Origin of the sequence: Nonomuraea sp. NPDC003560, assembly GCF_042878785.1 — a bacterium.
Classification (GTDB): domain Bacteria; phylum Actinomycetota; class Actinomycetes; order Streptosporangiales; family Streptosporangiaceae; genus Nonomuraea.
Genome location: NZ_JBIAOF010000001.1, coordinates 679962 through 737632 on the forward strand (window position 1 = coordinate 679962; position 57671 = coordinate 737632).

The 57671-nt window shown below is 73.6% G+C and carries 42 protein-coding genes (1 of these 42 only partly in view); 24 read left to right on the plus strand and 18 right to left on the minus strand.

The annotated features are described in order from the left end of the window. Together ACFYUV_RS03270 and ACFYUV_RS03275 are read left to right on the plus strand one after the other, a co-directional pair. Positions 1-274: the 3' portion of an enoyl-CoA hydratase-related protein gene (locus ACFYUV_RS03270; RefSeq protein WP_387664314.1), read on the plus strand. It extends 596 nt beyond the left edge of the window; 274 of the gene's 870 nt are visible here — the last part of the coding sequence; its start codon lies off the left edge, out of view; the stop codon is at positions 272-274. 1 nt (position 275) lies between these two features. Further along, a complete protein-coding gene (locus ACFYUV_RS03275) occupies positions 276-1223 on the plus strand; it encodes an alpha/beta hydrolase (RefSeq protein WP_387664316.1) in 948 nt (315 codons plus the stop codon). Here the strand turns inward: ACFYUV_RS03275 and ACFYUV_RS03280 are convergent. Then, the gene (locus tag ACFYUV_RS03280) at positions 1196-2689 is read right to left on the minus strand and encodes an alpha/beta hydrolase family protein (RefSeq protein ID WP_387664318.1); all 1494 of its coding nucleotides are present in this window, start codon (positions 2687-2689) and stop codon (positions 1196-1198) included. The two genes, ACFYUV_RS03275 and ACFYUV_RS03280, sit on opposite strands and share 28 nt — an antisense overlap. 107 nt (positions 2690-2796) lie before the next feature. Here ACFYUV_RS03280 and ACFYUV_RS03285 point away from each other — a divergent pair, with 107 nt between their 5' ends. Both ACFYUV_RS03285 and ACFYUV_RS03290 read left to right on the plus strand, forming a co-directional pair. Then, the gene (locus ACFYUV_RS03285; protein WP_387664320.1) at positions 2797-3906 is read left to right on the plus strand and encodes an exonuclease SbcCD subunit D; all 1110 of its coding nucleotides are present in this window, start codon (positions 2797-2799) and stop codon (positions 3904-3906) included. Next, positions 3907-7476 (plus strand): AAA family ATPase, encoded by a 3570-nt coding sequence (locus ACFYUV_RS03290; RefSeq protein ID WP_387664322.1) that lies wholly within the window; start codon positions 3907-3909, stop codon positions 7474-7476. Between the two features lie 28 nt (positions 7477-7504). On the opposite strand, the gene ACFYUV_RS03295 is transcribed toward ACFYUV_RS03290, so the two are convergent. Continuing rightward, positions 7505-8554: a LacI family DNA-binding transcriptional regulator gene (locus ACFYUV_RS03295; protein WP_387664324.1), complete on the minus strand. Its 1050-nt coding sequence runs from the start codon at positions 8552-8554 to the stop codon at positions 7505-7507. Between the two features lie 75 nt (positions 8555-8629). Here ACFYUV_RS03295 and ACFYUV_RS03300 point away from each other — a divergent pair, with 75 nt between their 5' ends. Then, positions 8630-8824, plus strand: coding sequence for a hypothetical protein (locus ACFYUV_RS03300; RefSeq protein ID WP_352357102.1), 195 nt, complete (start codon positions 8630-8632; stop codon positions 8822-8824). Between the two features lie 146 nt (positions 8825-8970). Here the strand turns inward: ACFYUV_RS03300 and ACFYUV_RS03305 are convergent, their stop codons facing one another. Further along, positions 8971-9597: an HAD family hydrolase gene (locus ACFYUV_RS03305; RefSeq protein ID WP_387665295.1), complete on the minus strand. Its 627-nt coding sequence runs from the start codon at positions 9595-9597 to the stop codon at positions 8971-8973. A 129-nt stretch (positions 9598-9726) separates the two neighbouring features. Between ACFYUV_RS03305 and ACFYUV_RS03310 the strand changes: the two genes are divergently transcribed. Then, positions 9727-11016: an MFS transporter gene (locus ACFYUV_RS03310; RefSeq protein ID WP_387664326.1), complete on the plus strand. Its 1290-nt coding sequence runs from the start codon at positions 9727-9729 to the stop codon at positions 11014-11016. Positions 11017-11090: 74 nt separating this feature from the next. Further along, the gene (locus tag ACFYUV_RS03315; protein WP_387664328.1) at positions 11091-12455 is read left to right on the plus strand and encodes an NAD(P)/FAD-dependent oxidoreductase; all 1365 of its coding nucleotides are present in this window, start codon (positions 11091-11093) and stop codon (positions 12453-12455) included. Here ACFYUV_RS03315 and ACFYUV_RS03320 read toward each other — a convergent pair. The 3 genes from ACFYUV_RS03320 to ACFYUV_RS03330 are packed head-to-tail and all read right to left on the minus strand — an operon-like array spanning position 12427 to position 18046. Next, positions 12427-15474 (minus strand): chromosome partitioning protein ParA, encoded by a 3048-nt coding sequence (locus tag ACFYUV_RS03320; protein WP_387664330.1) that lies wholly within the window; start codon positions 15472-15474, stop codon positions 12427-12429. The two genes, ACFYUV_RS03315 and ACFYUV_RS03320, sit on opposite strands and share 29 nt — an antisense overlap. 44 nt (positions 15475-15518) lie before the next feature. After that, complete coding sequence (locus ACFYUV_RS03325; protein ID WP_387664332.1) at positions 15519-16850, minus strand: hypothetical protein; 1332 nt, start codon at positions 16848-16850, stop codon at positions 15519-15521. Beyond that, positions 16847-18046: a hypothetical protein gene (locus tag ACFYUV_RS03330; RefSeq protein WP_387664334.1), complete on the minus strand. Its 1200-nt coding sequence runs from the start codon at positions 18044-18046 to the stop codon at positions 16847-16849. The genes ACFYUV_RS03325 and ACFYUV_RS03330 overlap by 4 nt, the downstream gene beginning before the upstream one ends. Before the next feature lie 151 nt (positions 18047-18197). Between ACFYUV_RS03330 and ACFYUV_RS03335 the strand changes: the two genes are divergently transcribed. The 8 genes from ACFYUV_RS03335 to ACFYUV_RS03370 all read left to right on the plus strand — a co-directional run bounded on the left by ACFYUV_RS03335 (position 18198) and on the right by ACFYUV_RS03370 (position 29396). Then, positions 18198-20339 carry a fibronectin type III domain-containing protein gene (locus tag ACFYUV_RS03335; RefSeq protein ID WP_387664336.1) on the plus strand — a complete coding sequence of 714 codons (2142 nt, stop codon included), beginning with the start codon at positions 18198-18200 and terminating at the stop codon, positions 20337-20339. Positions 20340-20352: 13 nt separating this feature from the next. Beyond that, positions 20353-21345, plus strand: coding sequence for an AAA family ATPase (locus ACFYUV_RS03340; RefSeq protein WP_387664338.1), 993 nt, complete (start codon positions 20353-20355; stop codon positions 21343-21345). Next, complete coding sequence (locus ACFYUV_RS03345; RefSeq protein WP_387664340.1) at positions 21346-22446, plus strand: DUF58 domain-containing protein; 1101 nt, start codon at positions 21346-21348, stop codon at positions 22444-22446. 197 nt (positions 22447-22643) lie between these two features. Beyond that, positions 22644-24680 (plus strand): DUF3488 and transglutaminase-like domain-containing protein, encoded by a 2037-nt coding sequence (locus ACFYUV_RS03350; RefSeq protein WP_387664342.1) that lies wholly within the window; start codon positions 22644-22646, stop codon positions 24678-24680. An 8-nt stretch (positions 24681-24688) separates the two neighbouring features. Further along, entirely contained in the window at positions 24689-25639 is a 951-nt protein-coding gene (locus tag ACFYUV_RS03355; protein WP_387664344.1) for a winged helix DNA-binding domain-containing protein, read from the plus strand. Between the two features lie 342 nt (positions 25640-25981). Then, the gene (locus tag ACFYUV_RS03360; protein WP_387664346.1) at positions 25982-26566 is read left to right on the plus strand and encodes an RNA polymerase sigma factor; all 585 of its coding nucleotides are present in this window, start codon (positions 25982-25984) and stop codon (positions 26564-26566) included. Then, positions 26559-27752: a hypothetical protein gene (locus ACFYUV_RS03365; RefSeq protein ID WP_387664348.1), complete on the plus strand. Its 1194-nt coding sequence runs from the start codon at positions 26559-26561 to the stop codon at positions 27750-27752. Before ACFYUV_RS03360 ends, ACFYUV_RS03365 begins: the two co-directional genes overlap by 8 nt. 129 nt (positions 27753-27881) lie before the next feature. Further along, positions 27882-29396 (plus strand): heparinase II/III family protein, encoded by a 1515-nt coding sequence (locus ACFYUV_RS03370; RefSeq protein WP_387664350.1) that lies wholly within the window; start codon positions 27882-27884, stop codon positions 29394-29396. A gap of 636 nt (positions 29397-30032) precedes the next feature. Here ACFYUV_RS03370 and ACFYUV_RS03375 read toward each other — a convergent pair. Beyond that, positions 30033-30854: a fumarylacetoacetate hydrolase family protein gene (locus tag ACFYUV_RS03375; protein WP_387664352.1), complete on the minus strand. Its 822-nt coding sequence runs from the start codon at positions 30852-30854 to the stop codon at positions 30033-30035. Between the two features lie 453 nt (positions 30855-31307). Here ACFYUV_RS03375 and ACFYUV_RS03380 point away from each other — a divergent pair, with 453 nt between their 5' ends. Then, the gene (locus ACFYUV_RS03380) at positions 31308-32060 is read left to right on the plus strand and encodes an IclR family transcriptional regulator (protein ID WP_387664354.1); all 753 of its coding nucleotides are present in this window, start codon (positions 31308-31310) and stop codon (positions 32058-32060) included. 55 nt (positions 32061-32115) lie between these two features. On the opposite strand, the gene ACFYUV_RS03385 is transcribed toward ACFYUV_RS03380, so the two are convergent. The 8 genes from ACFYUV_RS03385 to ACFYUV_RS03420 all read right to left on the minus strand — a co-directional run bounded on the left by ACFYUV_RS03385 (position 32116) and on the right by ACFYUV_RS03420 (position 41026). Next, on the minus strand, positions 32116-32670 hold the full coding sequence (locus ACFYUV_RS03385) for a hypothetical protein (protein ID WP_387664356.1): 555 nt from the start codon (positions 32668-32670) through the stop codon (positions 32116-32118). Further along, complete coding sequence (locus tag ACFYUV_RS03390) at positions 32667-34715, minus strand: hypothetical protein (RefSeq protein ID WP_387664358.1); 2049 nt, start codon at positions 34713-34715, stop codon at positions 32667-32669. Before ACFYUV_RS03390 ends, ACFYUV_RS03385 begins: the two co-directional genes overlap by 4 nt. 8 nt (positions 34716-34723) lie before the next feature. Continuing rightward, positions 34724-34960: a hypothetical protein gene (locus tag ACFYUV_RS03395; RefSeq protein WP_352320310.1), complete on the minus strand. Its 237-nt coding sequence runs from the start codon at positions 34958-34960 to the stop codon at positions 34724-34726. A 561-nt stretch (positions 34961-35521) separates the two neighbouring features. Then, positions 35522-37747 (minus strand): glycoside hydrolase family 3 C-terminal domain-containing protein, encoded by a 2226-nt coding sequence (locus ACFYUV_RS03400; protein ID WP_387664360.1) that lies wholly within the window; start codon positions 37745-37747, stop codon positions 35522-35524. Positions 37748-37758: 11 nt separating this feature from the next. Further along, a complete protein-coding gene (locus ACFYUV_RS03405) occupies positions 37759-38364 on the minus strand; it encodes a TetR/AcrR family transcriptional regulator (RefSeq protein ID WP_387664362.1) in 606 nt (201 codons plus the stop codon). A 146-nt stretch (positions 38365-38510) separates the two neighbouring features. Then, the gene (locus tag ACFYUV_RS03410; protein ID WP_387664364.1) at positions 38511-39629 is read right to left on the minus strand and encodes a magnesium and cobalt transport protein CorA; all 1119 of its coding nucleotides are present in this window, start codon (positions 39627-39629) and stop codon (positions 38511-38513) included. Positions 39630-39657: 28 nt separating this feature from the next. Beyond that, the gene (locus ACFYUV_RS03415; RefSeq protein WP_352357058.1) at positions 39658-40134 is read right to left on the minus strand and encodes a nuclear transport factor 2 family protein; all 477 of its coding nucleotides are present in this window, start codon (positions 40132-40134) and stop codon (positions 39658-39660) included. Positions 40135-40138: 4 nt separating this feature from the next. Continuing rightward, positions 40139-41026, minus strand: coding sequence for an amidohydrolase family protein (locus tag ACFYUV_RS03420; protein ID WP_387664366.1), 888 nt, complete (start codon positions 41024-41026; stop codon positions 40139-40141). A 34-nt stretch (positions 41027-41060) separates the two neighbouring features. On the opposite strand from ACFYUV_RS03420, the gene ACFYUV_RS03425 reads away from it, so the two are divergent. Next, positions 41061-41765 (plus strand): M50 family metallopeptidase, encoded by a 705-nt coding sequence (locus ACFYUV_RS03425; RefSeq protein ID WP_358285179.1) that lies wholly within the window; start codon positions 41061-41063, stop codon positions 41763-41765. Between the two features lie 46 nt (positions 41766-41811). Further along, positions 41812-43398 (plus strand): protein kinase, encoded by a 1587-nt coding sequence (locus ACFYUV_RS03430; RefSeq protein WP_387664369.1) that lies wholly within the window; start codon positions 41812-41814, stop codon positions 43396-43398. On the opposite strand, the gene ACFYUV_RS03435 is transcribed toward ACFYUV_RS03430, so the two are convergent. Both ACFYUV_RS03435 and ACFYUV_RS03440 read right to left on the minus strand, forming a co-directional pair. Continuing rightward, positions 43387-45522 (minus strand): thiamine pyrophosphate-dependent enzyme, encoded by a 2136-nt coding sequence (locus tag ACFYUV_RS03435; protein ID WP_358285185.1) that lies wholly within the window; start codon positions 45520-45522, stop codon positions 43387-43389. The genes ACFYUV_RS03430 and ACFYUV_RS03435 overlap by 12 nt on opposite strands. A 231-nt stretch (positions 45523-45753) precedes the next feature. Further along, entirely contained in the window at positions 45754-46305 is a 552-nt protein-coding gene (locus ACFYUV_RS03440) for a TetR/AcrR family transcriptional regulator (protein WP_358285980.1), read from the minus strand. A gap of 109 nt (positions 46306-46414) precedes the next feature. On the opposite strand from ACFYUV_RS03440, the gene ACFYUV_RS03445 reads away from it, so the two are divergent. The 6 genes from ACFYUV_RS03445 (at position 46415) to ACFYUV_RS03470 (ending at position 55465) form a co-directional block, all read left to right on the plus strand. Then, positions 46415-47983: a carboxyl transferase domain-containing protein gene (locus ACFYUV_RS03445; RefSeq protein ID WP_387664371.1), complete on the plus strand. Its 1569-nt coding sequence runs from the start codon at positions 46415-46417 to the stop codon at positions 47981-47983. A gap of 2 nt (positions 47984-47985) precedes the next feature. Further along, a complete protein-coding gene (locus ACFYUV_RS03450) occupies positions 47986-49935 on the plus strand; it encodes an acetyl/propionyl/methylcrotonyl-CoA carboxylase subunit alpha (RefSeq protein ID WP_387664373.1) in 1950 nt (649 codons plus the stop codon). After that, positions 49935-50840, plus strand: a complete 906-nt coding sequence (locus ACFYUV_RS03455; RefSeq protein WP_387664375.1) for a hydroxymethylglutaryl-CoA lyase — start codon at positions 49935-49937, stop codon at positions 50838-50840. The genes ACFYUV_RS03450 and ACFYUV_RS03455 overlap by 1 nt, the downstream gene beginning before the upstream one ends. Before the next feature lie 2 nt (positions 50841-50842). Further along, positions 50843-51979 carry an acyl-CoA dehydrogenase family protein gene (locus ACFYUV_RS03460; protein ID WP_352357043.1) on the plus strand — a complete coding sequence of 379 codons (1137 nt, stop codon included), beginning with the start codon at positions 50843-50845 and terminating at the stop codon, positions 51977-51979. Positions 51980-52059: 80 nt separating this feature from the next. Beyond that, complete coding sequence (locus ACFYUV_RS03465; RefSeq protein ID WP_364337917.1) at positions 52060-52494, plus strand: GNAT family N-acetyltransferase; 435 nt, start codon at positions 52060-52062, stop codon at positions 52492-52494. A gap of 58 nt (positions 52495-52552) precedes the next feature. After that, positions 52553-55465, plus strand: coding sequence for an ATP-binding protein (locus ACFYUV_RS03470; protein WP_387664378.1), 2913 nt, complete (start codon positions 52553-52555; stop codon positions 55463-55465). 16 nt (positions 55466-55481) lie between these two features. Here the strand turns inward: ACFYUV_RS03470 and ACFYUV_RS03475 are convergent, their stop codons facing one another. Then, a complete protein-coding gene (locus ACFYUV_RS03475) occupies positions 55482-57626 on the minus strand; it encodes a hypothetical protein (RefSeq protein ID WP_387664380.1) in 2145 nt (714 codons plus the stop codon). Positions 57627-57671 lie beyond the last annotated feature (45 nt).

The window sequence follows — 57671 nt, forward strand, 5'->3', positions numbered from 1 at the left end:
CGCGTACGCGCTGGGCCGCGAGATCGCCGAGAACACCTCGGCCGTCTCCGTCGCGGCCGTGCGCAGGCTGATGTGGTCGGGCCTGTCGGCCGCCTCGCCGTGGGAGGCGCACGCCGCCGACTCCAGGCTCATGGCCGAGCTCGGGGGCGCGGCCGACACGGTGGAGGGGGTGACGGCGTTCCTGGAGAAGCGTCCGGCCGACTTCCCGATGAAGGTGAGCACCGACCTTCCGCCCGGCGTCCCCACATGGCCGGACAATCCATATTCTGTCTGATATGTACGAGATCACCGTTCTCCCCATGCAGCCCGACTTCGAGGGCGAGGTCGTCGCGACCCTGATCTCCAGGAAGACCGGTTCGCGCAGGGCGGTGCTCTACGTCCACGGGTTCACCGACTACTTCTTCCAGGACCATCTGGCCGACCACTACGTCCAGCGCGGCATCGACTTCTACGCCCTCGACCTGCGCAAGTACGGCCGCTCACTGCTCCCGCACCAGACCAGGGGGCTGATCAGGAGCGTCACCGACTACTTCCCCGAGATCGACGAGGCAGTCCGGCTCATCCGCCGCGACCACGACGAGCTGACCGTCAACGCCCACTCCACCGGCGGCCTGATCACCGCGCTGTGGGCCGACCGGGTCCGCGGCCGGGGCCTGGTGCAGGGGCTCGTGCTCAACAGCCCGTTCCTCGACCTCAACGTGCCGGCCCCGCTCCGGCTGGCCGCCGACCTGCTCAAGACCCCGATGTCCTACGTCCGGCGGCCGCTGCCCCTCGGCATCAGCACCGCCTACGGCCAGAGCCTGCACCGCACCGAACAGGGCGAATGGGACTACGACCTCGAACTCAAGCCGCTGGTCGGGTTCTCCGTGCACGCCATGTGGCTGGCCGCCATCCGGCGGGCCCAGCGGCGGCTGCACCGCGGGCTGGCGGTGGACGTGCCGGTGCTCGTCCTCGCCTCCTCCACGGGCCTGCGGGTACGCGACTTCGTGCCCGAGGCGCGCTCGGCCGACATCGTGCTCGACCCGGAGCACATGGCCCGCTGGGCCACCTCGATCGGCCCCCACGTCACCTGCGTGCGCATCCAGGACGGCGTGCACGACCTGGTGCTGTCGGCCGAGCCCGCGCGCAAGCAGGTCTTCGCCGAACTCGACCGCTGGATGAACGCCTACCAGGGCACTCCCACCCAGGGCACTTCCTACCAGGGGAACGAGAACAGGCCGTAGTAGGCCGCCGCCACCAGGAGCAGCCCGGTGCCGCCGAGCACGCCGCCGATCGCCACGTACTGCCACCGGGTGGGCCGCATGCCCTCGCGCAGCGCCGACACGTACGCGGCCACCGCCGTGACCTCCTGGACCAGCATGAGCACGGCCAGCACGCGGACCACCAGCCAGCCGGCCAGCACGGCCGGCCAGGCGCCCGCCTGGTTCACCGAGAACAGCACCAGCAGCATGATGAACGCCACGACCGAGGCCAGCAGGCCGAGGCCCGTCCACGCCATCCTGCGCAGCCTGCGCCTGATCGGCGGCCACAGCCGGGCGTTGGTCTCGACCGGCTCCCTGCCATGGCCGCGCAGCCGGACGACCATCGCCGCCACCGGGCCGGCCACGTACCCGACGGCGGCCAGGCAGATGGTCAGCCCGAGCATCGTGCCGCCCGCGTACCAGGGGGCCGCGGGCACGTCGCTGGCCTCGAACCGCTGGACCGGCGTGCTGCCCGCCATGTGCGCCGACGGCCTGGCGGTGCCCGGCAGGCCGGTGATCCAGTTGGCCAGCGTCTCCAGGTAGCCCTTGGTGAACGGGCCGCCGTTGACCCGCATCGCGTGGTCGCCCTTGTCCATGAAGCGGATCGTGTACCGGTCGTTGCCCGCCTCGGTGAGCGCCGTGACCAGCGCCTTGGTGGACTCCACGAAGGGGATCGAGGGGTCGGTCGTGCCGTAGAACGCCAGGACCGGCTGCTTGACCTGACGTAAGGCCGGCATCGCGTCGTAACGCAGGAAGGTGAAGCCGACGCCGCCCATCGCCCTGGTCAGCAGGTCGCGGGCGCCGATGGGGGCGTGCAGCCGCAGCAGCTGCTCGTTCAGGGCCCAGGCGACCTGGCGCAGCGGCGAGACGTTCGGCGAGGAGACCAGCACCGCGAAGCCCACCGCCGCGCTCTTCGCCGCCGCGATCGGGACGACCCAGCCGCCCTCGCTGACCCCCCACAGCCCGACGCGCGAGGCGTCCACCTCCGGCCGGGTGCGCAGGTACTCCACCATGCGCAGCGCGTCGTCGGCCAGCAGCCCGAAGTCGCGGTCGCGGAAGTCGTAGCCGACCGTGCGCTTGTCGAACGCGATCGTCGCCACGCCCGCCCTGGCCAGGAACTCCGCCTGCGGCGTGAACTCCGTCCGCGACCCGTTGCCCGACCCCGACACGAACACCATCGCCGGGTGCGGGCCGGGCGAGAGCGGCACGCGTAAGGTGCCCTCCAGGCGCTGGCCCTCGGCCGGCAGCGAGATCTCCTCCCGCCGCACGGGGGCGGCCGCCACCACCGGGCGCAGCTCGTCGGCCGGTTGCGGGGGAATCGCGGCGAACGCCGGATCCGCCTTCAGCGGCGGCGGGTCGAACGCGGGCGGCAACACGTAGCCGACCGACGCGAGAGCCACCAGCACCAGGCCGGCGGCGACGCTCAAGGTGCCACGGCCAGTGCGCATCGGCCTCCCCATGTGCGTTGGTTTGCCCGCCGATCATCCAGCCTACTCCCGGCTTCTGTGACGGGAGGGGCCGCATTTGTCGGTGAGAGATGTTAGCTTCCTGCGACATGCGGATCCTGCACACCTCCGACTGGCACCTCGGGCGCTCCTTCCATCGGGAGAGCCTGCTCGGGGCGCAGGCCGCGTTCGTCGACCACCTGGTCGAGACGGTGCGCGCCGAGCGGGTCGACGTCGTGGCCGTCTCCGGCGACGTCTACGACCGCGCCCTGCCGCCGGTCGACGCGGTGGCCCTGCTCTCCGACGCGCTGGCCCGCCTGCGCGCCGCCGGGGCGCGGGTGGTGTTGATCAGCGGCAACCACGACTCGGCGCTGCGGCTGGGGTTCGGGTCGGCGCTGTTCGAGTCCTCGGGGGTGCACGTCCGCACCGAGCCCGCGCAGTCGTGGGAGCCGGTGCTGGTCGGCGACGTCGCCTTCTACGGCATCCCCTACCTGGAGCCCGAGCTGGTGCGCACCCCCTGGCAACTGTCCGATCGCGGCCACACCGCCGCGATCTCCCACGCGATGAGCCGCGTGCGCGCCGACGCCGTCCGCCATCGGGCCGCCGTCGTGCTGGCCCACTGCTTCGTGACCGGTGGCCAGGCCAGCGACAGCGAGCGCGACATCAGCGTGGGCGGCGTGTCCCACGTCCCCCTGTCGGCCTTCGACGGCGTCGACTACGTCGCGCTCGGCCACCTGCACGGGCGGCAGCGCATGTCCGAGACCGTGCGCTACTCCGGCTCCCCGCTGGCCTACTCCTTCTCCGAGACCGGCCACGTCAAGGGCTGCTGGCTGGTCACGCTCGGCTCGGGCGCGGAGTTCGTGCCCGCGCCCGTGCCCCGGCCGGTCGGGCGGCTCCGCGGTGACCTCGACGACCTGCTGACCCTGCCCGCCTTCTCCGCCTACGAAGACCACTGGCTGCAGATCACCCTGACCGACGCCGTCCGTCCCAAGCAGGCCATGGACCGGCTGCGGGCCCGCTTCCCGCACGCCCTCGCCCTGTCGTTCGACCCGGTGGGCGCGGCGCCCGCCGCCGGCCCGGTGCGGGTCAGCGGGCGGCCCGAGGCCGAGGTCGCCCTCGACTTCGTCCGCGAGGTGCGCGGCGAGCCCGCCGCGCCCGAGGAGGAAGAGCTGCTGAGACAGGCGGTCGAGGCGTCGCGGACGAAGGAGACGATGGCGTAGATGCGGCCGCACCTGCTCTCCCTCACGGCCTTCGGCTCCTTCCCCGGCACCGAGACGGTCGACTTCGACGCCCTCACCGAGGCGGGCCTGTTCCTCATCCACGGGCCCACCGGGGCGGGCAAGACCACGATCCTCGACGCGCTCTGCTTCGCCCTCTACGGCGTCGTGCCCGGCCAGCGCAACAGCGCCCGCAGCCTGCGCTGCGACCACGCGCCCGCCGGCGCCGGCCCTTCGGTGACGCTGGAGGTCACGATCCGGGGCCGTTCGCTGCGCATTCGGCGGTCGCCGTCGTGGCAGCGTCCCAAGTTGCGCGGCGCCGGGTTCACCGAGGAGAAGGCCAAGGTCGTCGTCGAGGAGCGCCGCGGGGCCGCCTGGCAGGGGCTCACGACCCGGCTCGACGAGGCGGGCGACCTGGTGGGCGGGCTGCTCGGGATGAACGCCGAGCAGTTCTGCCAGGTGGTGATGTTGCCGCAGGGCGACTTCGCCAAGTTCCTGCGCGCCGACGGCGACGACCGCGCCCGGCTGCTGGAGCGGCTGTTCACCGTCAAGGTGTTCACCCAGGCCGAGGCGTGGCTGGCCGAGCGGCGGCGGGCCACGGGGCGGGAGGAGCAGGAGCTGGGGCGCGAGGTCGCCTTCGCCGTCGAACGCCTGGAGGAGGCCGCCGGGCCCCTCCTCGCCCCCGCGCCGGACGGCGGTGCGGGCGCCGGCCCCGTCCTCGCCTCCGCGCCGGACGGCGGTGCCGGCGACGGGGGGTTGCCGTCGGCGGCGGACGATCCGCTCGGATGGGCCGGCGCGTTGCTGGACGCGGCGCGGGCCGTCGTCCACCGGTGCGAGGAGCGGCACGCCGCCGCGGGCGACGCCGTACGCGCGGCGCGGTCGCGCTTCGAGCAGGCCGCCGCCCTCGCCGACCGCCGCCGCCGCCACGCCGAGGCCCTGACCCTGCGCCGCACCCTCGACGAGCGCGCCGACGAACGCGCCGACCTCCAGGCCGTCATCGACGACGCCGCCCGCGCCGACCGCGTGCTCCCGCTCATCACGGCCGCCGGGCAGCGCGCCGAGGCCGCCGCCAAGGCCCGCGCCATGGTCGCCGACGCCCTGGCCCGCGCCCGTCCCCTCCTCACCCGCCGATCCACGCCAGGCGTCGAGGGGCCGGCGAGCGGCGCGGAGCCGTCGGTGGAGGAGCTGGAGGGCCTGGAGCGGGAGCGCCGCGCCGAGCTGGCCCGGCTGTCCGAGCTGCTCACCGAGGAGGCCCGGCTGTCGGTCGTCCGGCGCGACCTGTCGCGGGTGGCGCAGGAGCTGGCCGAGCTGGTCAGCGCCGACGAGACCGCCGCCGCGCGGCTCGCCGTCCTGCCCGGCCTGGTCGCCGACGCCGAGAACAGGCTGGCCGGCGCGCGGGTGGCCGCGGCGCGCATCCCGGCGGCCCAGGCCGTACGCGACGCCGCCGCCGACCTGATCGACGTCGACCGGGAGCTCGCCGCGCTGGCCGGTGAGCTGCAGGCGCTGGCCCAGCGCGAGGCCGAGGTGGCGGCGGCCGAGGCCGAGCTGCCCGCCCGGCTGGCCGCGGCGGAGGCCGCCCTGGCCGAGGTGCGCGCCGAGGCGGCGGCCGTGCCGGCCGCCGCCGCCCGTCTCGACGCCGCCCGTGCCGTCCTGGAGGCCGCCCACCGCCGCGACGCCCTGGCTGCCGAGCTGGAGTCGGCCGCCGCCGCCCACCAGGTGCTGGTGGACCGCGCCCAGGAGACCCGCGAACGCTGGCTCGACCTGCGTCAGGCCAGGATCGACGGCATGGCGGCCGAGCTGGCCCGCGACCTGGCCGACGGGCGTCCGTGCGCGGTCTGCGGCTCCGAGCACCACCCCGTGCCCGCCGCCGCGGCCCCCAGCGCGCCCTCGCCCGACGACGAGCACGCCGCCGAGACGGCCCACGAGGCGGCCGCCGCCGACCGGGAGGCCGCCGAACGCGCTCTGGCCTCCATCGAGTCCCGGCTCGCCGACGCCTCGGAGGCCACCGAGGGGCTGTCCGCCGACACCGCCGCCGGGCACGTGCTCGCGGCCGAGGAGGAACTGGCCCGGCTGCGATCGGTAGCCGACCGCGAGCCCGCCCTCGCCGACGCGCTCGACCGCCTCGAAGGCGACCGCGACCACGTCCGCGACCGGGCCAGGGAGATCGCCGAGGCGCTCGCCGCCCACCACGCCCACCGCACCCGGCTCACCGCCGAACGCACCCGTCTGCACACCCGTCTCGCCCAGACCCTGCACCCCGAGACCCTCCTCTCCGAGCGTCCGCTCACGGCAGACGCCCTTCCCGAGACCCCGGACGGGGTCGACGGGAGGCGGGTGCTGGCCGCGGCCGAGGAGGAGCTGCGGCGGCTGGCCGCGGTGGCGGCCAAGGAGGCGGGGCTCGCGGCCGAGGTGGCCGCGCTCGGCCGCGAGCGTGCCGAGCTGGAGGAGCGCGGACGCCGCATCGCGGCGCGGGTGGCGGCCGGCCGTACCAGACATGAGGAGCTGAGCGCGGACGCCGGACGGCTTGGCGCGCGGCTCGACGCGGCCCGGGGCGGCGACCCGACCCTGACGGCCCGCCTGTCCAGGCTGCACGACGAGGCCGAGCTGCTGCGCGAGGCGCTGGAGGCCACCAGGGCGGCGGTCGCGGCGGCCGCCGAGCTCGACGCCGCGGCCGAGGCGGCCGGGCGGGCGGCGGCCGAGGCGGGGTTCGCCGACGTGCGGGAGGCCGAGGAGGCGTACCGGAGCCCGGCCGAGCGGGAGGGCAAGGCGGAGCTGCTGCGACGGCTCGACGACCAGCACGCCGCCGTCACCGCCCTGCTCGCCGACCCCGAGCTGATCGCCGCCGCCGCCGAGCCCGCGCCCGACCTGGCGGCCGTCGAGGCCGGCAGAGACGCGGCGGAGGAGGCGCACACCCGGCTGGCGAGCGAGCGCGACCGCGCGGCGGCCAGAGCCGCCCGCCTCGCCGAGCTGCGCGAGGAGCTGGCCGCGCGCATCGAGCGGTGGCGTCCCGCGGCCGAGCGGCACCGGCTGGCCGAACGCATGGCGGCGCTGGCCTCGGGCACGTCCGGCGACAACCAGTGGAACATGAGCCTGACGTCGTTCGTGCTGGGGGAGCGGCTCAGGCAGGTGGTCGACGCCGCCAACGAGCGCCTCGACCACATGTCGTCCGGCCGCTACCTGCTCCGGCACGACCTGCGCAAAACGGCCGGATCCCGGGCGCGGTCCGGCGGCGGCCTGGGCCTGAAGGTGGCCGACGCCTGGACCGGGGTCGACCGCGACCCGGCGACCCTGTCGGGCGGCGAGAGCTTCATCACCTCGCTCGCGCTCGCGCTCGGCCTGGCCGACGTGGTCACGGCGGAGGCGGGCGGCGCGGAGGTCGGCACGCTGTTCGTGGACGAGGGCTTCGGCACCCTCGACGAGGACACCCTCGACGACGTGCTCGACATCCTCGACGGGCTGCGCGACGGCGGACGCGCGGTCGGCATCGTCAGCCACGTCGGCGAGCTGCGCACCCGGATCCCCGTGCAGCTCAAGGTGGGCAAGACCCGCAGGGGGTCGACCCTGGTCAGCTAAGCGGTCAGCCCGGCGGTCAGCTAAGCGGTCAGCTGGGCGGCGGCGCGGTCGAGGCCCGCACGATCAGCTCGTACGGGAACAGCCGCCGCTCCGGCCGGGCCGCGGACCCCGACAGCAGCAGCCGCCCGGCCGCCTCCCCGATCTCCTGCTTGGCCTGCCGGATCGTGGTGAGCCCCGCCTCCCGCGCCGCGCTGTCGGAGAACCCGACGACCGACAGCTCGCCCGGCACGTCGAGGCCCAGGTCGGCGGCGGCGTCGAGGACGCCTAGGGCGAGCACGTCGGTGTTGGTCAGGATCGCCGTGGGGCGCGGGTCCAGCCGCAGCAGCGCGTGGCCGGCCTTCCTGCCCGCCTCCCGCGAGTTCCTGGCGACCTCGTAGAACGGCACGTCGTCCCAGTCGAGGCCGGCCTGCTCGCAGGCCGTCTGGTAGCCGCCGCGCCGGGCGCGCATCGCCGCGAACACCGCGCCCTCCTGGCGGGCGCGGTCGGCCCAGCCGGTGTGGCCGTCGTCGTGCAGGCCGACCATGGCCACCGCGACCCGCCGGTGCCCGAGGCCGAGCACGTGCGCGGCGGCGGCGGCTCCGGCGGCGGGCTCGTCGATGCCGACGAACGGGTGGCCGGGCACGTACGGCTCGTCCACCACCACGACGGGCAGCTTCCTGGCCAGCACCTCGGCCAGCGCCGGATGGCCGTCGGGCAGCGAGACCACGCAGAACGCGTCGACCACCGCGTCGCGCACGGTGTCGCTGCGCCGGTCGCCGTGCGGCAGCGGCAGGATGAGCAGGCCCACGCCCGCCTCCTCGGCCGCCGTGGCGAGACCCTGGAAGAACCCGAGCGCGTACGGGTCGGCGAAGGCGTAGGCCAGCGTCTCGCTGAACAGCAGGCCGAGCGCGCCGGCGCGGCCGAGCCGGAGCGAGCGCGCCGTCGGGTTGGGGCCCGCGTAGCCGAGCTCGTCGGCCACCTCCAGGATGCGCCGCCGCAGCCCGTCGCTGAGCTGGTCGGGCCGGGAGAAGGCGTACGACACGGTGGCGCGGGACACGCCGAGCCTGTCGGCGATCGTCTGCAGGGTGACCCTTGCCATCGTCCAACCGTATCGAACGGCCTTGCCGGTGCGTTCTTAATTGATTAAGCTCTTAATTGATTAAGGAGGAGAGACATGGATGCCATGCAGGTTCTCGCGCACCGGACGGCGATGGGGTTCCGCGACTCGCTCGACGCGGCCCTGCCGGGGGCGCCGCGCAGGCGGGATCCGGAGCGGGTGGCCGTACGGGCCCGGCTCGCACACTCCCTACGCCGCACCGCCGACCGCCTCGACCCCACCTGCCCACCCACCCGCTACGGCGAGCTGTGACCGGTCCCCTTCCATGTGCCCCGGGTGCCGCCCCGACGTTCCCCCGCCGGTCACCCAGATGGGACGCGGCTCAAGGGCGGCGTAGGGGCGGGGCTGGTCCGGCGGGTAGGGCAGGGCCCGGTGGCACGAGCGGGGGCGGGGTGGGGTCAGGGGAGGGTGGCTATCAGGTCGGGGATGGTGGTGGGGTCGTGGAAGAGGGTGGCGCCGAGGCCGGACAGGCGTGAGGGTGGCGTGAGGCCGCCCGCGAAGGCCAGGCAGCGCATCCCCGCGCTCATCGCCGCCCGCACCCCGAACGGGCTGTCCTCGATCACCACGCACCCCTCCGGCGCGGCCCCCATCGTCGCCGCGGCGTGCAGGAACAGGTCGGGGGCGGGCTTGCCGCGGGCGACGTCCTCGGCGCTGAAGACGCGGCCGTCGAAACGCCGGGCCAGACCGGTGAGCTCCAGGCTGTTGCGGACGTTGGCGTGCCGGCCGTTGGAGGCCACGCAGTAGGGGATGTCCAGGCGGTCGAGGGCGGACTCGATGCCCTCGATGGCGCGCAGCTCGGCCTCCATCGCGGCCAGGTACTCCTGGGTGATCTGGTCGTGCCAGCCCGGGGGCGTCTCGCCGACCTGCTCGTCCCAGTACTCGTTGCTGCAGCCGACGAAGCGCTCGGCGTACTCGCTCTCGTCGATCGTCCAGCCCAGGCGGCGCAGGGCGGCGGTGCCCACGCGCACCGAGATGCGCTCGCTGTCGACGAGCACCCCGTCACAGTCGAAGATGACCAGTTCCACGGCCAAGGTGCGGTCCTCCCAAAAGGCGACGTTTGCCGACGAATCTATCGGGCGGATGTGTGACATTGCGCAGGTGGTAGCGTCGCTGTACCGCTTGACAAGATGTCAGTCCGGATAGTGAGACATGAAGTGAAGACTTCCCCCCGGGTCTCGGCGCCCAGCACGACCAGGATCGCCATGGCCAGCCTCATGGGCACCGCGATCGAGTTCTACGACTTCTACATCTACGGGACCGCCGCCGCGCTGGTGCTCAACACCGCGTTCTTCCCCGGCATGGACCCCGTGGCCGGCCGGTTGGCCGCGTTCTCGACGTTCGCGGTGGCGTTCGTCTCGCGTCCGCTGGGGTCGGCGGTGTTCGGTCACTGGGGCGACCGCGTCGGTCGCAAGTCGATGCTGGTCGTCTCGCTGCTGGTGATGGGCCTGTCCACGGTGGCGATCGGGCTGCTGCCGGGGTACGCGGCCATCGGCGTGGCCGCGCCCGTGCTGCTGGTGCTGCTGCGCTTCACCCAGGGCATCGGCCTCGGCGGCGAGTGGGGCGGCGCGGCGCTGCTGGCCACCGAGCACGCCCCGCCCGGCAGGCGCGGCCTGTACGCGATGTTCCCCCAGCTCGGCCCCGCGGCCGGGTTCATCGTGGCCAACGGGCTGTTCCTGATCCTCGGCGAGACGCTGACCGACGAGCAGTTCGGCGGCTGGGGCTGGCGGCTGCCGTTCGTGGCCAGCCTGCTCCTCGTGGTCGTCGGCCTGTACGTGCGGCTGCGGATCTCCGAGACGCCGGTCTTCCGGGCCGCCCTCGACCAGCGCCGCATCGCCAAGGTGCCGTTCGCCGGGCTGATGCGCCACCAGTGGCGGCGGGTGCTGCTCGCCGCCGGGGCGATGACCGTCGCCTACACGCTCTTCTACACCGCCACCACCTACTGCCTGTCCTACGGCACCGCCACCCTCGGCATCCCGAAGACCACCATGCTGACCCTGACCATGGTCGGCGTGCTGTTCATGGCGGCGGGCACGGTCGTCTCGGCGGTGGTCAGCGACCGGCTGGGCCGCCGCCGCACCCTGCTCACCGGCACGGCCGTCGCCGTCGCGTGGGGGCTGGTGATGTTCCCGCTGATGGAGACCGGGTCGGTCGTCCTGGCCGGGGTGGCGCTGGCCGGCGCGCTCGGGCTGATGGGGCTGATCTTCGGGCCGATGGGGGCGTACCTGCCCGAGTTGTTCAGGACGGAGTTCCGCTACAGCGGCGCCTCGGTCGCCTACAGCCTCGGCGGCGTGCTGGGCGGGGCGGTGCCGCCGCTGGTCGCCACCAGCCTGCAGACCAGCGGCCTCGGCGTCATGGGCGTCGGCCTCTACGTCTCGGCGATGGCCCTGCTGAGCCTGCTCTGCCTGCTCGCCCTGCCGGAGACCGGCGACATCTCCCTGCGATGAACCGGGTTCTCCTGTCACATCCGCCGGGGCTGTCCCGTCCTCCTGGTGAAGAGCCTGATGAGGAGGAGCGGACGATGAGCAAGCACATTCTGATCGTCGGCGGTGGATATGTCGGGATGTACGCGGCCCGCGGGCTGCGGCGGCTGATCCGGTCGGGTGAGGTGACGGTCACCGTGGTCGACCCGCGGGGGTACATGACGTACCAGCCGTTCCTGGCCGAGGCGGTCGGCGGGACGATCGAGCCCCGCCACGTCGTCGCCCCGCTCAACCGGGTGCTCAAGGGCGCGCGCGTGCTCACCGGCCACGTCACCCGCGTCGACCACGAGGCCCGCACCGCGCGGTTCCAGCCGGTCCAGGGGCCGGCCAGGACGCTCACGTACGACATCCTCGTGATGGCGGCCGGGTCGATCACCCGCGCGCTGCCCATCCCGGGGCTGGCCGAGCACGCGGTCGGGTTCAAGAGCCTCGGCGAGGCCGTGCACCTGCGCAACCACGTCCTGGCCCAGCTCGCCGCCGCCGCCTCGACCGACGACCCGCTGGTACGGCGCAGGGCGCTGACGTTCGTGGTGGTCGGCGGCGGGTTCTCGGGCGTCGAGGCGCTGGCCGAGATGCAGGGGCTGGCCGACGAAGCCCTGCGCTACCACGACGGGATCGAGCCCGCCGACCTGAGCTGGACCCTGGTCGAGGCGACCGGCGGCATCCTGCCCGAACTCCACCCCGGCCTCGGCCGCTGGACCGTGGACGCGCTGCGCGCCCGCGGCGTGGACGTGCGGCTGGAGACCCGGCTGACCTCGGCCGAGGGCGGCGTGGCCCGGCTGTCGGACGGCACGTCGCTGGAGGCCGGGACGCTGGTGTGGGCGGCCGGCGGCCGGCCCAGCCCGCTCGCCGCCGACAGCGGGCTGCCCGTGGACGAGGCCGGACGGCTGCGGGCCACCGAATACCTGACGGTGGCCGGGCTGGCGGACGCGTTCACGGCCGGCGACGGCGCGGCGGTGCCCGACCTGACCCGTCCGGGCCGGTTCACCGCGCCCAACGCCCAGCACGCGGTGCGCCAGGCCAAGCTGCTCGCCCGCAACCTGGCGGCCCACGTCAGGGGAGGCCGGCTGAAGGCGTACCGGCACGCGTACCTGGGGTCGGTGGCCGGGCTCGGCCACCACCAGGGCGTGGCGCAGGTGCACGCGATCCGGCTGACCGGGTTCCTGGGGTGGCTGGCGCACCGGGCGTACCACCTGGCTTGGGTGCCGACGTTCAACCACAAGGCGCGGGTGCTGGCGGACTGGGGGCTGTCGATGGTGTTCCGGCGGGAGGCCGTGCAGCTCACGGCCGTCGAGCACGCGGGGGAGGACTTCCGCCGGGCCCTGGCGGCCGACGACCTCGGCCGCGCCGCCCGACCCGCCCTCCCCGCGCCCGCTACACCGGCAGCTCGACCGGCCGGCTGACCGGCTGGCCCCGGTCGACGTACGCGGCCAGCGCGCGCACCCGCTCGGCGTGCTGGTCATGGCCGACGATCACCGGCGGCTCGTTGTACGGCATCGCGTCCGACGACCGCCGCAGCTTGACGTACTGGCCGCAGGCGTCGATCGCGTACGGCTCCATGTCGTCCTGGAGCGCGCCGATCACCGTGATGCCGTACGTCTCGCCGATCCGCCGGAACAGCGCGACCGCCTCCCTGCGGTGCTCCTTGCCCAGGTTGCGGCCGAGCTCGTCGAGCACCAGGCACAGATGGCCGCCGCCGGAGGAGGCGATGGCCGCCGCGCACACCAGCTTGACGGCCTTCTCGTCCATGAGCGCGGTGTTGGCCCGCCGGTTGTACGGCACGAACCCCTGCCCCTCGCCGCGCCGCCACTTCGGCGTCACCCGCCACTGCCAGCGCTGCTCGGGGTCGGCGGGCGCGGGCGGCACCGGGAACTCCAGCGTCGCGCCGTAGCCGCCGTAGGAGGTGTCGAGCTTCTCGAACTCCTCGGCCACCCGCGTCAGCCTCGCCTTGATCGCCGCCGTCAGCGCCGCCCGGTGGACGGCCGTGGACTGCGCCGCCTCCTCCGCGCCCCGGGCCGCCGCCGCCAGGTCGCGCTGCCGGGTGACGACCTGCGCCTCGATCTGCCGCCGCTGGTGCTTCTCGTACTCCTCCTGGCCGCGCAGGTAGGAGGCCAGCGATCCGCACACCGCCGCGAACGTCGCCTGCTCGCGCGCCGTGCTGCCGCCCCGCTCCGACAGCAGGAACGCCAGCTCCTCGGGGATCTCGGCGTCCTCCTCGGGGAAGGTGTCGCGCAGCGCCTGGTCGAAGTGGCGTTCGGCGACGCGCCACCACTCCTCGGCCGCGCGCGGACGCTCCTCCTCCGGCAGCGCCGCGATCCACTCGCGGGCGGTCTCCACCGTGCCGCCCCAGTCGGCGGCCAGCGCGTCGAGCCGCAGCGCCTCGCGCTCGGCGGTGACCTTGGCCTCCTGCTCGCGGGCCTGCGCCCGCTCGCTCTCGTGCCGCTGCCGCCGCCCGTCGAGCCGCTCGATCTCCATGTCGCGGGTACGGGCCCGGAAGTCGAGCGCGCCCGCCTGCCGCTCGGCCTCGGCGACCTTCGGCGCCAGCTCCTCGATCGCCGCGTTGAGCCCGACCAGCCGGTCGCGCCGCTCGGCCAGCCTGGCCTCCAGCTCCGCCAGCCGCACCCCGGCCCGCGCGCCCTCCAGCCGCCGCTGCGCCTCGGCGACGGCCTCCTCGGCCTCGCGCACCACCTCCGCGGCGCTCTCCTGGGCGTCTTCGGCGCGGTTGAGCCGCTGGCCGGCGGCCTTGATGCGGGCCTCCCGCCCGGTCGCCACCCCGTCGAACGCCCCCACCACGCTCACCCCGGCCGCGCTGACCAGCACGGACCCGGGCAGGTCGGCCAGGGCCCGCGCCGCCTCGCCGAGCCGCGCGGCGTCGACGATGACGGCGTGCTCGTGCGGCCAGCCGCGCAGGCGGGCGCCGGGAAGGGCGGCGTCGCGGGCCTGCTCGGCCACGTCGAGGGCGTCGAGCAGGCCGGTCGCCCCGACACCCGCCGCCGACAGCGCGTCGAGCTGGGCCGCGGCCGGGCCGCCCTCGGCGTCGTCGAGCGCCGCCCGCGCCGAGGACACCTCCTGGTCGGCGACGCCGAGCGCCTTGAGCGCCTCGTTGAGCCGGAGCCCGGCCTGCCGCAGCTCGGCCTCGGCGGCGGGCACGTCGCGCCCGTCGGCGAACCTGCGGGTCTCCTCCAGCGCCGGGATCGCGGCGCGCAGCTCGTCGGCGGAGTTCTCGGCCACGGCGCGGTCGGCGTCGAGCTTGGTGGTACGGGCCTGCAGGGCGGCCAGCTCCTTGCGGGCCTGGGACACCTGGCGGTCGAGGGTGTCCTCGCGCAGCGTGGCGATCTCGGCCTTGACCAGCGCGATCTCCTCGGCCGCCGACTCGCCCGCGGCGCGGTGGCGGCCGAGGTCGGCGGCCAGCAGCTCGTCCTTGGCGGCGGCGTCGGCGAGCTTGCGCGCCTGCCTGCCGCGCCAGCAGCGCAACGCCTCGGCCAGGCGCACCCGGGCCTGGTCGCGGCGGTCGAACGTGCCGAGCAGCGCCTTGGACTCCACCTCGAACTCGGCCAGCCGGTCGGCCGCCTGCGCCGCCCGCACCCGTTTGGCGTGCTCGTCGCGCCGGGCCTCGCGCTCCTGCTCCAGCTCGGCGTCGAGGCCGGTGAGCGCCGCGATGGCCTCGAAGACGCGCTCGGGGGAGATCTCGTTGAGCGGCTGGGAGAGCAGGTTGGTGGCGACCTTGCTGCGCACGGACGTGGACAGGAACGACACGCACCTGACCCGGTCGCCGTAGAGCACCTTGGTCAGGTCGCGGGCCACGACGTCGCGCTTGCCCGCCGACCTCGGCAGCGACGCCCAGATCTCGTCGGCCCGCGCCACCCGCTCGGCCTCGGACGGCGAGGCGGCCAGATGGACGCCCTCCCGCCAGCGGATCTCCAGGTGCGGAGCCTCCTGGTTGACCTTGAGCCACACGGTGATCGCGCCGCCCGAGGTGTCGGGCACCTCGAACAGCTCCCCGCTGTCCTGCTCGCCCTCCTCGCCCGCCTCGGTCAGGGTGAGGGCGGGCGCGGCGACCGGCTCGGGCGGGGCCGGCGGCGGGGCGAAGGAGTCCATGCCGGGCGGGCCGAAGACGCCCACGATGTAGCCGTGGTCGGCGCTCGCCCACTGGCGGGCGCCCGCGCCGCTGGCCAGCTCGGCGTTGAAGAGCAGCTCGGAGACCGCCTTGGCGCCCGAGGCGAAGCGCCACTGCTCGTCGCCGAGCAGCGCCGTGATCGAGGCGATGAACGACGACTTGCCCGCGCCGTTGGAGTCTTTGGGGCCCGCGCCCGCGACGACGATGAGCGTGCCGGGGACCGTGGGCACCGGATGGGTCGAGAGCCGTGAGATGTTGACCGCCTGCACGGCGATCAGCACCCGGTCTCCGACGACGTTCTCCATCTGCGACACCCGAACCCCCGTAACCCTTCCATCTGTCATGACGTTCACTGCGCCGACCTGCGGGCGCGCACGGCCGCCGCGAGCGGCGTGTGCGGGCCGGCGGCGAGGATCAGCTCCTCCTGCAGCCGCCGCCGGGCCGCCGGCGTGAGCCGGTGGAACTGCGGGCCGGGGACGTAGCCGCCCGCCTCCTCGCCGGCCTTCACCTGGGCCAGCAGACCGGCGTGCCGCAGCGTGCGCAGCGCCGACTCCAACTCGCCGATCGGGACCTGGGTGTGGCGGCGCAGCTCCTCGACCGGGGTGGGGTGCGGCGACAGCCAGGAGTCCTCCGGCAGCAGGCCCTCGGCCCGGGGGATCGCGACAGAGTGGACCAGCACCAGCGTCAGCACCGCCCGCTCGCTCACGCCGAGCCCCGCGCCCTGCGCGACCGCCGGCGGGCGATCCGCCGCCGCCGCGCCCGCCGTCTCCAGGGCCGCCTCCGGCTCGGGGGCGGGGGACGGGGGCTGGGCCAGGGCGGCCGTGTGGGTGTCGTCGTAGCCCGAGGTCCAGCGTTCGCGCAGCTGGATGAGGACGCGGCCGCGGCGGGCCAGCATCTCGCCCAGCGTGTGGCGCAGCGCCGGGTCGCGCAGCGCGGCGAAGCGGCCCTCGGCGACCGGCTCGGCGGCGTGCTCGACCACCATGAACGCGGCCACCAGCTCGGCCCGCCGCCGCTCGTCGTAGGCGCCCAGCAGGTCGTCGAACTCGGCCACGCCGAGCTCGGCCCGCCCGCCCGCGCCGGGCAGGGGCAGGACCGCCGCGGCCACGATGTCGGCGTCGCCCACCACCGTGAGCTCCGGCCGCTCGGGCTCGGGCAGGCGGCGGACCAGCTCCTGCAACTGGGCGTGCGACTCCGCCGGCCACAGCGCGCAGCGCGGCCCGAGCGTCACCACCCCGTCGTCGAGGACGATCCACGCCGAGTCGTGCAACCGCCGCAGCGCGCCGCGCGCCCAGTTGCGCATCAGGTCGTCGGTGCGCCCGATCAGCGCCCGGTAGGTGTCGAGCACCAGCTCGACGGGCGCCGGGTCGCCGAGCCACGGATCGACGGAGAGATCGTTCCAGCAGCACTTGAGCGTGGCCGCCAGCACCCGCCGCGTCTCGCCGGCCCGCTCCACCGGGACGGTGGCGATCTGGTACTCCTCCAGCAGCGACGGTGTCACCCCGTCGGGCCACACCGGCAGCGCGTGCCCGGTGGAGTCGGGCCGGGTCAGGCGGGTCATCCCGGCGGGCGCGGGCACGCCCGCCCCCAGCCGCAGCGGCCCGCCGGAGCGCGCCCGCGCGTGGGCGAGCGCCTGACCGGCGGACCGGCCGCGCTCGGAGGCCGGAGAACCGGTGGACGTCATGAGGTGCGCTCCAGGTAGCCGTGGGACAGCCAGGCGGGCTCGCCGTCGGGGTCGACGGTCAGGCCGTCGGACCAGGTGAGCCGGTAGGGGAGCTCGGGGCGCAGGTCGGCGGTGGTCAGGTCGGCGAGCAGGCGGCGGGCGGCGGGCCAGTCGGAGCCGATCACGTCGGCCAGCGCGACCCGCGAGGCGGCGCCGAGCAGCGACTCGGCCACCTGCGTGAGCCGCTCGACGGCGGCTCCCGGCGAGGAGTCGAGCGAGCCCTCGGGCCCGGGGTCGGGCAGCGCCGAACGCGGGGGAGTGGGCTGGACGGGAGCCGGCCGCGGCGCCTCGTCGACCGCCCGCGCGACGGCGGCCGGATCGTGCCACGGCGCGGGCGCGTCGAAGACGAACCCGTCGAGCACCGAGGCCAGCCGCTCCTTGGACGCGGTCTGGGCGAACGTGCGCCACGTCTCGGTGGGCAGCAGCGTCAGGTTGCGGGTCGTGCCCGCCGAGTCGGCCAAGCGGCCGGCGGCGCGGCGCGAGGCGTCGCTGTAGGAGTAGATGGACGCGCGCAGGTCGGTGCAGACCCGGTCGAGCTCGGGCCAGCGGGTCAGGATCGTGCCGTGCAGGCCCTGGGCGCGCCGGGCGATCTCCTCGGTGCCCCAGAGCTTGGGGGCCTGCTCGCGCAGCTCCTCGATGGTGCCCGTGGTCAGCGTGATCAGCTCCAGGGCCCAGAGCCGGAACGCGCGCGCCAGGTTGACCGCGCTCTGCCGGGCCTCCTCGCTGGTGGTGCGGGGGTCGGCGACGTTGAGGTCTTCCAGGGCGAGCAGGCGGTGCATCTCGGACTGGCCGCCGTCGTCCATCATGCGGCGGATGAACATCAGGCCGACGACGCTGGTGAACGAGGCGCGGTAGCGGAGCTGGTTGGGCTTGGGGAACACCTCGCGGATCGCGCCGAGCCCCTTGAGCACCCGCAGCCGGTTGTCGAACTGGTCGCTGGGGTAGGCCCGGCAGGCGAAGCGCATCTGCTCGTGCGTCAGCCACTCCTCGCCCGCCTCGGCGAACGCCGCGAACAGCGTCTCGGCGATGTCGACCAGGGCGGGGTCGTCGACCACCGCGCCGCTGTCGCGGGCCAGCGCGGCGAACATGCGGCGGTAGGTCGACAGCACCGCCTCCTCGGAGAGGGCGGCGTCGAGGGTCAGGGGCTGTTCGGACACGCGCTCTAAGGTACGGCTTCACACCGACAGACACGGAACCCGGCGCGGGCTACCAGCCGGTACGGACGCGGATGGGACTCCTGCCCGCTAGGGTGATCCAGGTTAAAGCGGGGCAAACTCTCTGTGATCGCACATACGGGGTGAGTAACGGTTGTCCATCCGTATGCTCGGCGGGGACCGGGCGACGGCCCTGATGGCCGGTGGGGCGGCCATGCTCCTGGTGGCCGCGGCGGCGTGGTTCGGCGTGGGCGTCTCCAGCGCCAATCCGGAGCTGGCCGACGTCGGCGCGTGGCTGTGGACCAAGGCCAAGGGCAGGGTCGTGCACGTGAACGGCCTGTCGGGCGAGGTGGACGGCTACCTCGACGACAAGGCCGGCAAGCAGTTGCGCGTCGTCCAGGACGGCACGAACGTGCTGCTCGTCGACGACCGCACCGGCTTCGTCAGCCGGGTCGAGCCCAGCCAGCTCACCGTCACCCAGACCCGCGACCTCGGCGCGGCCGGGACGCAGCTCGCCGTCTCCGGCGGCACGGCCTACGCCGTCGATCCGGCGGCGGGCCGCGTCCAGCGCATCGACCCGGTCACGCTGAACGCCGTGGGCGCGCCCGTCACCCTGCCCGGCCCGCTCGGCGCGGCCAGGATCGACGGCGGCGGCAGGCTGTGGGTGCCGGTGACCGCCAGGGGCCAGGTCGTGCCGGTGTCCGGCGGCGTCGCCGCGACCCCCGTCAAGGTGGGCGAACCGGGCGAGGAACTGGCCGTGACCATCGCCGGCGGCCTGCCCGTCGTGGTCAACACGCGGGCCGCCACCGCCGTCACCGTCGGCGCGGACGGCGGCGTCGGCGAGATCGCCCTGCCCAAGGAGGTCGCGCGGGCGGCCAAGGGCGGCGTGCTCACCCCGGCCTCGACCGAGGGCCCGCTCGTCCCGGTGCTGACGCCGGGCGGCTCGGGGCTGCTCGTCGTGCTCGACACCTCCTCCAACGCCGTGCTCAGCACCAGGTTCGCGACCGGCGACCCGGCCGGGCTCGGGGTGCCGCAGGTGCTCGGGTCGAAGGTGTACGTACCGGACAAGAGCCGTGGTGCGCTGATCGTCTGGGACAGCGCCGCCGGCGGGCGGCCCACCACCCTCCAGGTGGCGGACGGGCCGGGCCCGGTGGACGTGTTCGTCAAGGACGGCCTGCTCTGGGCCAACGACGAGAACGGCGACAAGGCCCTGGTCATCGACCCCGAGGGCCGCAAGCACGACGTGGACAAGGACGACTCCGACGTACCGGGGCCGACCAACACCCCCAAGCCCAAGCAGACCCCGCGCCCCGACCCCACGATCCCCGACCCGCCGCCGGACGATCCGCCCGAGACCAGCGAACCCGACCCGACCAGGACGAAGCAGACCGAGCGGCCCCGCCACCCGGCCAGGACGGCCACGCCGACCCCTGCGACCACCCCGACCCCGACCCCGACCCCGACACCGACGCCAACCGCCGCCCCCGGCGCGCCCGGCGCGGTGACCGCGCGATCGGGCCCCGGCCGGGTGACCGTCACCTTCAGCCCGTCCACCGGCGGCAAGGTCGAGCGCTACACGCTCAAGGCGTCCGGCGAGGGACGGCCGGAACCGCAGTCGGTGAACGCCGACGGGCCCTTCCAGTTCGAGTTCACCGGCGGCGACTGCGCCCAGGAGTACACCTTCGTCGTCGTCGCCCACTGGCCGGGCGGGGAGGTGGAGTCTGAGCGGAGCGCGGGGGCCAGGCCCTGCGTGGCGCCCGCGGCGCCGTCGAACTTCGCCGCCAGGCCCAGGAACCGGGGCGCCGAGCTGACCTGGAGCGCCCCCGAGAACGGCGACCCGAGCGTGACCTACCAGCTCAGCGGCGCGGTCGCGAATGACGCGATCAAGGGGACGTCGTTCAGCGTGGACGGGCTGAAGAACAACGCGAAGTACGCCTTCAAGCTCAAGGCCACGAACCAGGCGGGGGAGAGCCCGGACGTCGCCTCCGTCGAGGTGGACCTGACCTACCCGAGGCAGCAGTACAAGAACGCCAACAACAACGTGGTGGACACGCTGGTCCGCCCCGCCGCGACGAAGACCGGCGAGGCGGGCCGCATCCCGAAGGGGCAGTACGTCTCGATCACCGTCATCTGCCAGGTCAAGGGCCAGAGCGTCACGGAGGACGAGAGCAAGGAGACCAGCGACGTCTGGAACAGGATCGAGTGGAACGGCGGCGTGGCCTATCTGAGCGAGACGCTCATGACCACGCCCCGCGGCTCGTTCCCGGCGCCGCCGCTCTTCGAGTGCACCGACTGAGGAGGGGGACCGGTTGACCCAGTACACCTACCCGGACCAGGTGGCGCAGCAGCCCGCCGCCCTGGCCGGCCAGTTCGCCCAGCGGTTCCAGCTCCTGGCCGGCAACATCGAGCGCGTCGTCCGCGGCAAGCGCGAGGCCGTCGAACTGGCCCTGATCTGCCTGTTCGCCGAGGGCCACCTGCTCGTCGAGGACGTCCCGGGCACCGGCAAGACCACCCTCGCCCGCTCGGTCGCGGCCAGCGTGGACGCCGAGTGGCGGCGCATCCAGTTCACCCCCGACCTGCTGCCGAGCGACATCACCGGCGTGTCGATCTTCAACCAGGCGCACCAGAAGTTCGAGTTCCACCAGGGCCCGGTGTTCGCCAACATCGTGCTCGCCGACGAGATCAACCGGGCCTCGCCCAAGACCCAGTCGGCCCTGCTGGAGGTCATGGAGGAGCGCCGGGTCACCGTGGACGCCGAGCCGCACCCGGTGCCGCGGCCGTTCCTGGTGGTGGCCACGCAGAACCCGGTGGACATGGACGGCACGTACCCGCTGCCCGAGGCCCAGCTCGACCGGTTCCTGATGAAGATCTCCGTCGGCTACCCCGACCACGTCTCGGAGGTCGAGGTGCTCAAGGGCGGGCCGACCGGGCCGCAGGTCGAGCGGCTGCCGGTGGTGGCGCGGGCGACGGACGTGGCCGGGATGATCGACTTCGCCTCCCGGATCCACGTGGCCGACCCGGTCTACGACTACATCGTCGGGCTGTGCGCGGCCACCCGTACCAGCCCGCACCTGCGGCTGGGCGCGAGCCCTCGGGGAAGCCTCGCGCTGCTGCGCGCCGCCCGCGTCAGGGCGGCCGCCGCCGGGCGCCACTACGTGGTGCCCGAGGACGTCAAGGCGCTGGCCGTCCCGGTGCTGGCGCACCGGCTGATCGTCACCCCGGAGGCCGAGCTGCGCGAGATCGGCGCGGCGTCCGCGCTCGGCGAGATCCTCGCCGGGATGCCGGTGCCGCAGGCGGCGTAGATGCGGCTCACGGCCCTGTTCACCCCGCTCGGGTGGGCCACGCTCGCGGGCTCGGCGGCGCTCTACGCGGCGGGCTTCGCCCTCGGCTACCCCGAGCCGGTCGTGCTGGCCACCGGCGGCGTGCTCGCCCTGGCCGCCGCCCTCGCCTGGACGGCCCCCGCGCCCGACCTGGAGGTGCGGCGCGAGGTGACGCCGCTCAAGGTGCCGAGGGGCGAGGCGGCGGTCGCGGTGCTGAACGTGGTCAACCGGGGCCGGCGCGGCCTGTCGGGGCTGCGCGTCCAGGACCGCGTCGGGACGTCGGAGCACCTGATCGGCCTGCCGCGGCTGCCCAGGAACGCCGCGCGCACCGTCTCCTACCCGCTGCCCACCGACGTGCGCGGCGAGATCCCGGTCGGGCCGCTGCTGCTGGTCCGGGCCGACCCGTTCGGCCTCACGCGCCGGGTGCGACGGTACGGCGACGCCGTCACCCTCCTGGTCCGCCCGCGCACCGTCGCGCTGTCCGTGCCGCCGTCCGGCCGGGCCCACCACCTGGAGGGTCCCACCAGCGACAACGCCCCCAGCGGCACCGTCACCTTCCACACCCTGCGCGAGTACGTCGTGGGCGACGACCTGCGGCACGTCCACTGGCGCTCCAGCGCCAGGACCGGCACGCTGATGGTCCGCCAGCTCATCGACGCGAGCCTGCCCACCACGACCGTCGTCCTGGACACGCGGGAGCTGACCGAACTGGCGGTCGACGCGGCGGCGTCCGTGGCGGTGGCGGCCGCCCGCGCGGGGTTCCCGGTGCGGGTGCTGGCCGGCGAGCGGGCGGCGGCCGACGCCAAGGCCGACGCCGACCCCGACGCGATCCTCGACCGGCTCGCCCTGGCGCGGCCGGGCTCGGCGGGCGTGGGGGAGATCATGCGGGTGGCGCGCGGCGGCGGGTCGCTGGTGCTGGTCACCGGTGACGCGGCCGAGGCGGGACGGGCGGCGGGGGTCCGGCGGCGCTTCGACCGGGTGATCTGCGTGCTGACCGGTCCGGGGCCGGTGAGCGTGCCCGGCGTCACGGTCATCCCCCTCACCGACCTGGCCGCCCTCCCCTTCGCCTGGACCCCCCGATGACACCCCCACAACCGCCCACGCCCGCTCCGGTTTCTCCCGCGCCCGCCCCCGCTTCTCCCGCGCCTGTCGTGCCCGCGTCCGCGCCCGATCCTGTCCCTTCTGCGTCCGCGTCCGCTCCTGTCCCTTCTGCGTTCGCGCCTGCTCCTGTCCCTTCTGCGCGCGCGTCCGGGGTGGGGTGGCGGGGAGGCGTCGGGCTGGTGGTGGTGGTGGCGGCCGTGGCCGGGGTCGCCGGGTGGGGGTTCCACCGGGTCTTCCCCGGCGCCGAGCTCCTGCTCGCGATCGCGCCCGCCGCCGTCGCCCCCGTCCTGGTGGCGGCGCTCACCGCGCGGCGGCCCCTGTGGCTCGCGCTCGCGCTCGACCTCGTCGCCTGGCTCGCCGGGACGATCCCGCTCTACCACGGCCTGGCCCCCGGCGTGCTCGCCGACGTGGCCGACGCCTGGCACGCGCTGCTCACCACGCTGCTCCCCGCCCAGCCCGAGCCGCGCCTGCTCGTCCTCGTGCACACGCTCGTCTGGGCCGCCGCCGTCATCGGCGCCGAGACCCTCACCCGCACCCGCACCAGGATCGTCGCCGCCGTCCCCGCCCTGGCCGTGTTCGCCGCCGCGCTGCTGCTCGGCGTGGACGGCGAGGGCTCGAACCTGCCGGTCGCCGCCGCCCTGTTCGTGCTCGTCGCCGCCCTCGCCCTGGTCCGCGACGACCGCTCGCCGCTCTGGCTGCTCGGCGGCCTGCCCGCCGCCGCCGTCCTGGCCGCACTGGCGCTGGTGGTGGGGCCGCTGCTGCCCGTGGCGGCGCAGCCGTACGACCCGAGGCAGGACGCCGATCTGCCGCCGCCCCGGCGGGTGGACAGCGTGAGCCCGCTCGACCGCGTGTCGGGCTGGCTGCAGATCCCCGACAGGGAGCTGTTCACCGTCAAGGCGGACAAGCCGCTCAACTGGCGGCTGGCCGTGCTCGACCGCTACGACGGCGTGCGCTGGACGTCCGGGGCCCGCTTCCGTCCCACGGGCGGCCGGGTCCCGGAAGGGGAGTGGACGGGGGCCGCGCGGGTCGTCCGGCAGCGGGTGACCTTCACCGGGCTGCCGGGGACGTGGCTGCCCGCCGCCGAACGGCCGGTCGAGGTCGAGGGTGTCCCCGGGCTGGCCGCCGACCCGCAGAGCGGCGCCCTCCTGGCCGACCCCGCCGCGGGAACCGGCAGGCGTCCCGGCAAGGGCTTCGCCTACGAGGTGACGTCCAGGGTGCCGGAACCGTCCAAGGAGGACCTGCTGGCGGCCACCCCCGCGCACGACGACGCCGCGCTGACCGCGTTCCCGCCAGGGCCGCAGGAGAAGCTGTTCCGCGAGCTCGCGCAGGAGGCGACCAAGGGCGCGGACGCGCCGATCAAGCAGGCTTACCGGCTGCAGAGCTACCTGCGCACCAGTGCCTCCTACGACGTCACCGCGCCGCCCGGCCACTCGCTCAAGGGCCTGGAGTTCTTCCTGCGGACCACGCACCGGGGCACCTCGGAGCAGTTCGCGGCGACGTTCGCGCTCATGGCCAGGACGCTCGGGCTGCCGTCGCGGGTGGTGGTGGGCTTCCGGCCGGGACAGGCGTCCGGGGGCGTCTACCACGTCAGGTCGGGGCACGTCATGGCGTGGGCGGAGATCAAGTTCGAACGGCTGGGCTGGCGGCCGTTCTACCCCACGCCCGGCCGCAGCGGCGCCAAGGACGACCACGACGTCGTCTCCTCGTCGATCAAGGAGAGCGAGCAGCTGGAGGGCGAGTTCACGCGCGGGGGCGGCGACCGGTCCGGCACGGTCCGCCCGAAGGCCGGGGAACAGGGCGCGCGGTCCGGCGGCGGGCCGTCGCCCTGGGTGCTCGCCGCCGCCGTGGGCGGGGGCCTGCTGGTGGCGTACGCGGTGACGGCCGCCGTGCTGCCCTGGTGGCGCAGGCGGTCCAGGAGACGCGGCCGGGCGCCCGGCGACCGGGTGCTCGGCGCCTGGCGGCAGACCTGCGACGACCTGCGGCTGGGCGGCAGGCGGACGCTGACCGCCGAGGACGTCCTGACCGGCCAGCCACCCGACATCACCACCCATCTCAGGCCGTTGGCCGAAATTTCGAACTTCGTCAGGTACGCCCCCGACGACGTCACCGACGCCGACGCCGCCCGCGCATGGGACAGCAGCGACGCCGTCCGCCGCGCCGTCCGCTCGCGCACCCCCCTCCCCACCCGCCTGCGCGACCGGCTCCTCCTGCGATGATCCCGTCCATGAGAAGCGTCGAGGCCCAGCTCCTGCACCGCCCGCCCGGCCTCACCGCGGCCGACGTCGTCCGGCACCTGACCGCGATCCAGGCGCAGGACGTGCCCTCCGCCCTGCTCGCCTTCCGCGCCCGCTCGGCCACCCTCACACCGTCCGGCATCGAGGCCGCCTGGCAGGCCCGCGAGATCGTCAGGACGTGGGGCCCGCGCGGCACGCTGCACTTCGTGCACGCCGACGACCTCCCCTGGATCCACACCCTCACCAGCAGCGACACCGCGGCCCTGCGCCGCCTGCGGCAGGAGGGCGTCACAGGCGACGACCTGCTCCCGCTCGCCGTGCACGCGCTCGCCGGCCAGGGCCCGCTGACCAAGGCCGAGCTGACGGAACGCCTCGCCGGACGGGCCCGCGGCCAGGGCGTCGTGCACCTGATGGCGCTGGCCGCCCATCACGGCCTGGCGGTGCTCGGCCCCTCCAGGGCGGGCAAGCCGACGTACGTGCACGCGGGCGACTGGCTCGGCGCGCCCGTCGTGCCCGAGCCCGACCGCGGGAAGGCGCTGAAGGAGCTGGCCGTGCGCTACCGCCGCGCCCACCACCCGGCCACCCCCGAGGACCTGGCCGCCTGGTCCGGCCTGCCGCTCGGCGAGGCCCGCGCCGCCTGGCGGACGAGCGCCGCCCAGGACCCGCCCGAGCCCGGCGAGCCCGTGCTGCGCCTGGCGCCCGCCTTCGACGAGTTCCTGATGGGCTGGCGCGGCCGGGACGGCGTCCTGGCCTCCGAGCACGCCGCCAAGGTGTTCCCCGGCGGCGGCGTCCTGCGCCCGGTCGTGCTGGCCGGGGGGACGGTCGCGGGCGTGTGGTCCAGGAAGGGCGCCCAGGTGAGCGTGCAGCCGTTCGGCGAGCTGCCCGAGGAGCCGGCCCGGGCGGAGATCGAGGACGTCCGCCGCTTCCTCAGCGGCCGCTGACCGCGTCCTCGCCGCACTCTTCCTGGCCGAGCAGGGCGGCGGTCACGGCGTCGGCACCGCCGGCGTCGGGAAGACGGGCACGGACGGCCGGGCCAGGAACGGCAGCCCGCCGCGTCGAACGCCCGCACGGTCACCGCGCGGTCGAGCCCGGCCAGCCGGACCAGCAGCCGTTCCAGCACCGACAACCCCCGCGGTCCCACCCCGACCAGGGCGATGACCAGCTCCCCATGCCATCCGCCTACCCGGAAGAAAGGCATGTGACCGTTGAGAGGGAATTGTCGTGAACGCGATCCGGCACATCGGGTGATAAGAGAAGAATCACTTGACGCACGGAGGCTGGACATGACGGGGGAGACCATCACGACGGCGGTGCCGTGGGCCGCCCGCGCGCCCGGCGAGCGCACGCTCGACGAGCGCTTCGAGGAGGTGTTCGACCGGTACTTCGGCGAGATCCACGCCTACGTCGCCCAGCGGCTCGGCCCCGACCACGCCGAGGACATCGTCGCCGAGACCTTCCTGACCGCCTTCCGCAAGCGCGCGCACTACGACCCGTCGCGGGCGGGCGTGCGCGCCTGGCTCTACGGCATCGCCACGAACCTCATCGGCAAGCAGCGCCGGCTGGAGGCCCGCACGCTGCGGGCGCTCGGACGCTGCGGCCCCGACGGCGACGCCCCCGGCCACGAGGAGGCCGTCGCCCTGCGGGTCAGCGCCCAGAGCCTTCGTCCCAACCTGGCCGCCGCCCTGGCCGAGCTCGACCGGCGCGACCGCGACGTGCTGCTGCTCGTCGCGCTCGCCGGGCTGAGCAACGACGAGATCGCCACCGTCCTCGGCATCCCGTACGGGACCGTGGGGTCGCGGCTCAGCCGGGCCCGCAAGAAGCTGCGCGGCCTGCTCGGCACGCACGTCCTGGAGACCGCCCATGGCTGACCCCCGCCCTCCCGTCTCGGAGCAGCCCGGCTCCGCTCCCGACCCGCGTTCGTCCTCCGTTCCCGAGCAGTCCGGGTCCCCTGCCGACCCGCGCTCGTCCTCCGTTCCCGAGCAGTCCGGGTCCCCTGCCGACCCGCGTTCGTCCTCCGTTCCCGAGCAGCTCCAGCCCGCTCCTGACCCGCGCTCGTTCCCTGGTGGTGACGACCTGCGGGCCGTCCGGGACCTGTACGGGCATCCGGCGCCCGCACCCTACGCCCAGGCCAGGGTGTGGCGGCGGATGGCGGCCGCGCGCCGCCGCCGGCGCCTGACGCGGCTCTCGGCGCTCTCCCTGGCCACGGCCGCCGCCCTCGCCGTGGCCCTCATGCTGGTCAGAGGGACGCCGTCCGCCGTGCCTGGCCGTTCGATCCTGCTCGCGGCGGCCAGTACGGCGGCCTCCGGGCAGCAGGCGACCTACTGGCACATCAGCCGGCTGCACGACGGCGACCGCCTCACCGAGCTCTGGGCCACCAGAGACGGCCGAGCCTGGACCTGCACCGCCACCCCGGCCGCCAACTCCGCCCTCACCATCACCTCCACCCTGGCCCCCACCTCCACTCCCGCCCCCACCCCTGAGGCTCCCACCTCCACCGCCGCTCCTACGGCTCCCACCTCCACCCCTGCCGCCTCCGCGTCGCACCCGGGCCGCGTCGCCACCCCCGCGCCCCCCTCGGGACCGGCCCATGAGGGGAGCTGTGCGGGGCGTGGGCGGGTCGTCCCGGTGACGGGCCGGGCGCCGTTCACCATGGCGGGCCGCGACCTGACGTTCCGCCAGATCCAGGAGCTGCCCGCCGACGCCGCGGCGCTCAAGGAGCGGGTGGCCGCGATGTTGCCCGCCGGTTCGGCGGGCCTGCTCGCCGACGCGCTCAGCGGCCTGCTGTGGAGCAAGCCGTCACCCCCCGCCGTACGCGCCGCCGCCTACCGGGCGTTGGCCGACCTGCCCGACGTCCGCTACCTGGGCGGTCGCGCCGACCCCCTGGGCCGTCCCGGGGAGGCGTTCAGCTATCCGCTCCCCACCGGCGTCCGGCGGACGTTGATCATCGATCCGGCCACCTCCCAGGTCCTCGCCGGCACCGACGCGGGCGGGACCGGCGGCTCGCAGATCGTCCTCACGGCAGGCTGGACCGACCAGGCCCCCGACCTGCACTGACCCCCGCCCCGACCCGCGTTCCCCGCCCCGACCTGCACTGACCCCACCCCGACCTGCACTGACCCCACCCCGGCAGGCGCGTGACCGCCGCACGGCGAGTTCAGCGCGCCCCGAAACAGGAGCCGCGACGTGTTCTGGCGTGCCCGCACGACCACCGGCAGGGCCATCTGCCTGAGCGACCAGTTCCCCGCCGCCGACGTCGCGGAGGTGATGGACGGACGGGTCCGCTTCGTCGGCCTGCCGCCCGCCGACCTCGGCACGGAGATCGACTGGACCGCCGACCCGTACGGCAACCGCTCCTGGGCGCTGAACCTGCACACGCTGCGCTGGGCGGGCCGGCTGGTCGCCGCGTACGAGCGCACGGGCGAGCGGGCCTGCCTGGAGCGCGCCGCCGACGTGACCGCGCAGTGGATCAGCCGGAACCCGCGCGGCGGGCACGAGCTGAGCCCGTGGGCGTGGGCCGAGCACGCCGTCGCCCTGCGCGCGCCCGTGCTGGTCTGCCTGAGCGAGCACGTGCGCACCCCGCGGCTGTGGGCGAGCCTGGCCGAGCACGGCGAGGTCCTGGCCGACCCCGCGCTCTACCGCGCGGGTCACAACCACGGGCTGGACCAGGACATCGGGCTGCTGCTCATCGGCTGCCGCCTCGGCCGCGCCAAGTGGCGCGACCTGGCCGTACGCAGGATGACCGGGTCCGCCGAACTGGCCGTCGACGCCCAGGGCGTGCTGCACGAACAGGCCCCCCGCTACGGCCTGTACGTGCACCGCCGCCTCGGCGTGGCCCTGCGCGCGATCAGCGAGAGCGGCGCCGTGCCCCCGGCCCGCCTCGCCGCCCGCCGGACCGCCCTGGAGGGCTACATCGCGCACGCCACCCAGCCCGACGGCTGCCTGACCCCCATCGGCGACAGCCCGGCCGACACCCGCGCCCCCGGCTTCCCCCACGAGGGCCCTGTCGTACGCGTCTTCGACGCCGGATACGTCTTCGGCAGGACCGCCTGGGACGACCCGCGCTCGGCCCACTACTCGATCAGGTTCGGCCCCGGCCGCCGCCTGCACGGCCACGAGGACCACCTCGGCGTCACCTACAGCGCCCAGGGCCGCCGCATCCTGGTCGAGGCCGGGTTCCACTCCTACGAACGGACCGAGTACGCGGCCTGGACCCGTACCCCGCAGGCCCACAACGTGCCCGTCCCGGACGGGGACTTCCGTCCCGGCACGGCCACCCGCCTGGTGCACGCCGACCTCGCCCCCGGACGCCAGGAGTTCGAGCTGGCCGACGACGCCTACGGGGTGACCAGGACCCGCCGCGTATGGGTCGGGCACGGCGAGGACGTGATGGCCGTACGCGACTCGGTCCCGTCCGGGACGCTGCGCAGCCTGTGGCACTTCGACCCCGCGCTACGACTGGTCGAACGGCGGGCGGACGCCGTGGTCCTCGGCGACGGCGACTGGCGCGTCACACTGCTCCAGTGGCCCGCGACGGGCATGGAGGTGGGGACCACTACGGTCTCCACCGGCTACCTGCGCACGGCGGAGGCGGTGACGGTCACGTCAGGAAGCGCAGCCGAGGTACTGACCGTGATCCTCCCCGGCACCGACACCCCAGCCACCCCCCACCTACCCCTGTCATGGACCCCTTCTCCCTGACCCACAACCCGTGCACCTTCTCAGGCACCCAGCCACCGCACCCTCGTCACCACCAGCCCCCACGACCGCCTCGCACACCCCTACGTCCCGGCGCACGCCCGCGGCCAGGAACCACGGCACCGGGCGCACGCCCGCGGCCAGGAACCACGGCACCGGGCGCACGCCCGCGGCCAGGAACCACGGCACCGGGCGCGCGATGTCGCCCACCAGACACCGCATCACCTCGTCACCGGGGAAAGACACCGCCCGCACATCGTCACCAGGGAAAGGCCAGGCGGCCCTGCCCCACGCACCGACCTGGGACCGGCCCCAGGGCTCACCGCCCCGACTGCTCCCATCCACTGGTACCGCCACGACACCCGCAGACGGGACGCCACCGCGCGCCTTGCCGGCCACCCACTCGTCCGCCGGGACCGCCACTGCACCCGCCCACGGTGACCGCCCCTGCGTCCCGTCTCTCGGGCCTCTGCCGGACCCTCGCGCAGTTCGGTAGAGGCCCACGATGGCCGCCGAGCCCCCACGCACCCCGGCAGCACCGAGAGACGGTCGAGGTCGGCTGCCCACATGTAACCGGCGAAATAGGTCGTCACCCAGCGAGAGCAGGCCGGGCCGAGGCGGTCCGGGAGTGAGGCCGGGTCAGGCCAGGCGGCGAGCCGTGTTCACCAGCTCGCCGACCCCCGCGATCCGGGTGACGACCTTGCTCCCGTCCATCAGATACCGGGGCGGCTTCCGGGCATGCCCCACGCCCCCGGGCGTGCCGGTCGCGATGACGTCACCCGGCCGCAGCGTGAGAATCTGCGACAGGTACGCGATCAGCTCACCCGGCGGGAACACCAGGCCGGCCGTGTCCGCCTGCTGCACGACCTCCCCGTCCACCTCGCACTCCAGGGTCATCGCCCCGCTGATCTCGTCCGGCGTGACGAGGAAGGGCCCGAACGGCGTCGTCCCCTCGAACGTCTTGCCCTGCAGCCACTGCGCCGTACGGTTCTGGTAGTCCCTGGCCGTCACGTCGTTGAGCACCGAGTACCCGGCGATGGCCGCCTCGGCCTCCGCAGGCGAGGCGTCGCGCACCTCCGCCCCGACGATCACGGCCAGCTCGCCCTCCCAGTCCATGGCATCCGATACCGCGGGCAACTCGATGTCGTCGTACGGCCCGATCAGCGCCTCGGCGAACTTCGCGAACACCGTCGGATACCGCGGCAACTCACGTCCCATCTCCAGGATGTGATCGCGGTAGTTGAGCCCGACACAGATGATCTTCCCCGGCACCGGCACCACGGGCGCCAGGTCGGCCGTGGACAGCGGATGCCGTGCCCCGTCCGCCGCGGCGGCCACGTCCCGCCAGCGCGGGTCGGCCAGCAACATCCCGACGTCGGGCGCCCCCACCTCAACGGCGTGCTCCCCGTCGATCCGGACGGCGGCCGTACGGCGCGGCAGTCGCAGCGTCGCGAGCTTCACGCGAGCTCCTCTCGATACTGGTGCAGGCCCTCAAGAGGGCGTGTCGGAAAAACAGAACAATTCGAACCGGCGCGCGCGCCTGCACCAGCCACGCCCCCGGACACAGCGGTGCTCAGGCAACAACAGCCTCAGAACACTGGATGCCCGCCTCGAAGGCCGCGGTGACACCCGGCAGCCCGTCCAGGCCGGTGCGGGCCGGCACGACGGCCCGCCGCTCGCCACCCCCACCCACCGAACCCACCTCACCCGTCCGCTGGACCGCCCGTTGAACCGCCGGATGGAGCGTCTCCCATGCAGCCGCGCCCTGAACCCAGGACGTACGGGCATCAAGTCGCCGACCTGCGCCCAGAACAGGACAGATGCACGACAGCGACGTCCGCGTACAACGTCTCATCGGGATTCATGCTGCCCAACGCTAGGGAGTAATTCCGCGTACTGCACTAGCGTTCTGCTGTGAAGAACAAGCCCGCGTACCCCCTGGGCTCGGTCGACAACGCGCTGCTTCTCCTCCACATGCTGCGCGACCAAGGACGTCTCAAGGTCACCGACGTCGCCAAGGAGCTCGGCATCGCCCGCTCGACCGCGCACCGCCTGCTGGCGATGCTGGTCTATCGCGACTTCGCCGTCCAGGACGAGCACCACACCTACCTGCCGGGCCCCTTCCTCGGCCCGGCGGCGGGCGACGGCGGCGGCTCGTCCCTGCGCGAGCTGCGCGCGCACGTCCGGCCAGCCATGGAGGCCCTGTGCGCCCGCGTCCGGGAGACCGTGAACCTCATGGTCAGAATGGGCACCGAAGTACGCTTCCTGGACAGCATCGAGTCCCCGCAGATCCTGTACGTCGGCGACCGCCGCGGCACGATCCTGCCCGCCCACCGCGCCTCCGGCGGCAAGGTCCTGCTGTCCTCGCTGCCTCGCGACCAGCTCGCCGACCTCTACCAGGACCTGCCCGAGCAGGAACGCGCGTCCCTGCTCCGCGAACTCGACGAGATCCGCCCCCGCGGCTACGCCCTCAACCTCGACGACACGGAACAGGGCGTCTCGGCGATCGGAGCGGCGCTACGCAACGGCCGCGGCACCCCCGTGGGAGCCCTGTCCATCTCGATCCCCTCGGCCCGCTACACCCCCGACCGCCTCCCGTCCCTCCTGACCGACCTCCGCCAATCCATCACCGAGGCCGAACCCCACCTCACCAACTTCCCCACCTGACCCGCCGGACGCCCTGGACAGCCCCCACCGGCTCCGACCACCACCAGGCAACCCACTACCGAGACGACGTGAGCAGCAGCGGCTTGAGCTGCCGAAAAAACTCCACCGCATCCGCCAACGAATCCCTCCCGGGCGCCCCCTCCGTCACCTCGATGCTGAGGAGACGCTGGTAGTCAGGAGTCCATCCGTAGACGAAATCGATCACTTGGCCGGTGGCATCCTTGCGTCGTGACGCGAATCCTGGTCGCAGTCCAGCAGGTAGGTCGTTTCCCCCCGTGGCCACTTTCGTGTTCTCGAGTCCTTCGGGGCTGACCGGAGACGGCTCATGGACCTTGATGACCAACCCCAGCTCGCCTTCCAAGGCAAGACCGTTGACAACCGAGCAGGACGCGAACTGCCGCCCTCCACTCATTCTTGTACCGATGGCCCGATAATCCTTGAAGCCGGTGGCGATCTGGATGGCGTTCGCCGAGATCAAGCCACACTCGCGCGGGGTAGCGGTGATGTTCCCGAGCGGCCGGGCGTCCGATGCCGTGTCGGGCGGTGATGAGCATGCCGCCATGAGCAACAGGAGGGTGGCAAGGAACATCAGCGACAGTTTCCTTCTCATGAGCCATGTCCGCCATAGTGCTTTTCCGCTGCCTTGAAACTGAGTGCGATGGCGACATCGGGCTGGCCAAAGACGCGGGCAGTTACAGGCAGTGACAGCCACTCATCGTAGGCGGAACGTTGTTCGGCGTTCATCTCAGCCCAAGGTTTGATGGACCTGTCCGTAATGAAATGCCCCGGCGCGCCAGGCGAGAAATCCTTGTAGTAGTACGGGTGAGTCTGGGCGGAAGCTTTTCCGAAGAGGCCGTGGCGCATCATTACGGAAGCCGTCAGATCGGTGAACATGTGCTTGGCCGCGCCCAGCGCGGTGTCGGCGTCCTGGCGAGCTTGCTCCTCATAACTCGGTGAAACCTTGTCGAACATCAACCCCTTGGCTGTGTCGGCCATGAGTCCGACGAACTTCCCCGACGGCATCGGGATCAGCCCGACCACCTGTTCGGTCAACCTCTTGAAAGAGTTCAGGCGGACGTCGTCCGCTTTCGCCTTTGCGATCGAGGAAATGTTGGCGGCATCGATGATCAACCAGGTCGTCATACCGAGACTCCCCACCGCTGCGGTGAACTCCGCCCCTCCGCTACGCGCCATGCGCTCCTCCAGGATGTCCTGGCGCATGTTGTCTCGCTGCTGCTGTGTTGCCTCCGGGTGTGCCTCTTGCCATGTAATGAAGTCGCGTTCCACCTCTGTGGCGACCTTGGCCGCGAGTTCGTCCAGCATCCTGGCGGCGTACAGGCCATGCGCAGCGGCGACGGCCCGGAATGTTTCTTCGTCCTCGAAGGCCCATGTCATGGCCTTATGGATCTCATCCGCGTCGAACCTCGAACCATAGGGTTCCCAGCCGTGCAGTTCCTTGGCCGGATCAAGACCGCTTACGACACCCGGCACCTCCTTGCTGAAGATTTGCGCGGAGCGGTGCACGTCGCCGATGTACTGGCTCAGGACGGTGCCGAGGTGGGGGCGGGTGGAGGGGAGGTTGGCCTGGACCTTGGGGTCGCTCCAGAAGCGGACCGCCCAGGAGGCGATCAGGGCGGACTTGTAGCCGCGTGACCCGCCCGGTGGCAGGTCGTGGTCGCGGAATTCTGTGGTGGCGGCCTGGATGGCCCAGCCGAGGTCGGCGTCGGCGTCGCCCAGCCAGGGGTGGGTGCGCATCAGGTAGGCGAGGGGTTTGCGGGCGGGGTCGGTGAAGAAGTCCTGGGCCACGGCGGGGTGGTGGGCCAGGGCGATCAGGGCGGCGCCCATGGGGCTGAGGTCGCCGGGGGAGACGTCTCTGGGGCCGGGGAGCGTCCAGGGGTCTCGGGGGAGGGACAGGTCGGGGGGATGGGCGAGGTCCAGGTCGTGCAGCTTGCGGACCAGGGTGAGCAGGAAGGTGTGGTCGAAGTCGCCGTCCTGGAGGAGTCTCTTGACGGCGAACGCGTCCTGGGGGTGGCCGATGTCCTCGATCAGGCGGTCGGCGTAGTCGGCGGCCAGGCGCATCCGGCCGACTCCGTGGGAGGCGGTGCCGAGCAGGGTGCTGAGCATGGTGAGGAACCGGTCCTGGATGGCCGTGTCGTAGAGGAGGGGGCGGTCGCCGGGTGGGAGGTCGTAGAGGTATGCGCGGGCGATGAGCGATTTGAGTTCACGCGGCGGCATCAGGGTGAGAAAGGCCACGGCGAAGAACGGGTCGTTCTTGTGACGTTCGAGTTCGGCTACGGATTCTGCGTCGAGTGAATGGGACGCGATTTGCGCACGGAGTCGGGCGGCCAGTGCGGTGGCCGCGGCCGCGCCTTCGGAGGGGGATTTCGACAGCCATGGGGATTCGTCGGCCCAGAGGACGCCGTCTTCGCCGGGGCGCCGGTCCGGGGTGGCGAGGATGAGGTCGAGACGGCCCTGGAGTGTGGGGATCTGGTCGCGCAGCTGGCGGCCGATGGTCGACAGCTGGGCCGGCCCCCACAGGGCTACGCCGAGGGTGGTGAGGGCTCGTTCGACTTGGAGGCCGATGTCGGGAAGCGTGCTGCTTGCTCGTTTCATGCCGTTGATGAGCTGGGTCATCAGGGCGGGGTCGATGCCCACGGGAGGGGTCATGAGGCGGGCTCGGACGGGTGCAGCGTGTCGAGCAGCCTCAGGGCCCGGGTGAACAGGTCCTTGAAGCCGTGGTCCCAGGTGCGCAGGTCGGCGGCGAGGCTGTCGCCGGCGGGGCCCTTGAGTGCGCCGCCGTCCACCAGGCGGATCAGTGCGGTCAGGTCGTTGGCGTGTTCGTCGCGCAGTCGTTCGATGTGACGCCGGGCGGCGGTTATTTCGTGCTGCGTCGCCATCATCACCCGATTTCGTTGCGCTTGGGGGGCGGGGGAGGGGTGGTCGATGGAATATTAGCCCGCTGCGTCGGCGCCGGTGAAATGGAAAAGGAGTCCTCGCGTGATTCGGCTCTGGGCTGATGAATTAGGCGAAGGTTTGTGATGATAAAGAGGCTAAATGTGTTATTTCGTTGCATTTGGTGAATGGGAGGGAGGGGAAAGCCTTGGGGTGGTGTCAGGTGAGGGGAGATGAGCGCTGGGGGCGAGGCTGGGTGCGGGGGTGAGGGTGGCTGGCGGTGGCGGCGGGTGGGGTGTCGGGTGAGGTGCTACGTGCGCTGGCGTGGGTGGCCAAAGGGCTCGGGTGGGTGGGCAAAGCGCCGGGGGTGGGTGGCGGGTGGGGGCCGAAAGACTGGACTGGGGGCGCGTGGAAGGGCTGGTGGCGAGGCTGGGTGGGGGGTGAGGGGCGTTCTTCGGGGAGGAGGGGCCCGCCGGGGTGCTGCTGGTGGGGCTGGGGAGATGGAGGTGCCGGGGAGGCGGGTCCTTCAGGGGAACGGACGCATATGGGGTCCGCCAGGACGGGACGACCTAGCGATCATTCTCCGGAAGCGCGCTCCGAGCAGCGGTGACGAGGTCGGCGACGACGTCGGCCGTCAGCCCTATCCCGAACGTCCGGAACTTGATCAACGGGATGCCGAGCGCCAGCCCCACCAGAGGCGAATCTGTCCGGTCGAGGTCGGGCAGCCCCGGGGCCTGCCGGAGCCGTTCCCTCAGCACCCGGCCGCCCACCGGGTGCGCCAGCCACTCGCCCAGCGTGGACATCTCGCTCAGCTCGCCCACATATCCGTCGCCGGGCGTGCTCAGCTCCGCGCGCAGCCGGATGTCCCGTGACGACGCGCCCACCTCGACGGTGAACGGCCCGGGGTCGATCCGCCAGCCGCCGCGCGTCACCGACCACCGCGCCAGGTCGCGCGGCCCGAGGGCGAGCCGTACGCGTTCGCTCGCCCCGGGGGCCAGGCCGACCTTGGCGAAGGCGCGCAGCCCGTGCCGGGGCCGCGAGGGGTGTTCGGCCTCGAAGGCGACGTAGAGCTGGGTCACCTCCTGGCCGTGGCGGTCGCCGGTGTTGGTGACGGTGAAGGCGACGTCCCAGGTGTGGGGGCCGGTCTCGCGCACGTCCAGGTCGGAGTACGCGAACCGGGTGTAGGTCAGCCCGTGGCCGAAGGGGTAGGCGACCTCGGTGCCCAGCGTGTCGTGGTGCCGGTAGCCGACGTAGCGGCCCTCGCCGTACACGACGTGGCCGTCGGAGCCGGGGAAGTGCAGGTGGGACGGTACGTCGGCGAGGCGCAGCGGGATCGTCTCGGTGAGCCGTCCGGACGGGCTGTGCGTGCCGAGCAGCAGGTCGGCCAGCGCCGCGCCGCCCGCCTGGCCGAGCAGCCAGCCCTCCAGGACGGCCGAGGCGAGGTGCCGCCACCCGGCCACCGACACGACCCCGCCGTTGGACAGCACGACGACCACCCGCGGGCACACCTCGGCCACCCGCCGCAGCAGCTCGACCTGGACGCCGGGCAGGTCGATCGAGGTGCGGTCGAAGCCCTCGGACTCGGCGGCCTCGGGCAGGCCGAGGAAGACCACCGCCACCTCGGCCGCCGCCGCGCGCTCCACCGCCTCCCGCGCCAGATCGTCGTCGGCCTCGCCGTCGAGCCGGTAGCCGGGGGCGAACGTCAGCCCCTCGACGGCCTGGCCGAGCGCGTCGAGCGCGGTGTCCAGGCGGGTGGGCACCACGTGCGAGCTGCCGTGCCCCTGGTAGCGCGGGGTGCGGGCGAGCTCGCCCAGCACGGCCACGCGCAGGCCGGGGGCCAGCGGCAGCACGCCGTCGTTCTTCAGCAGCACGGCGGAGGCGCGGGCGGCCTCGCGGGCCAGCTCGTGGTGCTCGTCGACGTCCCAGCCGTCGTGCCGCTCGCGGCCGGCGACGCGTTCGGCGAGCCCGGCGACGCGGCCCGCCGCCAGGTCGAGCACGGACTCGGGCAGGCGGCCCGAGCGCACCGCGTCCTCGATCAGGCCGTCGGTGCCGGTGGGCGGCATCTCCAGGTCCAGGCCCGCTTCGAGGGCCGCCACCCGGTCGTTGACCGCGCCCCAGTCCGACATCACCAGGCCGTCGAAGCCCCATTCGTCGCGCAGCAGGGTGGTCAGCAGCCAGCGGTGCTGGGAGGCGTACACGCCGTTGACGCGGTTGTAGGAGCACATGATCGCGTACGGGCGGGCCTCCCGGACGATGTGCTCGAAGGCGGGCAGGTAGATCTCGCGCAGCGTGCGCTCGTCGACGTCCGCGCTGATCCGCATGCGGTCGGTCTCCTGGTTGTTGACCGCGAAGTGCTTGACGCAGGCCCCGACGCCGCGCGACTGGACGCCGGTGACCAGCGCCGCCCCCATCACCCCGGTCAGGTACGGGTCCTCGGAGAAGTACTCGAAGTTGCGCCCGCACAGCGGCGACCGCTTGATGTTCACCCCAGGGCCCAGCACGACGTCCACCCCCAGCGCGGCGGCCTCCTTGGCCAGCGCCGCGCCCACCCGGCGGGCCAGCGCCGGGTCCCACGAGGAGCCGAGGGCCACGGCGGGCGGGAAGCACGTGGCGGGCTCGCTGCGGGTCAGCCCGAGCGCGTCGCCGGCGTCCGCGCGCTGGCGGCGGATGCCGTGCGGCCCGTCGGACAGCGTGATCGCGGGCACCGCGTCGCGGACGGCCGTGGTGTGCCAGGTGTCGCTCCCGGACGTGAGCGACGCCTTCTCTGCCGTGGTGAGGTCGGGGGGAAGAGCCATGGAACACCTCGTTATCTGGGCTGCAGTCCTAGTTGCTTGAGGAAGGTGATGACGGCGGCCCGCATGTCCACCTGGTCCGGGTCGAGCAGCCATTGCGTCTGCAGGCCGTCGACGAGCGCGATGAGCTGCTGGGCGACGGCGTCGGGATCGTGGTCGAGCGGCGGCGTGGCGCGTTCGAACAGGGCGCCGAGCAGCCACGCGGCCTGCCGGCGCAGCCTGCGGTAGCGCTGGACGAAGTAGTCGTGGGCGGGATGGCCGGGATCGGCGGCCTCGCCGGAGATCTTCACGTACAGCCCGACCAGGCCGGGCGTGCCCATGTTCCTGGCGACCTGCTCGACCGCGCGGTCGAGCAGCTCCTGCGGCGAGAGCCCGTCGTCGGGGCCGCCCATCAGCTCGCCGTCCACCTCGTCGCGGCGGCTGAGCACCTGGATGAGCAGGCTCTCCTTGCCGGGGAAGTGGTGCAGCAGCCCCGCGTGGGTCATGCCCGCGTGCGCGGCGATGTCGCGCAGCGACACCGCGTGGAAACCCGAGCGGGAGAACAGCTCTGTGGCGGAGTCGAGGATGCGGGCGCGCGTGCGCTCGCCCTTGCGCCCTCGGCGTGGCGTCGGTTCGGTCACCGGCCGGCCCTTTCTGGCGGTCTGGGGGGCACGCGGGCTGCGCAAACGTGCCGGGGTACGGCGAGATCGGCCGTCCACCGGCTCGCCCAAGAATCTACCACGTGGTTAGTTTCGCGGCCCACGCCCGCGGCGGACCGCAGCGGACCCTAGAGCCAGTCGCGGCGTTTGAAGACCATGTAGAGCACCATGCACACCGCCCCCATCAGCAGGATCGCGAACGGGTAGCCGAACACCCAGTGGGTCTCGGGCATGAAGTCGAAGTTCATCCCGTAGATGGTGCCGACCAGCGTCGGGGCGAACAGGATGGCCGCCCACGCCGAGATCTTCTTGACCTCTTCGCCCTGCTGGATGCTGGCCTCGGTCATGCGGGCCATCTCCGCGTTCTGGGCCTGGGTCACCAGCGTCGAGTTGACCACCAGGATGTTCTGCAACATCTGGCGGAAGGCCGAGATGCGCTCGGTCACCGTGATCGCGTGGTCGGCGACGTCGCGCAGGTAGCTCTGCAGCTCGTCGTTGACGCCGTACTTGGCGGCGCCGGCGATGAAGCCGTGGATCATGCCCACCAGCGGCGCGGTGGCCCGCTGGAACTCGATCACCTCGCCGGACAGCTCGTAGACGCGCCGCGACACCGAGGGGTCGCCGCTGAAGACCTCGACCTCGATCTCCTCGATGTCCTTCTGCAGTCCGGCCACCACCGGCGCGTAGCCGTCGACCACGGCGTCGAGGATCGCGTACAGGACGGCCTGCGGGCCCTGGCGCAGCAGGTCGGGGTCGGACTCCATGCGCTTGCGCACCCCCTGCAGGTCGGGGGCCTCGGCGTGGCGCACGGTGATCACGAAGTTGGGGCCGACGAAGACGTGCAGCTCGCCGAAGGCCACCTCCTCCACGTCGTCGAGGTAGCGGGCGGCGCGCAGCACCACGAACAGCGTGTCGCCGTAGCGGTCGGCCTTGGCCCGCTGGGAGCCGACGATCGCGTCCTCCAGCGCCAGCTCGTGCAGCTCGAACTCCTCGGCGAGCTTGACCAGCTCCCACTCCTTCGGACGGTAGAGGCCGATCCAGGCCATGCTGTCCGGCATCTGCTTGAGGCGTTCGAAGGCGTCGGCGAGCGAGCCGGGGTTGTCGACCCGCTCGCCGTTCTGGTAGACGGCGTTGTCGATCACGGTGGGCCGGTAGGGGTGCTCCTCGGTGGCGCGCGGGTCCATCGAGTGCTCCGGCGCCTCCTCGCGGTGGTCACCGCTGCGCCTGAACCCCTTCACCCTGGCCATGCACCCTCCGATCCGGTTGCCGTGTCGACTACTGCGAGGACACCAGGCTGTCGAGCTCCTGGGTCGCCCGGTCCCTGATGGTCTTGCGCCACATCGGCGTCCAGCCGAACAGCAGCCCCTGCGGCCTGCCGAGAGCCATTCTGGACCAGCGCCTGAAGTCGAACTCGTCGTGGTGGCGGACGATGAGGTCGTCCTCGAACCTGAACAGCGCGTCGATCTCGTTGACGACCGTGCGGCCGGTGGAGGAGAAGGTGTAGCTGGCCGTCCAGTGGGCTGAGCCGCTGAACTCGTCGGCCTGGACGTCGCGGTAGCCGGATCTCAGTCCGTCGCGCACGCCGAGCTGCAACCGCCACATCGCCATCACCCGGTCGCGGCCCTCGACCTCCTGGAAGATGGGGTCGCCGAAACTGATCTCGGGGTGGTAGCAGCGCTCCATGGCCGCGAAGTCCGCGCGGCCCAGAGCGTCGTAGAAGGCGCTGATGAGCGCCACGTGCCGATCGTTCACCTTGCTATCGAATCATGGCCGCACCATTGTCCCAGCACACCGCCCGCAGCCACTGCTCGCCGAGGTCCAGGCGGGCGAGTGCGTCGAGCTGGTGCGCGTAGGGGTACGGGATCGTCGGGAAATCGCTGCCGAGCACCACCTTCCCCGAAAGCCCGAGATCACGCAGAACCGGGCGCAATCGGCTGGGAAACGGCATGCCGCGCTCGGAGAAGTCGGTGAAGGCCATGGTGGTGTCCAGGGCGACCCGCTCATGGCGGACGGCCAGCTCGAAGAACGGCTCGTACTCGGGCATGCCCAGATGCGCGATCACCGCCCGCAGCCGCGGATGGGCGGCCAGCACCGCGCCGATCGGCCCCGGCCCCACGTGGCCGCCGGGCACGGGCACCGAGCTGGCGTGCACGACCACGGGCACGCCCGACTCCGCCAGCAGCCCCCAGACCTCGTCCAGCTCGGGCGCGGCCGGGTCGAAGCCGCCGACCTGGAGGTGCACCTTGAAGATCTGGACGCCGTCCGCCAGCGCCGCGCGCACGTAGTCCGCGACGCCGGGCTCGGGGTAGAACGTCGCCGACGGCAGGCAGTCGGGGTTGCGGCGGGCGAAGTCGAGCGTCCAGGCGTTGAGGTCGCGGGCCATGTCCGGCCGGTGCGCGTACGCCAGGGCGGGGAAGCGCCGTACGCCCATCTCGCGCAGCCTCGTCAGCCGTTCTTCGACCGGGCGTTCGTACTCGATCTTCCAGCCGGCGCCCATCAAGGGGCCGCCGTGGTTGAAGTGATGCCAGACCCGGCGTTCCATTCGCTCGGGCAGGAAGTGCACATGCAGGTCGATCAGGCCCGGCAGCCCGAGGTCGCGCCACCACGCCGGAACGTCCGCGTCAGAATGTAGTTCTGCGGCCACAGCCGGGACTTTACCCGGCTAGTGTTTCTCCTCGATGGACATGCTCTGGGCCCACCTGATCAAGGTTCAGCCTGACCCCGACCCCTGGGTCGTGCTGGTCTCGGCTCTGGCCGCGCTCGCGGTCGTCGCGTTCCGCACCCCCTGGCAGGTGTCCAGGGGCCTGATCACGATCGCCCACGAGGGCGGCCACGCGGTCATGGCGCTGCTCACCCGGCGCAAGCTGGAAGGCATCCGGCTCCACTCCGACACCTCCGGCGTCACGCTGACCAGGGGCCGCCCCAACGGCCCCGGCATGGTGCTGACCGCGCTCGCCGGCTACCTGGCCCCCTCGCTGCTGGGGCTGGCCGCCGCCTGGCTCACCGAGCAGGGCCGCATCACGCTGCTGATCTGGAGCGTGCTGCTCTTCCTGGTGTGCATGCTGCTGCTGATCCGCAACCTCTACGGCGCGCTGATCCTGCTGGTCACCGGCGGCGCGGTGTTCGCCTTGTCCATGTACGCCCCCGCCCAGGTCCAGCAGATCGTGGCCATGGTCGCGACGTGGTTCCTGCTGTTCGGCGGCGTCCGGCCGATCGTCGAGCTGCAGCGCAAGCGGCGCAGGCGGCAGGCCAGAGACTCCGACGCCGACCAGCTCGCCCGGCTGACGTTCCTGCCCGGCGGCTTCTACGTCTTCTTCTTCCTGGTCGTGGCCGCCGTGTCGGTGGTGTTCGGCGCGTACCTGATGAACCCGTTGACTCCCTGAAAGCCGAAATTTCACATTAAACTCACCGGCAACAGGGGGGAGTGCCGTGTTGCCAGCCGAGGACGCGCCCGGCTACCGGGTGCTCGATCAGGCGGGCCAGGGCGGTTTCGCCGTCGTCTACCGCGCCTATCAGGAGCGCCTCGACCGGATCGTGGCGCTGAAAGTCCTGTCGGTCGACCGGGTCGACCAGCGCACCATGCGCCACTTCCAGCGCGAGCTCCGGCTCACCGGCCGCCTGACCGGCCATCCCAACGTCGTGACCGTCTTCGACACCGGCGTGACCCGCTCGGGCAAGCCGTACATCGCGATGGACTTCTTCGAGAACGGCTCGCTGCGCGACAAGGTCCGCAAGGAGGGACCGCTCGCGGTGCCCGACGTGCTGCGCGCGGGCGTCAAGCTGGCCGGCGCGCTGGCCGCCGTGCACGAGGCCGGGGTGCTGCACGGCGACATCAAGCCGCAGAACATCCTCATCTCCCGCTACGGCGAGCCCGCCATCGCCGACTTCGGCGTGGCCAGGGTGGTGGACAACGCGGAGATCTCGGCCACCTCCCAGGCGTTCACCCCGCTGCACGCCGCCCCGGAGGTGCTCACCGGGCAGCCGCACTCGGTCTCCGGCGACATCTACTCCCTGGGCTCGACGCTCTACCACCTGCTGGCCGGGCAGCCCGCCTTCCACAACCCGGCCGACCCGTCGATCGCGCCGCTGATGTACCGGGTGCTGAGCCTCGACCCGCCGCCGATCAACCGGCCGGACGTGCCGCCGGCGGTGTTCGGGACGATCCTGCACGCGATGTCCAAGCAGCCCGAGCTGCGGCCCGGGTCGGCCAGGGAACTGGCGCGGCGGCTGCAGGAGGTGCAGGCCGAGCTGGGGTTGTCGGTGACCGATCTGGTGGGCCAGGATCCGGGGCCGGGGCCGGCGACGTCCACCGTCCCGCGCCGCCCGCGCGGCGGCCCGCAGCCTCCGCCGCACCCCGGCGACTCCTCACTCCCCGCCACCGGCAGCCGGCTCCCCCACCCCCAAGCCCCCGCCCCGCATCAGCCGGGCCTGGCGGGGAACGCGGGCGTGGCGAGGCGGGACGCCCCCACGGCGGGGGACATGGGCGGGGCTCGGCGGGAGGCCGTCACGACGCCGCCCGCCGGGGGCGGGAGCCTCGGGAGGCGCCTGCTGATCGGGGGCTCGGTCGCGGCCGTGGCGATCGGCGGCACCGGCCTGGCCGTCTACCTGTCGCTGCGCCCGCCCGCCGGTCCTGGCCCCGCCGAGCGCCGCCCCGAGGCCGCCACCCCCGCGGCGACCGCCGCCGCCACCCCGCCGCCGATCAGCAAGCGGGACGTCGCCGCGCTCGCCCCCCGCAGGCTCAAGGTCACCGCCGACCGCGGCGCCCTGGTGGAGCTGAGCTGGGCGCTCCCGGCCGACGCCCGCCGCTACCCGGTCGTCCTGCAACGCTCGCGGGCGGGCGGAGGCGAGGTGACCGTCGTCGCCCTCGGCACGGGCGCCACCAGCGGCCGCGTCGCCGGGCTCGACCCGGACACCGGCTACTGCTTCCTGGTGGGCGTGCCGCTGCGCATCTCGGCGGCCACCACGGTCGCCTGGTCGAAGCCGGCCTGCGTCAGAGGGGCGCGCTCAGCCCAGTAGCTTGCGCGCCGCCTGCTCGATCTCCTCCTCCGACAGCAGCACGTGGTTGGCCGCGTCGCCCAGCGGGATGAAGCTGTCGGCCGAGGTCACCCGGGCCACCTGCCCCGTGAACCCGGCGTCGATCAGCTCGGCCGTCACGCCCTCGGACACGCCGCCGGAGTGGCGGGTCTCGTCGGCGATCAGCACCTTGCCGGTCAGCTCGGCCGCCCGCAGCAGGTCGTCCACCGGCAGGGGGGCCAGCCAGCGCAGGTCGAGGACGCGGCAGCCGTAGCCCTCCTGGGTGAGCCGGACCGCGGCGCGCAGGCTCATCCGCAGCCCGTTGCCGAACGTCACGATCGTCAGGTCACGGCCCTCGCCGTACGAGCGGGCCCGGCCGACGGGCACGTGCGTCTCGCGCCAGCGCCCCGGCGGCGTGTACGGCGCCAGCCAGCCGCCGTCGCCCTCCTCGAACAGGTCACGCGTGTGGTAGAGCGCGATCGGCTCCAGGAACACGCAGACCGACCCGGCCGTACGGGCGGCGGCCAGGCAGGTGCGCAACATGGCGGCGGCGTCGTCGGGACGCGCGGGCGAGGCGAGGACCAGGCCCGGGATGTCGCGCAGCGCGGCCACCGCGTTGTCGTTGTGGAAGTGGCCGCCGAAGCCCTTCTGGTAGGCGTAGCCGGCGACGCGGACGACCATGCCGTTGGTGTAGGCGCCGCGCGAGAAGAACGACAGGGTGGCGCCCTCGCCGCGGATCTGGTCGAGCGCGTTGTGCAGGTAGGCCAGGTATTGGATCTCCGGCACCGGCAGCTGGTTGGACACCGCCGAGCCGAGCGCGAGGCCGAGGATGGCCTGCTCGTCGAGGAGCGTGTCGAACACCCGCGAGCCGCCGAACCGCTTCTGCAGCCCCCGGGTGACGCCGTAGACGCCGCCCTTCCTGGCGACGTCCTCGCCGAAGACCGTCATCTCGGGGTAGACCACCAGCGCGTCGGCGAGCGTGCGGTTGATGGTCTGCGACAACGTCAGCGGCTTCTCCGTCTCGGGCAGCGTGCCGGCGAACGCCTTCTCCCTGACCGGGCCCTCGGCTGCGGTCGGGCTGATGTTGGCGATCAGGTCGGGACGGCGCGGCGCGATCGGCTCCATGACCTCCGCGGCCGAGCCGAGCCGCGGGGCGCGGGTGGTCTCCAGGGCGATGCGCAGGATGTGCTCGCGCGCCGACTCGTACGTCTTGAGCAGGTCCTCCGGCGTCTCCAGGCCGGCCTCCACCAGCAGCCGCGCGGTGCGGACGAGCGGGTCGCGCTCCATGTCGGCCCGCAGCTCCCGCTGTGTGCGGTAGGCCGACTCGACGTCGGACCCGGCGTGCCCCATCAGCCGCACGGTGGACAGGTGCAGGAACGCGGGTGAGCGGTTGGCGCGGACGTGCTGGACGGCGAGCGTGGCGGCGTCGTAGGCGTCGGCCAGGTCGCAGCCGTCGGCGGCGAAGTAGGCGATGCCCGGCCGCCGCGCCGCCGCCTCCACCCAGCCCTTGGGAGTGCGGACGCTGATGCCGATGCCGTTGTCCTCGCACACGAACAGGATGGGCAGCGGCTGCCCCTGGAAGGTGGCGTAGGAGGCGGTGTTGAGCCCGGTCAGGGCGCTGGCGTGGTTGATCGAGGCGTCGCCGAAGCTGCACACGGCGATGGCGTCGGGCGGCCAGGCCGACCGGTCGCCGAGCGCGGCGGCCCGTTCGATGGCGAAGGCCACGCCCACGGCGCGCGGCAGATGGCTGGCGATCGTCGAGGTCTGCGGGATGACGGCCAGGTGGGGGTGGCCGAAGACCTTGTGCCGGCCGCCCGCGATCGGCTCGTCGGCCGCCGCGGTGAGGCCCATCAGCACGTCGCGAAGGCCCTGCTCGGGCAGCCGGCCGGCCTGCTCGGACCTGGTCAGGTAGAAGGCGCCGGACCGGTAGTGGAGCAGCGCCGGGTCGCTCGCCCTGGCCGCGGCGGCGACCGCCGCGTTGCCCTCGTGGCCGGCCGACCCGATCGTGTAGAAGCCCTCGTTCTGCTCGCGGAGCCAGCGGGCGGCGATGTCGAGCAGGCGGCTGTCGAGCTGGCGCTGGAACAGGGTCCGGCACCGGTCGCCGGTGAGCGACGTGCCCTCGCGCACCGGGCCGCCGGGATCTCGGGCGGGGCCTGACTTCAGCGCCTCAACGGATTGGATGAAATGTGTCTCAACAGTGTCGCGCGCCACACCCTGATTATGTCCGTCATCGCCGCCGCCGTCTGCCGGAGTGCATGACAGATTGTGGTCCGGTCCGTTTAACCCTGATCCAGGACCGTTTGCGGAGATCTACGGCGTTTCGGGGGTTTTCGTACCGCGTGAATCGCCGTCGGTCAGTTAGTGATTGTTAACGCTGGCCTCGATCGCGGCGCGGGCCATCGTGTGCAGCAGGGGGCGCATGTCGTGCGGGGGCAGCTCGCCGGCGCTGTGGGGCGTCGAGTTGAGCAGGCCGAAGACCGCGTGCGTGGCCGCGCGCAGCCGGGCCGGCGGGCACGCCGGGTGCAGCTCGGCCAGCACGGTCACCCACTCCTCGACGTAGAGGCGCTGCAGCCGCCTGATCCTGCGCCGCTCCGGCTCGGGCACGTTGCCCAGCTCGCGGTCGTGCACGGTGATCAGCGCCGGCTGGTCGAGCGCGAACGTGATCTGCACGTTGAGCAGCGCGTCGAGCGTCTCGGCCGGGCCGTCCGAGGAGGTCGCCACCGCCACCGCCGACTCCCGCAGCCGCGAGCTGACGTCGAGCAGCATCTCGGCGAGCAGCGCCTCCTTGCCGCTGAAGTGCCGGTAGAGCGCGGGACCCGAGACGCCGACCGCGCCCCCGATGTCCTCGATGGAGACCCCGTGGAAACCGCGGGCGGCGAACAGCCGGGCGGCCGCGGCGAGGATCTCCATGCGCCTTCTGCCGCGCTCGCGGGTAGGTGGGGAGGCAGTGGTCACGTCTCACATGCTAGACGATTACGTTAATGATGACTAACATCTCGGCCATGACGAGAGGGGACTCATGAGCGACTGGCCGGTGCTGAAGTCGGCCGTGGAGCCCGGGAGCGAGGCGTACAAACGCAACGCCGAGCTCAACGAGCGGCTGGCCGCCGAGCTGCTCGAACGGCTGGCCGCGGCGGCGCTCGGCGGTCCCGAGCGGTCGCGGCAGCGCCACGTCGAGCGGGGCAAGCTGCTGCCGCGCGACCGCGTCGACGGGCTGCTCGACCCGGGTTCCCGCTTCCTGGAGCTGTCGCCGCTGGCGGCCGGCGGCCTCTACGACGACCAGGCGCCCGCCGCCGGGATCATCACCGGCGTCGGCAGGGTGGCCGGGCGCGAGTGCGTGGTCGTGGCCAACGACGCGACCGTCAAGGGCGGCACGTACTACCCGATGACCGTCAAGAAGCACCTGCGCGCGCAGGAGGTGGCCCTGCACAACCACCTGCCCTGCGTCTACCTGGTCGACTCCGGCGGCGCGTTCCTGCCCAGGCAGGACGAGGTCTTCCCCGACCGGGAGCACTTCGGGCGCATCTTCTACAACCAGGCCACCATGTCGGCCCGCGGCATCCCGCAGATCGCCGCCGTGCTCGGCTCGTGCACCGCCGGCGGCGCGTACGTGCCGGCCATGAGCGACGAGGCGGTCATCGTCCGCGGCCAGGGCACGATCTTCCTGGGCGGTCCGCCCCTGGTGAAGGCGGCCACCGGCGAGGAGGTCACGGCCGAGGAGCTGGGTGGCGGCGACCTGCACTCCCGGGTCAGCGGCGTCACCGACCACCTGGCCGAGGACGACGCCCACGCCCTGGCCATCGTCCGCGACATCGTCTCGACGCTGGCCCCCCGGGCCCCCCGTCCCTGGGACACGGTCGCGCCCGAGGAGCCGCGGCACGACCCGCGCGACCTCTACGGTCTCGTCCCGGCCGACACCCGCCAGCCCTACGACGTGCGCGAGGTCATCGCCCGCCTGGTGGACGGCTCGCGCTTCCTGGAGTTCAAGGCCGAGTACGGCTCCACCCTCGTCACCGGCTTCGCCCACCTGCACGGCCACCCGGTGGGCATCGTGGCCAACAACGGCATCCTGTTCAGCGAGTCGGCGATGAAGGGCGCGCACTTCATCGAGCTGTGCGACCAGCGCCGCATCCCGCTGGTGTTCCTGCAGAACATCAGCGGGTTCATGGTCGGCAAGGCGTACGAGGCGGGCGGCATCGCCAAGCACGGCGCCAAGATGGTCACGGCCGTGTCGTGCGCGCGGGTGCCCAAGTTCACGGTGGTGATCGGCGGCTCGTTCGGGGCGGGCAACTACGCCATGGCCGGACGGGCGTACTCGCCCAGGTTCCTGTGGATGTGGCCCAACGCCCGCATCTCCGTCATGGGCGGCGAGCAGGCGGCGAACGTGCTGACCACGGTCGGCAACGCCGACCCCGACGCCATCCGCGCCCAGTACGAGCACCAGGGCAACCCCTACTACTCCACCGCCCGGCTCTGGGACGACGGCGTGATCGACCCCCTCGACACGCGCACCGTCCTCGGCCTGGCCCTGTCCGCGGCGGCCAACGCGCCGCTCGAACCCGCCGGCTACGGCGTCTTCCGGATGTGATCATGTTCTTCGACCGTGTTCTCATCGCCAACCGGGGCGAGATCGCCGTCCGGGTCGTCCGGACGCTGCGCGCGCTCGGCATCGAGTCGGTGGCGGTGTTCACGCCGCCGGACGCGGGCGCCAGGCACGCCCGCGAAGCAGACATCGCCCTCGAAGTCTCGAAATATCTGGACATCGAGGCGATTGTTGAGGCGGCGCTCGCCTCCGGCGCGCAGGCCGTGCATCCCGGCTACGGCTTCCTGGCCGAGAACGCCGCGTTCGCGCGGCGCTGCGCCGAGGCCGGGCTCGTCTTCGTCGGCCCGTCGCCCGAGGCCATCGACGCCATGGGCGACAAGATCCGCGCCAAGGCCACCGTGTCGGCGGCCGGGGTGCCGGTCGTCCCCGGCGGGGCCGAGCCGGGCGACGACCTGGCGCAGTGGGCCGACTTCCCGGCGCTGATCAAGCCGTCCGCGGGCGGCGGCGGCAAGGGCATGGTGCTGGTGCGCTCGGCCGCCGAGCTGCCCGACGCGCTGGAGTCGGCCCGCCGTACGGCGCGGGCGGCGTTCGGCGACGGCACCCTGCTCATCGAGCGCTACGTCGAGAACCCCCGGCACATCGAGATCCAGGTCATGGCCGACGCCCACGGCAACGTCGTGCACCTGGGCGAGCGCGAGTGCAGCCTGCAGCGCCGGCACCAGAAGATCATCGAGGAGGCGCCGTCGCCCTTCGTGACCCCCGGCATGCGCGCCGACATGGGCGCCGCGGCCGTCGAGGCCGCCCGCTCGGTCGGGTACGTCGGCGCGGGCACGGTCGAGTTCATCGTCGACGGCACCACCGGCTCCTACCACTTCATGGAGATGAACACCCGGCTCCAGGTCGAGCACCCGGTCACCGAGCTGGTCACCGGCCTGGACCTGGTGGAGCTGCAACTGCGCGTCGCGGCCGGCGAGCCGCTGCCGTTCGGCCAGGAGCAGGTGCGGCTCGACGGCCACGCGGTCGAGGCGCGCGTCTACGCCGAGGACCCGGCGCGCGGCTTCCTGCCCAGCGGCGGGCGCGTGCTGGCCCTGCGCGAGCCCGGCGACGACGGGCCGGGCCGGGTGCGGGTCGACTCCGGCCTGGTCGAGGGCGGGGTGGTCGGCAGCGACTACGACCCCATGCTGTCCAAGGTGATCGCCTGGGCGCCGGACCGAGAGGCGGCGCTCAGAGCGCTCGACCGGGCGCTGGCCCGCACCGCCGTGCTGGGCGTGGTCACCAACGTGCCGTTCCTGCGCGGGCTCGCCCGCCACCCCGCGGTCGTGGCGGGCGAGCTCGACACCGGCCTGGTCGAACGGGTGCTGCCCGGGCTGCTGCCGGAGTCCGGCGTGCCGCGCGAGGTGGCCGCGGCGGCGGCGCTGATCTTCCACACGCTGCCGCAGGGCCCGGACCCCTGGCAGGTCACCGACGGCTGGCGGGTCGGCGCCCCCGCCTGGACGACCTGGCGGCTGGAGTCGCGCGACGGCGTGCACGCGGTGCCCGTCCGCGGCCTGCCCGGCCAGTCGGCCGAGGTGCTGCTCGACGGAGAGGCGGTGCCCGCCCGGATCACGACCGGCGGCGGCGCGGCGGCCGTCACGCTCGGCGGCCGGACCGCCCGCTACCTGACCGCCCGCCACGGCGACACGCTCTGGCTCGGCAAGGACGGCGAGTCGTGGGCGTTCACCCGCCACCTCATCGGCGACCCGGGCGACCGGCCCGGCGCCGCGGGGGCGGGCGACGGCGTGGTGCGCAGCCCCATGCCCGGCACCGTCCTGCTGGTCAAGGTGCAGCCCGGCGACCGGGTGAGCGAGGGGCAGCCGCTGGTCGTCGTCGAGGCCATGAAGATGGAGCACACGGTCACCGCCCCCTGCGACGGCGTGGTCGCCGAGCTGCCCGTCCAGCCGGGCAGGCCGGTCGACATGGACGCCGTGCTGGCCGTGGTCACCGGTGAGGAGGCGTGATGCCGTACCGCATGCGAGGGCTTCCCGAGCGGGTCACGGTCTACGAGGTGGGCCCGCGCGACGGCCTGCAGAACGAGTCGGCGATCGTGCCGGTCGAGGTGAAGGCCGAGTTCATCGACCGGCTGGCCGACGCCGGCCACCAGGTGATCGAGGCGACCAGCTTCGTGCATCCCAAGTGGGTGCCGCAGCTGGCCGACGCCGGTGAGCTGCTCGGCCGCCTCGACCGCCGGCCCGGCGTGCGCTACCCGGTGCTGGTGCCCAACGAGCGCGGGCTCGACCGCGCGCTGGAGCTGGGCGTCACCGAGATCGCCATCTTCGCCAGCGCCACCGAGACCTTCGCCGCCAAGAACCTCAACCGCACGCTGGAGAGCCAGTTCGACATGTTCGAGCCGGTCGTGGCCAGGGCGCTGGAGCACGGGCTGCGGGTGCGCGCGTACGTGTCGATGTGCTTCGGCGACCCCTGGGAGGGGCCCACGCCGGTCGGGCAGGTCGTCGCGGTCGGCGAGCGGCTGCTCGGGCTCGGCTGCTACGAGCTGTCGCTCGGCGACACGATCGGCGTCGGCACGCCGGGCCACGTCACCGAGCTGATCGGCGCGTTCGGCGGCCCCGAGCGGCTGGCCGTGCACTTCCACGACACCTACGGGCAGGCGCTCGGCAACACGCTCGCCGCCCTGCAGGCGGGCGTGACCACCGTCGACGCCTCCACCGGCGGCATCGGCGGCTGCCCGTACGCCGAGTCCGCCACCGGCAACCTGGCCACCGAAGACCTCGTGTGGATGTTGTCGGGGCTCGGCATCGAGACCGGGCTCGACCTGGACAAACTCGTGTCCACCAGCACCTGGCTGGCCGAGGGGCTGGGCCGGCCCAGCCCCTCGCGCGTCGTCCAGGCCCTCGCGAAAGGCTGATCATGCTGAACGACGAATACCAAGAGTTGCGCAAGACCGTCGAGGCGTTCGCCCGTGACGTGGTGGCCCCCGTGATCGGCGACTACTACGAGCGCGAGGAGTTCCCCTACGACATCGTGCGCAAGATGGCCGACATGGGGCTGTTCGGCCTGCCGTTCCCGGAGGAGTACGGCGGCATGGGCGGCGACTACTTCGCGCTGTGCCTGGCCCTTGAGGAGCTGGCCCGCGCCGACTCCAGCGTGGCGATCACCCTGGAGGCCGCCGTCTCGCTGGGCGCGATGCCGATCTACCGGTTCGGCACCGACGAGCAGCGCCAGGAGTGGCTGCCCCGGCTGGCCTCCGGCGAGATGCTGGGCGCGTTCGGGCTGACCGAGCCCGGCGGCGGCTCCGACGTGCCGGGCGGCATGCGGACGACCGCCGTGCTCGACGGCGGCGAATGGGTGATCAACGGGACGAAGGCGTTCATCACCAACTCCGGCACCGACATCACCGGCGTGATCGGCGTGGCCGCGCTCACCGGCGAGCGGGAGATCTCCACGATCCTGGTGCCGAGCGGCACGCCGGGGTTCACCGTCTCCAAGAAGTACTCCAAGGTCGGCTGGAACGCCTCCGACACCCGCGAGCTGTCCTTCTCCGACTGCCGGGTGCCCGCCGCCAACCTGCTCGGCGAGCGCGGACGCGGCTACGCGCAGTTCCTGCAGACCCTCGACGAGGGCCGCATCGCCATCGCCGCCCTCAGCGTGGGCCTGGCCCAGGGCTGCGTGGACGAATGCCTCAAGTACGTCAGGGACCGCAAGGCGTTCGGCCACCCGATCGGCCACTACCAGGCCATCCAGTTCAAGATCGCCGACATGGAGGTGCGCGCCCACACCGCCCGGCTGGCCTACTACCACGCGGCCGAGAAGATGCTGGCCGGGGTGCCGTTCAAGAAGGAGGCGGCGATCGCCAAGCTGGTGTCCTCGAACGCGGCCATGGACAACTCCCGCGACGCCACGCAGGTGTTCGGCGGGTACGGCTTCATGAACGAGTTCCCGGTCGGCCGCTTCTACCGCGACGCCAAGATCCTGGAGATCGGCGAGGGCACCAGCGAGGTGCAGCGCATGCTCATCGCTCGCCAGCTCGGCCTCGGCGACCTCTGACCGGAGGCCGTACCGGACGTCACGGCACACTCCCGTGGCACGATGGACGAAAGGGCACAGAGGTTCTAGTGTCGTACCTCATGACGGCGGACGATCTTCTCATCAGGAGGGCGGAGAAGGCGGACGCGGACGAGGTGTTCGCGTTGGCGCGCGAGTTCGGGCTGACCTTCAGGCCGGAGCGCGCGGCCTTCGACGCCGCGCTCCCGCAGCTCCTGCGCAACGAGGACGCCCTGTTGCTCACGGCCGTGGTGGGCGGGCGCGTCCACGGGTACCTGCTGGGGTTCGTGCACCTGACGCTGTTCGCCAACGGGCCGGTCGCCTGGGTCGAGGAGGCGATGGTCCAGCCGGGCTCGCGCCGGCAGGGCATCGGCCGCCGGCTGCTGGAGGAGTTCGAGGCGTGGGCGCGTACCCGTCAGGCCGGGTACGTGGCGATGGCCACCCGGCGGGCGCCGGAGTTCTACCACGCCCTGGGGTACGAGGCGTCGGCCACCTTCTTCCGCAAGGTTTTGCGCTGACAGACGACGGCCCGGAGTTTCGGTCCGTTTTGTCGGTGTTTGATGGCATCCTTGGGGCGTGAGCATTCACACCGTCAGCCCCCTGTTCGTCGGGCGCGCCCGCGAGCTGCACGCTCTGGGCGACGCCCTGGCCAGAGCGCGTGCGGGCGCGTCGTCCACCGTGCTCGTGGGCGGCGAGGCGGGGGTCGGCAAGACCCGCCTGATCAGCGAGTTCATCGACCGGGCGGGCGAGGCGCGGGTGCTCGTCGGCGGCTGCCTGGAGCTGGGCACCGAGGGCCTGCCGTTCGCGCCGTTCACGGCCGTGCTGCGCGGGCTCGTGCGCGAGCTGGGGCGCGACGGCGTGGCGGCGCTGGTGCCCGGCGGCACGACGCGCGGGCTGGCCCGGCTGCTGCCCGAGTTCGGCGAGCCGGACAAGGACGGCGCCGAGGCGCGGGCCCGGCTGTTCGAGCAGGTGCTCGGGCTGCTGGAGCGGCTGGCCGAGGAGCGTCCGGTGCTGCTGGTGGTCGAGGACGCCCACTGGGCCGACCGCTCCACCCGTGACCTGCTGTCGTTCCTGGTCCGCTACCAGCGCACGGCGGCCCGGCTGATGATCGTGGTCACCTACCGCACCGACGAGCTGCACCGCACCCATCCGCTCCGGCCGATGCTGGCCGAGCTGGGCCGCATCGAGTGGGTGAGCCGGATCGAGCTGCGCCGCCTCACCCGCAGGGAGGCCGTCGCGCAGGCGGCCAGCATCCTGCGGCGCGAGCCGTCGGCCGCCGCGATGGACCTCATCTACGCCCGCAGCGAGGGCAACCCGCTGTTCGTCGAGGCGCTGCTGAGCGAGGCCGACGGCGGCGACATGCTGCCCGAGTCCCTGCGCGACCTGCTGCTGGCCAGCGTCGAGCGGCTGCCCGACGAGACCCAGGAGCTGCTGCGCGTGGCCAGCGCGGGCGGCCAGCGCATCGAGCACGACCTGCTGAGCGCGGTGGCCGGGCTCGACGACACCGCCCTGTCGCGGGCGCTGCGCCCCGCCGTGGCGGGCAACGTGCTGGTGGTCGACGGCGAGGGCTACGGCTTCCGGCACGCGCTCATCCGCGAGGCGCTCCACGACGACCTGCTGCCCGGCGAGCACACCCGCCTGCACACCCGCTACGCGCAGGCACTCGAACGCGACCTGTCGATCCTGCCCGCCCCGCGCGGCGCGATCGAGCTGGCCCACCACTGGCACTCCGCCCACGACTCCACCTGGGCGCTGGTCAGCGCCTGGCGCGCGGCCGCCGCGGCCCGCAAGTCCACCGCCTACGACGAGCAGCTCAGGATGCTCTCGCGGGTGCTGGAGCTGTGGGACCAGGTGCCCGACGCCGCCGAGCGCATCGGCTGCGGCCGCCTCGACGTGCTCAGGCAGACCTCCACGGTCGCCCACCTCGCCGGCGAGTACGAGCGCAGCCTGGCCCTGGCCGGGGCCGCGCTCGCTGAGGTCGACCTCGACGCCGACCCGATCACCGCGGCCACCCTGCTGCGCCAGCGCGGCCTGACCCGCTACGACCTGGGCCGCGCCGGCTATCTCGACGACCTGCGCCAGGCGGCCGAGCTGGTGCCCGCCGAGCCGCCGAGCAAGCTGCGCGGCCAGGTCCTGGAGACGCTGGCGCGCATGCTGCACCGTCCCGAGGACTGGCCGGAGAAGCTGGCGACGGCGCAGCTCGCCATGGAGATCGGCCACCAGATGGGCGACGCCAACGTCGAGGCCCACGCGCTCATCAGCCTCGCCTGGGCACGGTCGCGCTTCTCCGACATCGAGGCCCAGCTCGGGCAGTTCGCCGAGGCGCGCCGGGTCGCCCGCGCCCAGGGCGCCTACAACGCGCTGATGCGCTGCGCGATCTCCGAGTCCGACGCGCTGGAGGGCGCCGGACGGCACGAGCGGGCCGCCCAGGTCGCCCGCGAGGGCGTGCAGGAGGCCGGGCACTACGGCCTGGCGCGCACGTCCGGCACCTTCCTGGCGATCAACCTGACCGAGCCGCTGCTCTCGCTGGGCCGCTGGGACGAGGCGCTGCAGGTGGTCGAGCAGGCGCTCGACCTCGCGCCGCCAGCCCCCTACCGGGCCAGTCTCCAGGGGTTCCTGGTGGACATCGCGCTCGCGCGGGGACAGATCGACCGGGCCGACAAGCTGCTGTCGTCCTCCGCCAGCGTGTTCGCGCGCGGCACCTACCGGGACCAGACCGTGCTGCCGCAACTGCGCAGGCAGGTTCTGCTGCTGCGGGCGCAGGGGCGGCTCGGCGAGGCGCTGGAGGCCGCGTCCCGGGGGCTGGAGAACCAGGACCTGCTGCCCTCGCCGCGTTACGCCTGGCCGCTGCTGGTGACGTTCGCGCAGCTCGCCCGGCCCGCGCTCGGCGAGGGCGGGACGCCGTACGCGGGGGTCGCGGCGGCCCTCGTGGCGCGGCTGCGGGAGGTCGCGCGGGAGCTGGCCGTGGACGGCGACCTGCAGGAGGCGCAGCGGCTGACGTTCGCGGCGCTGACCGGGCCGGAGGAGGGGCTCGGCGGGGCGGCCCAGCTCAAGGCGTGGGAGTCGGCGGTGGCGGCCTGGGCGGGGTTGGGGCAGCCGTACGCGGAGGCGCAGTGCCTGGTGGGGGCCGCACAGGCGGCGCTGGCCGAGGGCGACCGGCGCGCCGCGGCCGGGATGGTGACGCGGGCGCGGGAGCTGGCCGCGCAACTGGGCGCCACGCCGCTGCTCGAACAGCTCGACGTGTTCGGACGGCGGGCCCGCGTCGGCGGCGCCGACGAGCCCGAGGGGCCGCCGCTGGGGCTGACCGCGCGCGAGCTGGAGGTGCTGCGCGAGGTGAGCAACGGGCGCAGCAACCGGGAGATCGCCGCGGCGCTGTTCATCTCGGTGAAGACGGTCAGCGTGCACGTCTCCAACATCCTGGCCAAGCTGGGCGTCGCCACCCGCGGCGAGGCGGCGGCCACGGCCCACCGGCTGGGCCTGTTCGGGTGACCGCGTAGGCGCGAGGTCAGCCGGTGAGCTGGGCCTCCAGGCGGTAGCCGTCCACCGTGACGTAGACCTGGTCGCCGGGGCGCGCGTTCAGGCGCATGAGCACCGGCTGCAGCGAGTCGAAGACCGGCTGATGGCCCTGCCAGACCAGCACGATCGCGTTGTCGCCCGGACCGGTCACCGACAGCAGGGTGCCCGGACGCATGCCGAGCTGGGCCGCGTAACCCTCCGGCACCGGCACCGGGCCGCCCCTGAGGTGTTCCGGGGTGACCTCGATGCGCTGCCAGCGGCGCGGGTCCGACGACGGACTCGGCAGCGGCGGAGGCGGCGTGGACGGCGTTCCGGCCAGGCTGCCGGGCAGCATGCCGGACCGGCCGCCGGACAGCGCCGACAACGTGGCCAGGGCCGCCGAGGGGTCGATCGAGTTCGCGCCCGCCGTCGGGATGGGCTGGCCGCCCCGGTGGTGGTGGCCGTTGGCGCCGGGCGTACGGCGGGGGAGGGGCTGGGCGGGCTGCGGGGAGGCGTCCGCCGGGCCGGGGGCCGACTCCGAGGGGAGGGCGTCGAGCCACGCCTTGGCGGAGTGGGCGCGGATGCCCAGCTCGGCCAGCAGCTCGACGACGTCGGTGTCCGGCGGGGCGGCGGCCAGGAGCTGCCGCGTACGGGCCTGGAGGCCGTGGATGTCGCCGACGACCAGCCAGCCGTCCTGGAGGCGGCGGTCGGGCATGAGCGTCACCAGGACCCGCCACAGGGGCGTGCGCAGCGACGGGACCATCGCCGGGTGGGCCGGGTCGGCGCCGATGAGCTGCTCCTCGGTGGCCGCCGCGCCGAGCCATTCGGTGAGCCGGAACATGTGGCCGGTGACCGGCGCCGACTCCGACGAGCGCAGCCAGTGCAGGACGCGTTCCTCGGCGGTGCGCTGGGCCTGGGAGAGCACGTCGCGGTCCACCAGCAGCTTGTGCGCCAGGGTGCGCAGGCTGACCGGGTCCTCGGCGAACAGCCGGTGCACGGCGACGGCCAGCTCCAGCTTGTCCAGGCCGCGGAACAGGCCGTCCACGACACGGACCATCGCGTGGTCGGGGTCGGCGGGCACCGGGCCGGGAGCGGCCGTCCCGCCGGGGACGGGGGCGGTGTACGGGGGGCCGTCGGCGCCGGCCTGCGGGCCGCCGTCCGGACGCCCGGCGGTGGGCCGCTGCGGCAACCGCGCACCACCCTGCGCCGGGAAGGACCCGGTCTGAGGCCCGCTGGACGGCTGCGCGGGGAACGAGCCGGTCTGAGGGCCGTTGGCGGGCTGGGCGGGGAACGAGCCGGTCTGAGGCCCGCTGGACGGTTGTGCAGGGAACGAGCCGGTCTGGCGGCCGCCTTCGGACTGCGCAGGGAACGAGCCGGTCTGGCGGGTGGCGTCGGGCTGGGCGGTGAAGGAGCCGGTCTGGTGTCCCTGGGCGTTCTCCGGCGGCGGGGGGAACGAGGCGGGCTGCTGGGCGGCGGGGCGGGCCGCGGCCGGGCGCTGCGGCAGGCCGCCCTCACCGGCCGGGGCCGGGCGCGGGGCGCCCTGGGGCTGGGCCGGGAAGGCGTCGCTGTGCGGGGTGAAGGCGGCGGGCGGGCGCTGGGGGCCGCTGGCGGGCTGGGCGGCGTACGCACCGGCTTCGGCCACCGGGACGGCCGGGAAGGACCCCGTCGCGCCGCGCGCGAGCGGACGGGTGACGTCCGGCGAGCCGGACTGCTGGGCGGGTACGGCCTCCCGCTGCGCCGGGATGCGCCCGAGCACCTCGCGCAGGACCGAGCCGACCACCACCTCGGGCGTCGCGGACGGGGTGGCGAGATCGCCGGGCGACAGGCGGCGCAGCCGCTGCCAGCCGCCGAGCCCGGTGATCGCCGTACGGGTGGCCTCCGGCCAGCCGGGCAGCGCCGGATCGACCTGATGGACGGCGAGCGCGGGAAGCAGGTCCACCAGCGGGAGATGATCCCAGCGGGAGGAGATCAGCCGGGCGAGCCGTTCGCAGACCCAGTCGAGACCCGCCGTGCCGAGCGCCCTGGACACCGCGAGCGAGGACCACCACCCCGCCGGCAGCCGCGGATCACCCAGCACCTCGGCCACCTGCTGAGGGCGGCTCCAGCGCAGAGCAGGGACGAGGTCGCTCAGGCAGATCGATGACTCGACTTCCATCGGCGGACCTTATCCTCCCCAGTGGGCCGCGTGGGCAACCCGGTA

What these genes read in the sequence shown, in the direction of transcription:
- ACFYUV_RS03275 (WP_387664316.1), top strand. Translation starts at nt 276, where the DNA reads ATGTACGAGATCACCGTTCTCCCCATGCAGCCCGACTTCGAGGGCGAG.
- ACFYUV_RS03280 (WP_387664318.1), bottom strand. Translation starts at nt 2,689, where the DNA reads ATGCGCACTGGCCGTGGCACCTTGAGCGTCGCCGCCGGCCTGGTGCTG.
- ACFYUV_RS03285 (WP_387664320.1), top strand. Translation starts at nt 2,797, where the DNA reads ATGCGGATCCTGCACACCTCCGACTGGCACCTCGGGCGCTCCTTCCAT.
- ACFYUV_RS03290 (WP_387664322.1), top strand. Translation starts at nt 3,907, where the DNA reads ATGCGGCCGCACCTGCTCTCCCTCACGGCCTTCGGCTCCTTCCCCGGC.
- ACFYUV_RS03295 (WP_387664324.1), bottom strand. Translation starts at nt 8,554, where the DNA reads ATGGCAAGGGTCACCCTGCAGACGATCGCCGACAGGCTCGGCGTGTCC.
- ACFYUV_RS03300 (WP_352357102.1), top strand. Translation starts at nt 8,630, where the DNA reads ATGGATGCCATGCAGGTTCTCGCGCACCGGACGGCGATGGGGTTCCGC.
- ACFYUV_RS03315 (WP_387664328.1), top strand. Translation starts at nt 11,091, where the DNA reads ATGAGCAAGCACATTCTGATCGTCGGCGGTGGATATGTCGGGATGTAC.
- ACFYUV_RS03320 (WP_387664330.1), bottom strand. Translation starts at nt 15,474, where the DNA reads ATGGAGAACGTCGTCGGAGACCGGGTGCTGATCGCCGTGCAGGCGGTC.
- ACFYUV_RS03325 (WP_387664332.1), bottom strand. Translation starts at nt 16,850, where the DNA reads ATGACGTCCACCGGTTCTCCGGCCTCCGAGCGCGGCCGGTCCGCCGGT.
- ACFYUV_RS03345 (WP_387664340.1), top strand. Translation starts at nt 21,346, where the DNA reads ATGCGGCTCACGGCCCTGTTCACCCCGCTCGGGTGGGCCACGCTCGCG.
- ACFYUV_RS03355 (WP_387664344.1), top strand. Translation starts at nt 24,689, where the DNA reads ATGAGAAGCGTCGAGGCCCAGCTCCTGCACCGCCCGCCCGGCCTCACC.
- ACFYUV_RS03360 (WP_387664346.1), top strand. Translation starts at nt 25,982, where the DNA reads ATGACGGGGGAGACCATCACGACGGCGGTGCCGTGGGCCGCCCGCGCG.
- ACFYUV_RS03365 (WP_387664348.1), top strand. Translation starts at nt 26,559, where the DNA reads ATGGCTGACCCCCGCCCTCCCGTCTCGGAGCAGCCCGGCTCCGCTCCC.
- ACFYUV_RS03385 (WP_387664356.1), bottom strand. Translation starts at nt 32,670, where the DNA reads ATGAGAAGGAAACTGTCGCTGATGTTCCTTGCCACCCTCCTGTTGCTC.
- ACFYUV_RS03395 (WP_352320310.1), bottom strand. Translation starts at nt 34,960, where the DNA reads ATGATGGCGACGCAGCACGAAATAACCGCCGCCCGGCGTCACATCGAA.
- ACFYUV_RS03400 (WP_387664360.1), bottom strand. Translation starts at nt 37,747, where the DNA reads ATGGCTCTTCCCCCCGACCTCACCACGGCAGAGAAGGCGTCGCTCACG.
- ACFYUV_RS03410 (WP_387664364.1), bottom strand. Translation starts at nt 39,629, where the DNA reads ATGGCCAGGGTGAAGGGGTTCAGGCGCAGCGGTGACCACCGCGAGGAG.
- ACFYUV_RS03425 (WP_358285179.1), top strand. Translation starts at nt 41,061, where the DNA reads ATGGACATGCTCTGGGCCCACCTGATCAAGGTTCAGCCTGACCCCGAC.
- ACFYUV_RS03440 (WP_358285980.1), bottom strand. Translation starts at nt 46,305, where the DNA reads ATGGAGATCCTCGCCGCGGCCGCCCGGCTGTTCGCCGCCCGCGGTTTC.
- ACFYUV_RS03445 (WP_387664371.1), top strand. Translation starts at nt 46,415, where the DNA reads ATGAGCGACTGGCCGGTGCTGAAGTCGGCCGTGGAGCCCGGGAGCGAG.
- ACFYUV_RS03450 (WP_387664373.1), top strand. Translation starts at nt 47,986, where the DNA reads ATGTTCTTCGACCGTGTTCTCATCGCCAACCGGGGCGAGATCGCCGTC.
- ACFYUV_RS03455 (WP_387664375.1), top strand. Translation starts at nt 49,935, where the DNA reads ATGCCGTACCGCATGCGAGGGCTTCCCGAGCGGGTCACGGTCTACGAG.
- ACFYUV_RS03460 (WP_352357043.1), top strand. Translation starts at nt 50,843, where the DNA reads ATGCTGAACGACGAATACCAAGAGTTGCGCAAGACCGTCGAGGCGTTC.
- ACFYUV_RS03465 (WP_364337917.1), top strand. Translation starts at nt 52,060, where the DNA reads ATGACGGCGGACGATCTTCTCATCAGGAGGGCGGAGAAGGCGGACGCG.
- ACFYUV_RS03475 (WP_387664380.1), bottom strand. Translation starts at nt 57,626, where the DNA reads ATGGAAGTCGAGTCATCGATCTGCCTGAGCGACCTCGTCCCTGCTCTG.